The organism is Paraburkholderia mimosarum LMG 23256 = NBRC 106338 (assembly GCF_000739815.1).
Lineage (GTDB): Bacteria > Pseudomonadota > Gammaproteobacteria > Burkholderiales > Burkholderiaceae > Paraburkholderia > Paraburkholderia mimosarum.
On record NZ_BBJJ01000037.1, the window covers coordinates 1 to 46,832 of the forward strand.

General features: G+C 66.6%; 38 protein-coding genes and 1 pseudogene. 24 read left to right on the top strand and 15 right to left on the bottom strand.

Annotation, left to right across the window (positions count from 1 at the left end):
* From BMI01S_RS23755 to BMI01S_RS23775, 5 genes are all read left to right on the top strand, one after another.
* The coding region (locus BMI01S_RS23755; RefSeq protein WP_042290792.1) for an aldehyde dehydrogenase family protein at nucleotides 1-650 on the top strand (650 nt) is incomplete at its 5' end.
* Nucleotides 651-659: 9 nt separating this feature from the next.
* Nucleotides 660-2,000: an N-succinylarginine dihydrolase gene (gene astB, locus BMI01S_RS23760; protein WP_028212128.1), complete on the top strand. Its 1,341-nt coding sequence runs from the start codon at nucleotides 660-662 to the stop codon at nucleotides 1,998-2,000.
* Nucleotides 1,984-3,045, top strand: coding sequence for a succinylglutamate desuccinylase (gene astE / locus BMI01S_RS23765; RefSeq protein WP_028230768.1), 1,062 nt, complete (start codon nucleotides 1,984-1,986; stop codon nucleotides 3,043-3,045). Before astB ends, astE begins: the two co-directional genes overlap by 17 nt.
* A gap of 284 nt (nucleotides 3,046-3,329) precedes the next feature.
* Complete coding sequence (locus BMI01S_RS23770) at nucleotides 3,330-4,121, top strand: ABC transporter substrate-binding protein (RefSeq protein ID WP_028230767.1); 792 nt, start codon at nucleotides 3,330-3,332, stop codon at nucleotides 4,119-4,121.
* A 328-nt stretch (nucleotides 4,122-4,449) separates the two neighbouring features.
* Nucleotides 4,450-5,835 (top strand): EAL and HDOD domain-containing protein, encoded by a 1,386-nt coding sequence (locus BMI01S_RS23775; RefSeq protein ID WP_081716007.1) that lies wholly within the window; start codon nucleotides 4,450-4,452, stop codon nucleotides 5,833-5,835.
* Nucleotides 5,836-5,884: 49 nt separating this feature from the next.
* Here the strand turns inward: BMI01S_RS23775 and BMI01S_RS23780 are convergent, their stop codons facing one another.
* Together BMI01S_RS23780 and BMI01S_RS23785 are read right to left on the bottom strand one after the other, a co-directional pair.
* Nucleotides 5,885-7,327, bottom strand: coding sequence for an HDOD domain-containing protein (locus BMI01S_RS23780; protein WP_036019113.1), 1,443 nt, complete (start codon nucleotides 7,325-7,327; stop codon nucleotides 5,885-5,887).
* 48 nt (nucleotides 7,328-7,375) lie between these two features.
* On the bottom strand, nucleotides 7,376-9,304 hold the full coding sequence (locus tag BMI01S_RS23785; RefSeq protein ID WP_028230766.1) for a putative bifunctional diguanylate cyclase/phosphodiesterase: 1,929 nt from the start codon (nucleotides 9,302-9,304) through the stop codon (nucleotides 7,376-7,378).
* A gap of 334 nt (nucleotides 9,305-9,638) precedes the next feature.
* Here BMI01S_RS23785 and BMI01S_RS23790 point away from each other — a divergent pair, with 334 nt between their 5' ends.
* The 4 genes from BMI01S_RS23790 to BMI01S_RS23805 all read left to right on the top strand — a co-directional run bounded on the left by BMI01S_RS23790 (nucleotide 9,639) and on the right by BMI01S_RS23805 (nucleotide 12,783).
* A complete protein-coding gene (locus BMI01S_RS23790; RefSeq protein WP_238327831.1) occupies nucleotides 9,639-11,114 on the top strand; it encodes an EAL and HDOD domain-containing protein in 1,476 nt (491 codons plus the stop codon).
* 198 nt (nucleotides 11,115-11,312) lie between these two features.
* Complete coding sequence (locus BMI01S_RS23795) at nucleotides 11,313-11,876, top strand: peroxiredoxin (RefSeq protein WP_028230765.1); 564 nt, start codon at nucleotides 11,313-11,315, stop codon at nucleotides 11,874-11,876.
* Between the two features lie 78 nt (nucleotides 11,877-11,954).
* Nucleotides 11,955-12,497 carry an outer membrane protein assembly factor BamE domain-containing protein gene (gene bamE / locus BMI01S_RS23800; protein ID WP_042290798.1) on the top strand — a complete coding sequence of 181 codons (543 nt, stop codon included), beginning with the start codon at nucleotides 11,955-11,957 and terminating at the stop codon, nucleotides 12,495-12,497.
* Between the two features lie 28 nt (nucleotides 12,498-12,525).
* Nucleotides 12,526-12,783, top strand: a complete 258-nt coding sequence (locus BMI01S_RS23805) for a hypothetical protein (RefSeq protein ID WP_028212137.1) — start codon at nucleotides 12,526-12,528, stop codon at nucleotides 12,781-12,783.
* Between the two features lie 89 nt (nucleotides 12,784-12,872).
* Here the strand turns inward: BMI01S_RS23805 and BMI01S_RS23810 are convergent, their stop codons facing one another.
* From BMI01S_RS23810 to BMI01S_RS23820, 3 genes are read right to left on the bottom strand one after another with little or no spacing between them, the layout of a single operon-like run.
* On the bottom strand, nucleotides 12,873-16,172 hold the full coding sequence (locus BMI01S_RS23810) for an efflux RND transporter permease subunit (protein WP_028212138.1): 3,300 nt from the start codon (nucleotides 16,170-16,172) through the stop codon (nucleotides 12,873-12,875).
* Nucleotides 16,173-16,176: 4 nt separating this feature from the next.
* The gene (locus BMI01S_RS23815) at nucleotides 16,177-19,299 is read right to left on the bottom strand and encodes an MdtB/MuxB family multidrug efflux RND transporter permease subunit (protein ID WP_028230763.1); all 3,123 of its coding nucleotides are present in this window, start codon (nucleotides 19,297-19,299) and stop codon (nucleotides 16,177-16,179) included.
* Between the two features lie 6 nt (nucleotides 19,300-19,305).
* Nucleotides 19,306-20,709 (bottom strand): MdtA/MuxA family multidrug efflux RND transporter periplasmic adaptor subunit, encoded by a 1,404-nt coding sequence (locus BMI01S_RS23820; protein ID WP_028230762.1) that lies wholly within the window; start codon nucleotides 20,707-20,709, stop codon nucleotides 19,306-19,308.
* A gap of 1,127 nt (nucleotides 20,710-21,836) precedes the next feature.
* On the opposite strand from BMI01S_RS23820, the gene BMI01S_RS23825 reads away from it, so the two are divergent.
* Entirely contained in the window at nucleotides 21,837-22,586 is a 750-nt protein-coding gene (locus BMI01S_RS23825) for an SDR family oxidoreductase (RefSeq protein WP_028230761.1), read from the top strand.
* A gap of 57 nt (nucleotides 22,587-22,643) precedes the next feature.
* Here the strand turns inward: BMI01S_RS23825 and BMI01S_RS23830 are convergent, their stop codons facing one another.
* Nucleotides 22,644-23,846, bottom strand: coding sequence for an ammonium transporter (locus BMI01S_RS23830; RefSeq protein ID WP_028212143.1), 1,203 nt, complete (start codon nucleotides 23,844-23,846; stop codon nucleotides 22,644-22,646).
* Nucleotides 23,847-24,324: 478 nt separating this feature from the next.
* On the opposite strand from BMI01S_RS23830, the gene BMI01S_RS23835 reads away from it, so the two are divergent.
* Entirely contained in the window at nucleotides 24,325-26,100 is a 1,776-nt protein-coding gene (locus BMI01S_RS23835) for a sensor histidine kinase (protein ID WP_042290800.1), read from the top strand.
* Nucleotides 26,101-26,197: 97 nt separating this feature from the next.
* On the opposite strand, the gene BMI01S_RS23840 is transcribed toward BMI01S_RS23835, so the two are convergent.
* Both BMI01S_RS23840 and BMI01S_RS23845 read right to left on the bottom strand, forming a co-directional pair.
* Nucleotides 26,198-26,527 carry a hypothetical protein gene (locus BMI01S_RS23840; protein WP_028212144.1) on the bottom strand — a complete coding sequence of 110 codons (330 nt, stop codon included), beginning with the start codon at nucleotides 26,525-26,527 and terminating at the stop codon, nucleotides 26,198-26,200.
* Between the two features lie 135 nt (nucleotides 26,528-26,662).
* Nucleotides 26,663-27,244 (bottom strand): DJ-1/PfpI family protein, encoded by a 582-nt coding sequence (locus tag BMI01S_RS23845; RefSeq protein ID WP_028230760.1) that lies wholly within the window; start codon nucleotides 27,242-27,244, stop codon nucleotides 26,663-26,665.
* Nucleotides 27,245-27,303: 59 nt separating this feature from the next.
* Between BMI01S_RS23845 and BMI01S_RS23850 the strand changes: the two genes are divergently transcribed.
* The 7 genes from BMI01S_RS23850 (at nucleotide 27,304) to BMI01S_RS23880 (ending at nucleotide 33,162) form a co-directional block, all read left to right on the top strand.
* Entirely contained in the window at nucleotides 27,304-27,840 is a 537-nt protein-coding gene (locus BMI01S_RS23850) for a GNAT family N-acetyltransferase (protein ID WP_081723392.1), read from the top strand.
* Complete coding sequence (locus BMI01S_RS23855; protein ID WP_244145348.1) at nucleotides 27,837-28,313, top strand: hypothetical protein; 477 nt, start codon at nucleotides 27,837-27,839, stop codon at nucleotides 28,311-28,313. The genes BMI01S_RS23850 and BMI01S_RS23855 overlap by 4 nt, the downstream gene beginning before the upstream one ends.
* A gap of 148 nt (nucleotides 28,314-28,461) precedes the next feature.
* Nucleotides 28,462-28,917, top strand: coding sequence for an Rrf2 family transcriptional regulator (locus tag BMI01S_RS23860; RefSeq protein ID WP_028212147.1), 456 nt, complete (start codon nucleotides 28,462-28,464; stop codon nucleotides 28,915-28,917).
* Nucleotides 28,918-29,059: 142 nt separating this feature from the next.
* The gene (locus BMI01S_RS23865; RefSeq protein WP_028212148.1) at nucleotides 29,060-29,704 is read left to right on the top strand and encodes an NAD(P)-dependent oxidoreductase; all 645 of its coding nucleotides are present in this window, start codon (nucleotides 29,060-29,062) and stop codon (nucleotides 29,702-29,704) included.
* A gap of 119 nt (nucleotides 29,705-29,823) precedes the next feature.
* Entirely contained in the window at nucleotides 29,824-32,346 is a 2,523-nt protein-coding gene (locus tag BMI01S_RS23870) for a mechanosensitive ion channel family protein (RefSeq protein WP_081723391.1), read from the top strand.
* Nucleotides 32,347-32,415: 69 nt separating this feature from the next.
* On the top strand, nucleotides 32,416-32,877 hold the full coding sequence (locus BMI01S_RS23875; protein ID WP_028212149.1) for an Lrp/AsnC family transcriptional regulator: 462 nt from the start codon (nucleotides 32,416-32,418) through the stop codon (nucleotides 32,875-32,877).
* A gap of 87 nt (nucleotides 32,878-32,964) precedes the next feature.
* Nucleotides 32,965-33,162, top strand: a complete 198-nt coding sequence (locus BMI01S_RS23880) for a hypothetical protein (protein ID WP_028230758.1) — start codon at nucleotides 32,965-32,967, stop codon at nucleotides 33,160-33,162.
* Nucleotides 33,163-33,199: 37 nt separating this feature from the next.
* On the opposite strand, the gene BMI01S_RS23885 is transcribed toward BMI01S_RS23880, so the two are convergent.
* The gene (locus BMI01S_RS23885) at nucleotides 33,200-35,761 is read right to left on the bottom strand and encodes an FUSC family protein (RefSeq protein ID WP_028230757.1); all 2,562 of its coding nucleotides are present in this window, start codon (nucleotides 35,759-35,761) and stop codon (nucleotides 33,200-33,202) included.
* Between the two features lie 176 nt (nucleotides 35,762-35,937).
* Nucleotides 35,938-36,615: a VC0807 family protein gene (locus BMI01S_RS23890; RefSeq protein WP_042290803.1), complete on the bottom strand. Its 678-nt coding sequence runs from the start codon at nucleotides 36,613-36,615 to the stop codon at nucleotides 35,938-35,940.
* Nucleotides 36,616-36,814: 199 nt separating this feature from the next.
* On the opposite strand from BMI01S_RS23890, the gene arfB reads away from it, so the two are divergent.
* Entirely contained in the window at nucleotides 36,815-37,219 is a 405-nt protein-coding gene (gene arfB / locus BMI01S_RS23895) for an alternative ribosome rescue aminoacyl-tRNA hydrolase ArfB (RefSeq protein WP_028230756.1), read from the top strand.
* Between the two features lie 401 nt (nucleotides 37,220-37,620).
* On the opposite strand, the gene BMI01S_RS23900 is transcribed toward arfB, so the two are convergent.
* The 3 genes from BMI01S_RS23900 to BMI01S_RS23910 form a co-directional block, all read right to left on the bottom strand.
* Nucleotides 37,621-37,881, bottom strand: a complete 261-nt coding sequence (locus BMI01S_RS23900; protein WP_028212153.1) for a hypothetical protein — start codon at nucleotides 37,879-37,881, stop codon at nucleotides 37,621-37,623.
* Nucleotides 37,882-38,178: 297 nt separating this feature from the next.
* Complete coding sequence (locus BMI01S_RS23905; RefSeq protein ID WP_028230755.1) at nucleotides 38,179-38,415, bottom strand: hypothetical protein; 237 nt, start codon at nucleotides 38,413-38,415, stop codon at nucleotides 38,179-38,181.
* Between the two features lie 158 nt (nucleotides 38,416-38,573).
* Nucleotides 38,574-39,296 carry a YdcF family protein gene (locus tag BMI01S_RS23910; protein WP_238327834.1) on the bottom strand — a complete coding sequence of 241 codons (723 nt, stop codon included), beginning with the start codon at nucleotides 39,294-39,296 and terminating at the stop codon, nucleotides 38,574-38,576.
* Nucleotides 39,297-39,575: 279 nt separating this feature from the next.
* Here BMI01S_RS23910 and BMI01S_RS23915 point away from each other — a divergent pair, with 279 nt between their 5' ends.
* Nucleotides 39,576-39,890, top strand: a complete 315-nt coding sequence (locus BMI01S_RS23915) for a hypothetical protein (protein ID WP_028212156.1) — start codon at nucleotides 39,576-39,578, stop codon at nucleotides 39,888-39,890.
* Between the two features lie 277 nt (nucleotides 39,891-40,167).
* On the opposite strand, the gene BMI01S_RS23920 is transcribed toward BMI01S_RS23915, so the two are convergent.
* On the bottom strand, nucleotides 40,168-40,455 hold the full coding sequence (locus BMI01S_RS23920) for a hypothetical protein (protein WP_154671222.1): 288 nt from the start codon (nucleotides 40,453-40,455) through the stop codon (nucleotides 40,168-40,170).
* A gap of 350 nt (nucleotides 40,456-40,805) precedes the next feature.
* Nucleotides 40,806-41,201, bottom strand: a pseudogene (locus tag BMI01S_RS23925) (transposase); the annotation flags it as partial.
* 425 nt (nucleotides 41,202-41,626) lie between these two features.
* On the opposite strand from BMI01S_RS23925, the gene BMI01S_RS23930 reads away from it, so the two are divergent.
* From BMI01S_RS23930 to rluB, 4 genes are all read left to right on the top strand, one after another.
* On the top strand, nucleotides 41,627-42,529 hold the full coding sequence (locus BMI01S_RS23930; RefSeq protein WP_028212158.1) for a LysR family transcriptional regulator: 903 nt from the start codon (nucleotides 41,627-41,629) through the stop codon (nucleotides 42,527-42,529).
* A gap of 97 nt (nucleotides 42,530-42,626) precedes the next feature.
* Nucleotides 42,627-43,826: a pyridoxal phosphate-dependent aminotransferase gene (locus BMI01S_RS23935; protein WP_028230754.1), complete on the top strand. Its 1,200-nt coding sequence runs from the start codon at nucleotides 42,627-42,629 to the stop codon at nucleotides 43,824-43,826.
* 366 nt (nucleotides 43,827-44,192) lie between these two features.
* Nucleotides 44,193-45,176, top strand: a complete 984-nt coding sequence (gene scpB / locus BMI01S_RS23940) for an SMC-Scp complex subunit ScpB (protein ID WP_028212160.1) — start codon at nucleotides 44,193-44,195, stop codon at nucleotides 45,174-45,176.
* Nucleotides 45,177-45,238: 62 nt separating this feature from the next.
* On the top strand, nucleotides 45,239-46,832 hold a 1,594-nt coding region (gene rluB, locus BMI01S_RS23945), incomplete at its 3' end, for a 23S rRNA pseudouridine(2605) synthase RluB (RefSeq protein WP_042290805.1).

Sequence of the window (46,832 nt, forward strand, 5' to 3'; positions counted from 1 at the left end):
TTTCGGCGGGGCAGCGATGCACGTGCGCGCGCCGCATCCTGGTGCCCGCCGACGCGTTCGGCGAGCGCTTCCTCGCGCGTTTCGTCGAAGTGAGCTCGCGCATCACCGTGGGCGAATACGACGCTGAGCCGCAGCCCTTCATGGGCGCCGTGATTTCGGCGCGCGCGGCGGGCAAGCTCATGAGTGCGCAGGCGCAGTTGCTCGAGCGCGGCGCACGCGCCTTGTTGCCGATGGAGCAACGCGATCCGGCGCTCGGTTTCGTGACCCCAGCCATCCTCGACGTGACAGGCGTGGCCGATCTGCCGGACGAGGAGCACTTCGGGCCGCTCGCGCAGATCATCCGCTACGCGGGTTTCGACGACGCCATCGCGCAGGCCAACAACACGGCCTTCGGCCTCTCGGCGGGCCTGCTCGCCGACGACGAAGCGCTCTGGCATCGCTTCACGCGCGAGATCCGCGCGGGCGTGGTGAACTGGAACCGGCCGACCAACGGCGCTTCGAGCGGCGCGCCCTTCGGCGGCACGGGCCGCTCGGGCAACCACCGGCCGAGCGCGTATTACGCGGCCGATTACTGCGCCTACCCGATGGCCTCGGTGGAAAGCGCGCAACTGCAGATGCCCGCGAGCGTTTCGCCGGGCCTGACCTTCTAAGGAACGACGATGCAAACCCTTGAAGCCAACTTCGACGGACTCGTCGGCCCCACGCACAACTATGCCGGGCTGTCGTTCGGCAATGTCGCCTCGCAGAACAACGAGAAGTCCGTGGCGAACCCGCGCGCCGCCGCGCAGCAGGGCTTGCGCAAGATGAAACGGCTCGCCGACCTCGGGTTCGCGCAAGGCGTGCTGCCGCCGCAGGAGCGACCCTCCATGCGGTTGCTGCGCGAACTGGGCTTCGGCGGTAAGGAGGCCGAAGCGATTGCCCGCGCCGCGAAAGAGGCGCCCGAGCTGCTCGCGGCCGCAAGCTCCGCTTCGGCGATGTGGACTGCCAACGCGGCCACGGTGAGCCCATCGGCGGATACGCCCGACCGGCGCGTGCATTTCACGCCTGCGAACCTGTGCAGCAAGCTGCATCGCGCGATCGAGCACGAAGCCACGCGCCGCACGCTATCCACGGTCTTCGCGGATCCGGCGCACTTCGTCGTGCACGAGGCGCTGCCCGGCACGCCCGCGCTCGGCGACGAAGGCGCGGCCAACCATACGCGTTTTGGCGCGCAGTACGGTGAGCGTGGCGTGGAGTTCTTCGTGTACGGACGCAGCGAATACCGTCGCGGGCCGGAGCCGAAGCGCTACCCCGCGCGGCAGACTTTCGAGGCGAGCCGCGCCATCGCGCAGCGCCACGGCCTGACCGACGCCGGCACCGTGTTCGCCCAGCAGAATCCGGACGTGATCGACGCAGGCGTGTTCCACAACGACGTGATCGCCGTGGGCAACCGCAGCACGCTGTTTTGCCACGAGCTCGCGTTCGTCGAGCAGAAGGCGGTGTACGACGAGCTGCGCGCAAAGCTCGCGGCGCACGACGCGCCGTTCCACGTGATCGAAGTGCCCGAGGCGCGCGTGAGCGTGGCCGACGCCGTGTCTTCGTACCTCTTCAACAGCCAGTTGCTGAGCCGCGCCGACGGCAAGCAGATTCTCGTCGTGCCGCAGGAATGCCGCGAAAATCCGCACGTGGCGATCTACCTCGACGACCTGACCGCGAGCAGCGGGCCCATCGACGAGGTGCTCGTGTTCGACTTGCGCGAGAGCATGAAGAACGGCGGCGGCCCGGCATGCCTGCGTCTGCGCGTGGTGCTCAGCGAGGAAGAGCGCGCGGCGACGGCGCCCGGCGTGTGGATGAACGATGCGCTCTTCACGCGTCTCGACGGCTGGATCGAGCGGCACTATCGCGACCGGCTCGCGCCGCAGGATCTGACCGATCCGGCGCTGCTGGTCGAGTCGCGCACGGCGCTCGACGAACTCACGCAGATTCTCGGCCTCGGATCGCTCTATGACTTCCAGCGCTGATGCTTCTGTCTCTGTGCTTGCTGATTTTCTCGGCTATACGCTCGCCGGCTCGCGCCCGGCAATGGCTGATGAAGCGAGCGGAGAATGCGCAGGCGGTGTGCGCTGGCAATGGCTCGACGAAGGCGTGCTCGAACTGACGCCCGCACACGTGGACGAGACGACGCGCAGCGTGCTGCTCTCGGCGGGCGTGCATGGCGACGAGACCGCGCCGATCGAACTGCTCTCGCAACTCGTGGCCGACATCGCGGCGGGCCGTGCGCCGCTCGCCTGCCGCGTGCTCGTTGTGCTCGGCAACGCGGCGGCGATGCGAGCGGGCGAGCGCTATCTCGACGACGACCTCAACCGGCTGTTCGGCGGGCGCCATGCCCGTGTGCCTGACAGCCGCGAGGCGCCGCGCGCAGCGGCACTGGAAGCGGCGGCGCAGCGCTTCTTCTCAAAGGCGCCCGAGGCGACGCGAGTACCGCAAGCGCGCTGGCATCTCGACATGCACACGGCGATCCGCGCCTCGGCGTTCGAGCAGTTCGCGCTGCTGCCGCACACGGGCGAACGGCCTGCGCGCGTCATGCTCGAATGGCTCGCCGACGCGCACATCGCGGCCGTGCTGATCCACACGGAGAAGGGCGCGACGCTGTCGTCGTTCACCGCCGGGAGCTGCGGCGCGCTCGCGTGCACGCTCGAACTCGGCAAGGTGCGCCCGTTCGGTCAGAACGATCTCGCGCGCTTCGCCGGTGCCGATGCTGCGGTGCGCCGCCTCTTGGCAGGCGAGACGCCTTCGCCGCAGACCGCCCGGATGCCGCGCATCTTCACGGTGATCGGCCAGATCACGAAGCAAAGCGAGGCGCTCAAGCTCAACGTGGCCGCCGATGTGCCCAACTTCACGCCGTTCGCGCGCGGCCAGGTGCTGGCCGAAGATGGCGCCTACCGCTACGTGGTGGAGCACGACGAAGAACGCATCGTGTTTCCGAATCCCGGCGTGAAGCCGGGTTTGCGTGCGGGTCTGCTCGTCGTGGACACGACGAAGGCCACGCTCGCCGCGCTCGCCTGAGCGCTCGCCGCGCACGTGCCTCAGGCGCTCAGGCGCGCCCTTGCGCATCCACGACACCCATTTGCATGTTCGAACGCCCCGCGCCGTGCTTGCGCCGCCCGGGGCGCCTTGCGCGAGCGCGGTACAATCCCGGCCTCGCGCTTGCTGCGGCGCACCACATCGGGTGCTCGCGATTGAGCCGTGTTTTTGGCGCAGCGATCCTGTGCCAGCGCCGCAATGCCCATCGTTTGCCGCGATGGATGGGCCTTGCCGGCGCGCCCTAATCTGACTGGAAAGAGACACTGATGAAGATGAACTGGAACAAGCTGGCAACGCTCGCATTCTGTGCCGCCGCCATGACTGCAGGCGCCGCGCGCGCTGCCGACATCAAGGAGATCCACTTTGGCGTGGAGGCATCGTACGCACCGTTCGAATCGAAGTCGCCCGCAGGCGAACTGCAGGGCTTCGACATCGACGTGGGCAATGCCGTTTGCGCGAAGCTCAAGGCGAAGTGCGTGTGGGTGGAGAATTCGTTCGACGGCCTGATTCCGGCGCTCGCCGCGCGCAAGTTCAACGCGATCAACTCGGACATGACGATCACGGACCAGCGTCGCCAGGCCATCGACTTCACCGACCCGATCTACGCGATTCCGAACCAGATGATCGCGAAGAAGGGCAGCACGCTGCAGCCCACGCCCGAATCGCTCAAGGGCAAGCACGTGGGTGTGCTCCAGGGCACCATCCAGGAAACCTACGCGAAGGCGAAGTGGGCGCCCGCTGGCGTCGACGTCGTGCCATATCAGACCCAGGACCAGATCTACGCGGATCTCGCCTCGGGCCGCCTCGACGCCTCGTTCCAGGACGCCGAGGCCGCTTCCAAGGGCTTTCTGAACAAGCCGCAGGGCGCGGGCTTCGCGTTCGCGGGCCCGCAGGTCGTGGACGCGAAGCTGCTCGGCGAAGGCGTGGGCTACGGCGTGCGCAAGAACGACGCGGCGCTCAAGGCGGCCCTCAACGGCGCGCTCAAGGACCTCAAGGCGGACGGCACGCTCGATCGCATCGCCGCCAAGTATTTCGACGTGAAGGTTGTGCTTAAGTAAGCGGCAAACGAGCCTGATGCTTCGCGCTGCCGACCGGCTGGAGCCCATCCAGCCGGTCGTTTTTTTTCGCGCAGTTGTTTCGGATTGCACATCAATTGACGGGCCAGGCGTTGCCGCGTCCTGATGCAGCGGCGCCGGCAAAGGGCAACGCGCAGGGAAAAGCCACAAAAAACCCTCTGATCGAGGCGAACTTCATTTCCGCACCTTACTTGCCAGGATAAAATTGAGATAAGAAAGAGCCGCGTCCGGTGCGAACGTCGACGGTTGCGGCATGCCAAGAGACAAGACCAGGGCGTCGCCATGAGCGCGGCGCCGCGCGGGGGATTCCATGAGCTTGAACGCCGCAGACCGTCCGCAGATGTCAGGCGTGGCGGGAGGTACGCAGTCGCCGGAACACGCCGGCCCACCTGTCGACGTTTATTTCGCGCGCCAGCCGCTGCTCGATCGAGACGGCCTCCTGTGCGCGTTCGAGACCTTGCCGCGCATCGTGGACCGCCGCGAGAGCGCCGACATCGAGCGCGAGGCCGAGGCTGCCGCCAGGGATGCGGCCGCGGGTATGACGGCCAGGCCTTCGGTCACCGGCACCGCGCTTTTCACCGGCTTCGCTGCGCCGGCGTTGCGCGCCTCGCTCGCGGGCCATCCCGCCTGGCTCGACATCACGCGCGATTCGCTCTTTCACGACAGCCTCCAGCGTTTGAGCCCCGAGCGCGTGATGCTCGAGTTGCCGGTGGACATCGGCGCGGACCCGGAACTGGTCGCGCGGCTCGTCGCGCTGCACCGCCGTCGCTTTCGCTTCGCGCTCGATCACGTCTCGAAGGCGGACGAGTCGTTCGCGAAGCTGCTGCCCTATGTGGACGCCATCAAGATCGATATCCGCGAGATCGCGCCCGCTGTGCTGCCGAAGTTCGCGAGCGTGATGAAGTCGGCGGGCAAGCTTCTCGTGGCGATGGGCGTCGAGACCCAGGAAGACTATCAGCGCGCGCACGATCTCGGCTTCGACCGTTTCCAGGGCTATTTCTTCGCGAAACCGCACGGCGGCGCGCGGCGCTCCAGCGCGCCGCGCCAGGCGCTGCTGAACCTGCTGCATCTGCTGGCCGCCGAGCCCACCGTCGCGCAACTGGAGGCGGAACTCAAGCTCAATCCCGTGCTCGTGATGCACCTGATGCGGCTCGCCAACTCGGGCAGCATGAACATCGGCCGCAAGGTAACGACGCTGCGCGAGGCCATCAACGCGACGGGCACCAACGCCATCGCGCGCTGGACCCAGCTGCTGCTCTACGCGGACGGCCGCAAGATCGCCGCCGAAGACGACCCATTGCTGCAACTGGTGGCAACGCGCGCGCGATTCATGGAAATCGCCGTGACGCAGCTCGAGAAGGCGCATCTCGAAGAGGAAGACGCGGCGTTTCTCGTCGGCGTGTTCTCGTTCGTCGATGCGGTGTTCGGCGGCTCGCTCGAAAGCACGCTCGAAGTGCTCACGCTCGCGCGGCCGATCCGCACGGCGATCGTCGAGCGCGAGGGCGTGCTCGGCAGGCTGCTCGATCTGTCCGAGGCGCTCGAGCGAGGCAACTGGGCGAGTGTGGACGCGCTGTGCGAGTCACTGGCGCCGCTGGACGCCCCGACGGTCGCGGCCATGGCGCTCGCTGCGGCCGAATGGGCGGGCACGGCCGGCCGCGATGCCGAAGACGAAGGTCTGGAGCGTATCGAGGATTGATGAGCGGAAGCGGGCGCCGCAAGCGAAGCGGCGCCGTTTCCTCAGGGACTCAGGCGGTCTGTGGAACTTGCGTGAAGAACCGCGCAAGCTGCTGCGCGAGGTCGTTCAACGCGCTCATCTCTTTTTGCGAGATGCGGCGCGGCTCCTGGTTCACGAGCCAGTCGCCGTACATCAGCCCGACCGGCGCAACGCCCGGGGCGCCCACGGGCAGCAGGACGAACGCGCGCGCGTCGTCGAAGCTCGAACGATACCAGCCAGGCAGGCGCGCGAGGATCTTCGCGTCGCGCGCGTTCTCGATGAAAATGCCGACCTTGTTCGCGATCGCGAGATGAAACACGTCGGGCTGGAACGCGGCGGAGAACGAGAGCCTCGGCAGCACTTCGCTTATGTGCGGGCCGAAGCCATGCTTCGCCTCGAACATGTTCGCGCCGTGCCTCACGAACACCACGGTTCGCGCGAAGCCGAGGCCCGCGAGCACGGTTTCGGTCGCGAGCGTGAGGGCGGTGTCGAGCGGGCTGTCGGGGGGCAGCGCGCGCAGGTCTTGAACGCCCGCCGCGATGCGCGCCTCGGGGTCGAGCGCTTCGCGCGCAATGGCGTCGGCATTGGCGCGCAATTCGACGATCTCGCGCATCACGCCGTCTTCGGCTTCCTCGCGTGCGAGCGCGAGACTCATCTGCACGAGCACCTCCGGGTCCGTCGACAGCGCGCGGCCATAGTGCTGCGCCAGTTCCGCGATATGCGTCTCGCGCATTTCCTCCGTGAGGCCCGCCGTGGTCAGCACGCGCGCCACTTCGGTCGAGTAGTTGGTGATGGCGCGCAGCCACTGCACGTCGCGTGGCTCTTTGTCGGCCGGATCGTACTGGCGCATGCCGGAACGGATCGTCTCGGGAAGGCGCCAGCGCGCGGCGGCTTCGAGGCCGAGCTCTTCGAAGGTTACCCCGAGCACGCCGAGGCAGGCGTCGTCGTCGCTCGTGCCTTCTTCGATCTCACGGCGGATCTGGTCCCACTCGGGTTCGAGATAGAACACCACGAGCAGCTTGCCCACCTGGCGCATGAGCGTGCAGACCACGGCCTCTTCGCCCGCGCGCAGGTCGCCGCGCTCGGTGAGCTTGCGCGCCACGCAGCCCGAAAGCATCGTGCGGTTCAGTTCGAGCTTTGCGTCGATGCGGCGCGGCGCGCTGTGATGGAAGTGATCGACGATCTTCAGGCCGACGACGAGATGGCCGACCGCGTCCATGCCGAGCACCATCAAGGCGCGCGTGACGGTCGTGATGTTGCCGCCGAACGCCAGGTACATGGCCGAATTCGCGAGCCGCAGCACTTTCTGCGTGAGCGCGAAATCCGAGAGCACGACCTTCACGAGCGCACTGAAATCGTAGTCGTCGTTCGTCATCGCCGCGACCGTGGTGCGCAGCGATTGCGACAGCAAGGGGAAGTCCCCGCGTTCATTCATGCGGGCCCACAAGCGGTCGAGCAGGACGGCCTTTACCATCTGAACCATGTCAATTTCGCGAAAGCCCTGCTGTTTGCGATGCCCGCATCATTGCACCTCGTGCACGTGCAGCGCGCCCGAGACGAAGCGCTGCTGCAATTCTTCCGAAGGCAGCGCCTTGCAGACGAGCCAACCCTGGATGTGCTCGCAACCCATGTCCGTGAGCAGATCGCGCTGCGCTTCCGTTTCCACGCCCTCGGCCACTAGTTCGAGATCGAGCGTACGCGCGAGCCCCACCACGGCGTTCACGATCGCCTGATCGTTGCGCGAGGTGATGAGGTTCTCGACGAAGCTTCGATCGATCTTCAGCTTCGAAAGCGGGAAGCGCTGCAGGTACGCAAGGCTCGAATAGCCGGTGCCGAAGTCGTCCACCGCGAAGCGGATGCCAAGCGAGGTCAGCTCTTCGAGCAGCATCTTCGCGTGGTGCGGATCGTGCATCAGCAGGCTTTCGGTGATCTCGAACACGAGCCGGCGCGGGTCGACCCCGGTGAGCTCGATCGCTTCCTCGACACTTTCCCTGAAGCGCGGATTGCGGAACTGCTGCGGCGAGACATTGACCGCGACGTACTGCAGCTCGATGCCTTGCTCGTCCCATTGGGTCAGTTGCATGCACGCAGCCTTCAAAACCCAGTTGCCGAGATAATTAATCAGGCCGACGGATTCCGCAAGGGGAATAAACGTTGATGGCGGCACGAGGCCGTGCAATGGATGTTGCCAGCGGATCAACGCCTCCACGCCGACGACGCCGCGCGACGCGCTGCTCGTGATGGGCTGGAAGTGCAGCGAGAACTCGCCGTTGCGCACGCCGTCGTAGAGATCGGACTCCAGCTTCAGGCGCAGGGCGTCGGTCGGATCGTCGTCGGGCACGTGCAGCGTCAGCGTGTTGCCGCCAATGGCTTTGGCCTGCTGGAGCGCCTGATCCGCGCGGCGAATGAGCGGCGTGGCGTCGGCGCTGGTTTCGGTCCCGCTTGCGGCGGATGCGCGCGGGCGCTGGTCCGGATGGAACGCAATGCCGATGCTCGCCGAGAGATGCACGGGCTGGTTGCGAAACGCGTAGGGCTGGAGGATCGCGGTGAGCAGACGCCGGCCGAGCGCCTCGGCGGCGGCGCGCACATCGCCGGGCGCGGTGTGCCGCTGCGGCGCGATCAGGATCGCGAACTCGTCGCTGCCGATGCGCGCGATCATTTCTCCCTGCAGCGCGAGATGCGTGAGGCGCCGCGCGGTCTCGCGCAGCAGCTCGTCGCCGGCGTCGTAGCCCAGCGCCCGGTTCACGCGCTGATAGTCGTCGAGGTCGAGCAGCAGGAGCGCCGCCGGCACGCCGAAGTGGTCCGCGTCGGCCTGGGCGCGCTGCAGCGCCGGGGCGAGCGCGGTCTGGTTGGGCAGGCCGGTGAGCGGGTCGTGATGGAGCGCGTGCGTGAGCGCGGCCTCGGTGCCTTGCCAGGCGGAAACATCGAAGCCCGCGACGGCGAAACCGGCCGTCTCGCCGTACTGGGCGCGCTGCACGCGCAGCTCGACGGGAAGCGGGTAGGTGAGCGCCTTGACGATTTCGACCGTTTCCTTCTCCACGGCGCCGCTGTGCGCGGCGCGTGCGAACAGCGCCGCGAGCCGCTCGTGATCGCCGGGTGTGACGATGTCGGCGAGCGTCGCGCCGAGCAGGAATTCGCGGTGATAGCCGGCGAAGCGCAGGCTCGCGTCGGAAACGTAGAGAAAATGGAGATGGGCGTCCACGTGAACGAGGAAGTCCACCGCAGCTGCCGTGCTCTCGAACGAGAGCGAGATGGCGTCCGCGTAGTCGGACGCCGCGATGGCGGGCGAAGCGGGCACGAGCGGCGCGGCGGCTTCGTCGTGCGCTTCGTGCGATGCCACGGGTATGGGCGGGTCGCCGGCAACGCCTCTGAGGCCGGCAAGCGCGTATAGCCGGTCAACGACCGTGCGCAACCAGCCCTGGCGGGGCGCGGTGATCCTGTTCGCTTCCATGTGTGTCGCTGGCAACCCTTTGTTGGTCTCAGGCGTCCTTGCCGCGCCGCGTGCGCCGCGGAACGCCGTGCATCTGGCACAGCGGCCGGTTCTCGCCTCCGGCTAAAGCCGCCCATCAGAAGGAGTTATCGACCTCCCGGGCGAAATCTTTAGCGGCGGCGGCCGAAAAAGCGCCCGGCACACAAACGTGACCGGCGATCACTGCGGCGGCGTCCAGTTTCGGTTAAAGTTGCGCCGGTCGAGACGCCGTTCGCCATGCGCGACGGGTCGGCGCTGGTGGAGCGCCCGTCTTGCCGGCCATTACCGGTTCATTACATCTGTACGAGTCACCCGCATGTCCGATTCATCGTCAGCGTTCGCCGCGGCGGCAAGCGAGGCCGCGCAAGGCGATGCGGGCAGGGGCACACCTGGTCCCGCGCCATCCATGTCGTCAGTTTCACAACTCGCGCTTGAACCTGGGGCACCTGGAGCACCTGGGGCATCCGGTTCGCAGCGCGACGCCCAGTCCGTCGGCGCGCCCGGGGCGCACCCTCGCCAGCCGGCGCAGGCTGCAACATCGGGCGTCGGCCAGCCGTTCGTGTATCTCGGGCGGCAGCCCATCCTCGATCGCAACGGCGCACTCAACGCCTACGAGCTGCTTTTTCGCGGCGGCGCGCACAACCGCGCCGATGTCGATGACGACGCGCTCGCCACGGCCCAGGTGATGACGCGCGCGATCGGCCAGCTCGGCGTGCCCGCGGTGCTTGGGCGCCACTACGGCTACGTCAACATCAGCCGCGAGCTGCTCTTCGACGACATCGTGCATTTGCTGCCCCCGAGCCGCTTCGTGCTGGAGGTGCTCGAGCATGTGAGCTTCGATGCCGCCGTGCTGGAACGGCTCGCGCAGCTGCGTCGCGCCGGCTACCGCATTGCCTTCGACGACGTGAGCGAAATCACGGAGAACCTGCTGCGCGCGCTGCCCTATGCGGACATCGTCAAGGTCGATCTGCTGCAGACCGAGCGCGCGGCGCTGCCCGGGCTGGTCGCGCATCTCGCCGCGCATGGCAAGACACTCATCGCCGAAAAGGTGGAGACGGGCGAGGATTTCGAGCTGGCGTCGTCGCTCGGCTTCGAACTGTTCCAGGGCTACTTCTTCGCCCGCCCGCAAGTCCTGCGCGCGCCCCACGTGCGCGCTTCGCGCCTCGCGCTCGTGCGCCTGCTCGCCCTGGTGGCGAACGACGTCGGCACGGCCGAACTGGAACGCGAATTGCGCAGCCACCCTGCCGTGGTGGTGCAGCTATTGCGTCTCGTCAATTCGAGCGCGTATTCGCCCGGGCGGCCGATCGCGTCGCTCCGCGAGGCGGTGCTCGCGGCAGGCACGCGTCAGATCGCGCGCTGGGCGCAACTGCTGCTGTACGCCAGCGGGCGCGACTTGCCCTGGGGTTCGGACCCGCTCGTCCAGCTCGCGGGCACGCGCTCGCACTTCATGGAGCTGGCCGCGCGCAGCCTTAAGCCGCAGGATCCAGAATTCGCCGACGCCGCCTTCATGACCGGGATCTTCTCGCTCGTGCACGTGCTCGTGGGGTCGACGCCCGAGCACACGCTCGATCGACTCGGTCTCGCACGCGAAATCGTCGAGGCGGTGGATGGCCAGCGCGGCGAGCTCGGCACGCTGCTGCGCATCGCGACCGAGGCAGAGCGCGGCGACCACGGCGGCGCGCAGCGTCTCGCGAGCGGCGCGGGCGGGATCTTCAGCGCCCTCACGCCGCCGCTGCTCGCCGAACTCAACCTGTGGGCCGGCGCCTGGTTCACGGCGTACGCGGACGGCTGAAAGTCAGTTGCAAAGCGCGGGGCGCGCTGCGAGCGCGGGGATTGTGTGGTCCAATGTCGGCATCGTCGCGAGCGCGCCGTCACACGTGCTATTGCGTAATCAGCAAAACCGGGCGCAACTGGCAAATCCAGGCGAGAACCGGCCAACAGCGGGTAAGACGCGCGCCGGCGTGGTGATTCCCACTCGAGGGCATTCGACATGAAACCGAGGTTCCTTGCGGCGGCAGCTGCGGCGCTCGTCTGCGCCGGGCTCACGCTCTTCACGCTGTCTGCACACGCAACGCTCAAGCCGGGCGATCCCGCGCCCGATTTCACGACCCAGGCATCGCTGGGCGGCAAGACCTATACGTATTCGCTCGCTTCCGAGCTGAAGAAGGGGCCGGTGGTCGTCTACTTCTATCCGGCCGCGTTCACGAAAGGCTGCACGATCGAGGCGCACGAATTCGCCGATGCGGTCGATGAGTACAGGAAGTACGGGGCGACCGTGATCGGCGTTTCGCACGACAATATCGACACGCTCACGAAGTTCTCGGTGAGCGAGTGCCGCGGCAAGTTCCCGGTGGCCGCCGACGAAAACTCGAAGATCATCAAGTCGTACGACGCTTCGATGCCCATGCACGAAGCGATGGCCAGGCGCGTTTCCTATGTGATCGCGCCGGACGGCAAGATCATCTACGAATACACGAGTCTCTCGCCCGACCAGCACGTCGAGAACACATTGCGCGCCTTGAAGGCATGGGCCGCGCAGCATCCGCAGCAATAGCCGGCAACCACGATCAACGCGAGGCCGGCCGGCGCGCGGGCCTCGCGGCGATCCGTGTCCCGGCAACGCGAATCGAATATGTCACGAAAACCCTGGATCACCGCGGCGCTGATCGCGGTCTGCACCACGTTGCTCGCGGCGTGCGACCAGCAAAAGGTCGCCGACGCGCTCAACGCGATCAAACCCGACTCGATGGCGTTCGGCGGCCTCATAATTGGCGTTTCGACGGTGGAAGACGTGCGCCGCCAGGCGGGCAAGCCCGAAATGGTCTGGGAGGACGACGACGGCGCACAGCGCCTCGAATATCCGCGGGGGCCGAATGGTCTCACCACGTGGATGCTCGACTTCGACGCAAACGGCAAGCTCGTCGCGATGACCCAGGCGCTCACCGCGCAGAACATCGCGCGGGTCGTGCCGGGCATGACGGAGGACGAAGTGCGGCGCCTGCTCGGCAAGCCGGCAACGGTGGCAAAGTATGCGTTGAGCCACGAGGAGGTCTGGAGCTGGCACTGGGCGGAAGGCGGCGTGGCCGGCGACGGCATGTTCAACGCCCATTTCTCGCCCGACGGGCTCGTGATCAGGACGTCACGCTCGGACGCGCCTGGTCACGAGCAGCATTGAGGCGGCGCGAGCCGCAAGGAGGACGCAGATGAAACGCATGGCGTTGCTATGGAGCGTGGTGAAGGGCGATGCGCGTGTGCTATGGCACGCGCTGCGCCAGCCGGAGCGCCCGGTATGGCTGCTGCCCGCCACGGCGCTGCTCGCGCTTTACGCGCTCGATCCGTTCAATATCGCGATGCCGCTCGCCGGTGTCGTGGACGACGGCATCATCGTGCCGCTCGCGCTGCATGTGATCGTGCGCTGCCTGCCGGCGCATTTGCGCGGAGCGCGCCGCGCCAGGGCATGAGGCAAGCATGAGGAAAGCGGCTAAAGCCACGCTTTAGCCGCTTTCCGGTGCAACAACGCCGCCGCTTGTTCGACCGCTCGTTCAACCGCTTATTCAGCCGCCGCCGCTGGCGTGCTGCGTCCGCGCTTCGCATCCCACCACACGCGCAGCCGGTCCATATACAGATACACGACTGGCGTCGTATAGAGCGTGAGCATCTGGCTCACGATCAGGCCACCCACGATCGAGATGCCGAGCGGCGCGCGCAGCTCGGCGCCTTCGCCGCGACCGAACGCGAGCGGCAGCGCGCCCAGCAGCGCCGCGCAGGTCGTCATCATGATCGGGCGGAAGCGCAGGAGGCACGCCTGATAAATCGCATCGCGCGAACTCAGGCCCTGGCGCGAGGCATCGATCGCGAAATCGACCATCATGATCGCGTTCTTCTTCACGATCCCGATCAGCAGAATCACGCCGATCAGCGCGATGATGCTGAACTCCGTCTTGAAGATCAGCAACGCGAGCAGGGCGCCCACGCCCGCGGAGGGCAGCGTCGAGAGGATCGTGAGCGGGTGGATATAGCTCTCATAAAGAATGCCCAGCACGATATACACCGCTGCCAGCGCCGCGAGGATCAGGAGCGGCTGGTTGGCGAGCGACTGCTGGAACGCCTGCGCGGTGCCCTGGAAGCTGCCGTGGATCGTCGCGGGCATGCCGATGCGCGCCATCGTGTCGTATATAGCCTCGGTGGCGTCGGAGAGCGACTTGCCGGGCGGCAGGTTGAACGAGATCGTCGAGGCGACGAACTGGCTCTGGTGATTCACCGAAAGCGGCGTGGTACCCGGCCCGAACCTGGCAATCGCCGAGAGCGGCACCATGGTCTCCTTCGACGTTGAGACGGCCGCGCCCGACGACGCGCCCGACTTGCCGCTGGCGGCGAGCGAGTTGGTCGCCAGATTGCGCGCGGAGTCCGCGGCCAGGGTCGCGGCGCTCGATGCAGTCGTGGCAGCCGTGCCGCCCGTCGAAGCCGTGGCGGGGCCCGTCACAGTGCCCGCCGTCGCGTTGGTGCTCTGCGCGCCGCTTGCCGTGCCGCCCGAGGTGCTGATCCACACGTCGTCGAGCATGGTCGGGCTCTGCCAGTACTTCGGCGCGACTTCCATCACCACGTGGTACTGGTTGAGCGGGTTGTAGATCGTCGAGACCTGGCGCTGGCCGAACGCGTCGTAAAGCGTGTTGTCGATCTGCGAGGGCGTGATCTTCAGCCGCGCGGCGCTCGCGCGGTCGATGTCGATCATCGATTCGAGGCCGCCTTGCTGCTGGTCCGAGTTCACGTCGGCGAGTTCGGGGCGGGCCTGCAGCGCCTCGGTGAGCTTCGGCCCCCACTTGTAGAGGTCCGCGGTGTTGTCCGCAAGCAGCGTGAACTGGTACTGCGCATTCGATTGGCGGCCGCCCACGCGGATGTCCTGCACGGCCTGCAGGAAGGTGCGGGCGCCCGCCACGTTCGAGAGCGGCCCACGCAGTTGCGCGATCACCTCGTCGGCGGACATCTTGCGCTCGCCCTTGGGCTTGAGCGAGATGAACATGAAGCCCGAATTGGTTGCGCGCCCGCCCGAGAAACCCGCCACCGAGTCGACGGCCGGGTTGGCCTGCACGATGCGCATCATCTCCGCGAACTTCACCTTCATCGCCTGGAACGAGGTCGACTGGTCGGCCTGAATGCCGCCGATCAGCCGCCCCGTGTCCTGCTGCGGGAAGAATCCCTTGGGCACGATCACGTAGAGCGCGACGTTCAGCGCAATGGTCGCGATGAGCGTGAGCAGGATGATGAACGGATGCGCGAGCGCCCAGCCGAGCGTGCGCTCGTAGCCGTGCTGCAGGCGCAGGAAGCCGCGTTCGAGCCACTGCGCGAAGCGGCCTTCTTCCTTCTTTTCATGCGCCTCCTGGAGCAGGCGCGAGCACATCATCGGCGTGAGCGTGAGCGAGACGGCCAGCGACACCGCAATGGCGAGCGACAGCGTGAGCGCGAACTCGCGGAACAGGCGCCCGACGATGCCGCCCATCAGCAGGATGGGCAGGAACACCGCGACGAGCGACACGCTGATCGAGAGCACGGTGAAGCCCACCTCGCGCGCGCCGAGCAGCGCGGCCTTCATGCGCGGCACGCCGTTTTCGATGTGGCGCGAGATGTTCTCGAGCACGACGATGGCGTCGTCGACGACGAAGCCCGTCGCGATGGTGAGCGCCATCAGCGAGAGATTGTCGAGCGAGAAGCCCATCAGGTACATGGCCGCGAAGGTGCCGATGATCGAGATGGGCACGGCCACGCTCGGAATGAGCGTCGCGCGCCAGTTGCGCAGGAACAGGAACACCACCATCACGACGAGCGCCACGGCGATGATGAGCGTGTGCTCGGTGTCCTTGAGCGACGAGCGGATCGTGACCGAGCGGTCGGAGGTGGGCGTCACCTCGACGTTGGCGGGCAGCGAGGCCTTCAGTTGCGGCAGCATCGCGATCACGCGGTCCACGGTCTCGATGATGTTCGCGCCCGGCTGCCGGTAGAGGATCACGAGCACCGAGCGCTTGCCGTTGGCGAGGCCGATGTTGCGCAGATCCTCGACCGAATCGACGACTTCGCTCACGTCCGAGAGCTTCACGCCCGCGCCGTTGCGGTAGGCGATCACGAGATCCTTGTACTGGCTCGCCTTGCTCGCCTGGTCGTTGGTGTAGAGCTGGAAGCGCTGCGGGCCGAACTCGATGTCGCCCTTCGGGCTGTTGGCGTTCGCGGAGGCGAGCGCCGCGCGCACGTCTTCGAGGCCGATGCCGTAGTGAAAGAGCGCGTGCGGCTCCAGTTCCACGCGCACGGCCGGATTCGCCGAGCCGCTCACGTCGACTTCGCCCACGCCGTCCACCTGCGAGAGCGACTGCTGCAGCACCGTGGCCGCCGAGTCGTAGAGCTGGCCCGCGCTCAGCGTGGGCGAGGTGAGCGCGAGAATCAGGATGGGCGCGTCGGCGGGATTGACCTTGTGATAGGTCGGGTTCTGCCGCAGGCTCGTGGGCAGGTCGGCGCGCGCCGCGTTGATCGCCGCCTGCACGTCGCGCGCGGCGCCGTCGATATCGCGGTTCAGGCCGAACTGCAGCGTGATTCGCGTGCTGCCCACCGAGCTTTGCGAGGTCATTTCCGTGACGTCGGCGATCGAGCCCAGGTGGCGCTCCAGCGGGCTCGCCACGCTGGTCGCCACGGTTTCGGGACTCGCGCCTGGCAGCGTGGCCTGCACAGAGATGGTCGGGAAGTCCACTTGCGGCAAGGGCGCGACCGGCAGCTTCGTGAACGCGAAGAGACCGGCCAGCGCAATGCCGATCGCGAGCAGCGTGGTCGCGACGGGGCGCGAGATGAACGGGCGCGAGAGGTTCATCGCGTCAGCTCTGCGTGGACGAGTTCGGCGCGCGGTGCGAGCTGCCGCCGAAGCGCTCGCGCAGACGCTGCGCGAGGCGATCGAACACGAGGTAGATCACGGGCGTCGTGAAGAGCGTGAGCGCCTGGCTCACGATCAGGCCGCCCGCGATCGCGATGCCGAGCGGACGCCGCAGCTCGCTGCCCGCGCCGTAGCCGAGAATCAGCGGCAAGGCGCCCAGCAGCGCCGCCATCGTCGTCATCATGATCGGCCGGAAGCGCAGCAGGCACGCCTGGTAGATCGCCTCGCGCGGCGGCTTGCCTTCCTGACGCTCGGCTTCGAGCGCGAAGTCGATCATCATGATCGCGTTCTTCTTCACGATGCCGATGAGCAGCACGATGCCGATGATGCCGATGATGTCGAGATCGTGCCCGGTCATGAGGAGCGCGAGCAGCGCGCCGATTCCGGCCGAGGGCAGGGTCGAGAGAATCGTGACGGGATGCACGAAGCTCTCGTAGAGCACGCCGAGCACGATATACATCGTGACGATGGCCGCGAGGATCAGGAACAGCTCGTTGGCGAGCGACGCCTGGAACGCGAGCGCCGCGCCCTGGAAGCGCGTCTGGAACGAGGCCGGCAGGCCGATGTCCTTTTCCGCCTGCTGGATCGCCTTGACCGCCGCACCGAGCGACGAGCCCGGCGCGAGATTGAACGAGACCGTCGTGGCCGGGAACTGCGAGAGGTGCGAGACGAGCAGCGGTGCCGGGCGCTCGTGGAACTTCGCGATGGCGGAGAGCGGCACCTGGCCCGTGGTCGAGGTGGCAGAGGGCAGATAGATCGAATTCAGTGCGTCGGTGTAGTGCTGCATGACCGGGTCCGCTTCGAGAATCACGCGGTACTGGTTCGACTGCGTGAAGATCGTCGAGATGATGCGCTGGCCATAGGCGTCGTAAAGCGCGTTGTCGACGGTCGCGGGCGTGATGCCATAGCGCGCCGCGCTCGCGCGGTCGATCTCGACGTACACGGAGCTGCCCTGGTCCTGCAGGTCGGTCGCGACATCGGCGAGTTCGGGCAGTTGCTGCAGGCGTTGCACGAGCTTCGGCACCCAGATCGTGAAGTCCTGGATGTTGGGGGTGGTGAGCATGAACTGGTACTGCGTGGGGCTCACCGTCGAGTCGATCGTCAGATCCTGCACAGGCTGCATGTATAGCGTCGCGCCGGGCACATGGGCCACGCTCTTTTGCAGCTCGCGGATGATCTCGCTCGCCGTTTCGCTGCGGTCGTCGCGCGGCTTCAGGTTGATGAGCATGCGCCCGCTATTGAGCGTGATGTTGGTGCCGTCCACGCCGATGAACGAGGTGAGACTCTCGACGTTCTCGTTCTTCAGGATCCCGGCGGCGAGCGCCTGCTGGCGTTGCGCCATCGACGCATACGAGACCGACTGCGGCATTTGCGTGATGGCCTGGATCACGCCCGTGTCCTGCACGGGGAAGAAGCCCTTGGGCACGATCACGTAGAGCATGCCGGTGAGCACGAGCGTGGTGAGGAACACGATCATCGTGAGGCGCTGGCGCGCGAGCACCCATTCGAGCGCCACGCCGTAACGGCCGATCACGTAGTCGAAGAACGCGTGCACGCGCGCCTCGAAGCGATGGCTTTCGGGCGGCGGCGTGTGGCGCAGCATCTTCGCGCACATCATCGGTACGAGCGTGAGCGAGACGATGGCCGAGATCACGATCGTCACCGCGAGCGTGATGGCGAATTCATGGAAGAGGCGGCCGACCACGTCGCCCATGAAGAGCAGCGGGATCAGCACGGCAATGAGCGACACCGTTAGCGAGATGATCGTGAAGCCGATCTGCTTCGAACCCTTGAGCGCGGCTTCGAGCGGCGTGTCGCCGTCCTCCACGTAGCGCGCGATGTTCTCGATCATGACGATGGCGTCGTCCACGACGAAGCCGGTCGCGATGGTGAGCGCCATGAGCGAGAGATTGTCGAGCGAGAAACCGCACAGGTACATGACGGCGAGCGTGCCGATGAGCGAGAGCGGCACCGAAAGGCTCGGAATGATCGTGGCGTAGATGTTTGCGAGGAACAGGTACATCACCAGCACGACGAGCACCACCGACATCAAGAGCTCGAACTGCACGTCGCGCACGGAGGCGCGGATCGTCGTGGTGCGGTCGGTGACGATCTGCACGTCGAGCGAGGAGGGCAGCGCTTCCTGCAATCGCGGCAGCAGCGCCTTGATGCTGTCCACCACCTGGATGACGTTCGCCCCCGGCTGGCGCTGCACGTTCAGGATGATCGCGGGCGTGCCGTTCGCCCACGCGCCGAGCCTGGTGTTCTCCGCGCCCTGCACGATGTTCGCGACATCGGTGAGCATGACGGGGCGGCCGTTGCGGTAAGCGATGACGGCGCTCTTGTACGCGTCGGCGTCGGTCAGCTGGTCGTTCGCGTTGATCGTGTAAGCGCGCGTGGGGCCGTCGAAATTGCCCTTCGGCGTGTTGACGTTCAGGTTCGAGATGCTCGTGCGCAAGTCGTCGAGGTTCAGGCCGTAGGCCGCGAGCGCGCGCGGGTTCGCCTGAATGCGCACGGCGGGGCGCTGGCCGCCCGAGAGGCTCACGAGACCCACGCCCGCCACCTGCGAGATCTTCTGCGCGAGGCGGGTATCGGCGAGATCCTGGATCTGCGTGAGCGGCAGCGTTTTCGAGGTGATCGCGAGCGTGAGGATCGGCGCGTCGGCGGGGTTGACCTTGGCGTAGATCGGCGGCGCGGGCAGGTCCGAGGGCAGCAGGTTGCCGGCCGCGTTGATGGCGGCCTGCACTTCCTGTTCGGCCACGTCGAGCGGCAGGTCGAGGCTGAACTGCAGCGTGATGACCGAAGAGCCCGCCGAGCTTTGCGACGACATCTGGTTGAGCGACGGCATCTGCCCGAACTGGCGCTCGAGGGGCGCCGTCACGGAAGACGTCATCACGTCCGGGCTCGCGCCCGGATAGAAAGTCTGCACCTGGATGGTCGGGTAATCGACTTCGGGCAGGGCGGAAAGCGGCAGAAAGCGCAGCGAGACGAGGCCGACCAGCATGATCGCCGCCATGAGCAGCGCCGTGCCGACGGGCCGCAGGATAAAGGCGCGGGAGGGATTCATGCTGGCTTACTGGGCTTGCGTCTGCGCAGCGTGACGGTGACCATGGCGCGCGCCCGAGGCCGCGCCGGCCCACGACGCGCCTTTCGCCGCCGATGCACCCGATGCTCCCGTGGCGTGCTGCGGGTGCTCGGCGGGAATCGAGATCTTCGCGCCTTCGCGCAGACGGTCGGAGCCGTCGGTGACCACGCGCTCGCCTACGCCGAGGCCCGACGCGATGCTGGTGCGTTCGGCGTCGACCAGCCCGACCTTCACGAGCCGCACGCTCACCGTGTTATCGGGCTTCGCGACATAGACGTACTGCCCCTGCGAGCCATTGAGCACGGCCGACGTGGGCACGATCACAGCATCGTGGATCGTATCGACTAGCAGACGCGCATTGACGAACTGGTTCGGGAAGAGCGCTTGCTCGTGGTTCACGAAGCTCGCGCGCAGCTTGACCGTGCCGGTCGTCGTGTCGATCTGGTTGTCGAGGGTATCGAGCGAGCCGCGTTCCAGCATCGTGGTGTTGCTGCGGTCGTAGGCCGTGACCGGCATCTTATTGCCTGCGCGCAACTGCTTCGTGATGGAGGGCAGGTTGTCCTCCGACGTCGTGAAGACCACGCTGATCGGCTCGATCTGCGTGAGCACGACGATGCCGTTCGTGTCGCTGGGCGTGACGTAGTTGCCCGGATCGACCTGTCGCAGGCCCACGCGGCCCGACACGGGCGCCGTGATGCGCGCATAGGTGAGGTCGAGCTTGTAGGTGTCGACGTTGGCCTGGTCCGACTTGACGGTGCCCTCGTACTGCCTGACGAGCGACGCCTGCGTGTCGACCTGCTGGCTCGCGATGGAGTCCTGCGAGAGCAGCGTCTGGTAGCGCTTGAGGTCGAGGCGTGCCGTGGCGAGCAGCGCCTGGTCACGCGCGAGCTGGCCTTCGGCGTTGGCGAGCGAGATCTGGTAGGGGCGCGGGTCGATCTGCGCGAGCACGTCGCCCTTTTTCACCATCTGGCCTTCTTCGAAGTAGACGCTCTGCAGCGTGCCCGATAGTTGCGTGCGCACCGTGACGCCGGCGAGCGGTGTGACCGTGCCGAGCGCGGTGATGACGATGGGCATGTCGCCGGCCCTGGCCGTGGCCACGCTGACCGGCTGCGGCAAGTTGGCCATCGCGCCCGGACCTCCGCGATGCGCGCGCGCGCCCTCCGCGGGCGCGGCGTTGCCGCCCGAGAGCGCCTTGTTCCACGGTTGCCAGCGTGCGAGCACGAGACCGGCGATCACGATGACCACGCCGAGCGCGATGAATTTGCCCTTGCCTCGCCTTGCGGCGACGGGAGCGGATGGGCTGTCGGAGGCAGGGGACGGAGCGGAAGACTGAGCGGAAGACTGCGGCGGCGTTTCTCGACGGGGGGAATCGGGGCGCTTGTGTTGATCCATCGGTCAGTTCGGTAACGGGTTCTCGAAGGCTCCCGGGGGAGCCGACTACGTGTTGCAGGCAGCGAGGCGCACGGAGGCGGCGCAGCGGGCGCGTGGCGCGTGCGCCGATGCCACGACGTATGTCGCACTCAGGCGAGATTGTCAGGTGCCGCAGCGGGGCAGCCCCGAATGCCGCGCCCATGGGTGGCTACAGTGGCGGCTGGCTGGCGGTGCGGACGTTGGCCGGCGTGGCGGTTCGTGGACCCGCAGCCCGTGGCCAGCCGGCAAGGCCGGCGCGGCGCGCAAGGCCCTGCCGCCGAAAAGCATGATGCTACGTTGCCCCGTTCATCAGAGTCCAGTGCCGATTCTTTCGAGACGTTACGGGTGTAACCGCCGTTTCGGGATTTTCGTAAGGAGCGCTGTCAGGCGCGCTGCAGGCGCAAAGCGCCGCCGGTTTCGCCGGCGACTGCGCGGTGCTTTGCAAGCCGTGTGAGGAACGGTCGCGCGCGGCTGCGGAGGACGATGTTGCCCGAAAAAACCACCGGACACTTGAGCAGATTGATACCTGCAGCGGATGTCAGATGCTTGATGATTCGCGTATTTTGGCGAGATTTTGCTTGACTTAGTCAGCACGTAGGTAAAAAATGGGAGCCACTTTCGGCGCTGCGATCTCAACCCGCAATTTGCGGGTTTTAATGCGCTCTCGGGTATGCAATACGCATAGATTGCGCAAAGTTTTGCGCATACGCTGCGTAATTTTTTCCGAAGGCGCGCCGAGCCGCCCGAATACCGGCTCTCAGGTTCTAGCACGGCCCTCGGAATGGCTAGAACTTTTAAGGCGCCACGTGCAAACGTGGCGCTTTTTTTTTGTGCCCGCAACGGGCCGATCGGGGAGCGGCGCATCCAGCAATCCCCCGCGTGAGACAAGCCGTGTCACGTGTCCCGACTCCCACCCCGTTTCTGCCGTACCATCTCGTGATTGCCCCAGCGATAGCGTTGTCGTGACCGAGGCGGGGCATTCAGCACAGCCCAAACGTTCGAAGCGCTCGAAGGTTCGCGGCAGGCGAGTCGTGCGGCAGTCCGCGTGCCGGCAGGCAAGATGGCATCACCGTCACCGATCGAGACGATCCCCCTTCAAGGAGAATGTCATGAACCGCTTCGCAAACAAGACTGCCCTCGTCACCGGCGGCTCCAGCGGGATCGGCCTCGCCGCCGCGCAAGCCTACGCAGCCGAAGGGGCGCGCGTGATCGTCACCGGCCGCGATGAGGCTGGGCTCGAAGCCGCCAGGCGCGCACTCGGGCCCGATGCGCACGCCTGGCGCAACGACGCGTCCTCGGTCAGCGGCGCGCGCGAACTCGCCGCCGCCGTGCGCGACGCGGGTCTGCGGCTCGACGCCGTCTTCATCAATGCGGGCGTGGCGAAGCTCGCGCCGTTCGAGCAGGTGGACGAAGCGCTCTGGGACGTCACGTTCGACACCAACGTCAAGGGCGCGTATTTCCAGATCCAGTCGCTGCTGCCGGTGCTCAACGACGGTGCGGCCATCGTGCTCAACGGCTCGATCAACGCGCATATCGGCATGCCCACTTCGTCGGTCTATGCAGCGAGCAAGGCCGCGCTGATCTCGTTGGCGAAGACGCTCTCCGCCGAGCTGCTGCCGCGCGGCATCCGCGTGAACGTGGTGAGCCCGGGGCCCGTGAAGACGCCGCTCTACAACAAGTTCGGCATGGACGCGGCCGCGCTCGCGGCAGCCGAGGAGTCGATCCGCGCGCTGGTGCCGCTCAAGCGCTTCGCGACGCCCGAGGAAATTGCCTCGACCGTGCTGCATCTGAGCGCGGCCGAGTCGGCTTTCATGATCGGTACCGAGGTGATCGTCGCTGGCGGAATGGGGCAGCTTTGACGAGCCGTCGATGCGTCGCAGCGCGGGTGCCGGGCGGCCCCAGCGCTGCGCGCGGGGTCAGGCAACCGTTTCGCGTTCCGGCGTGGCCGTGATCTTGTGGATCGAGAGGTCGGTGCCGTTGAATTCCTGCTCGCGATCCACGCGCAGTCCAACGAACTTGCGCAGGACGCCGTAGACCACGAGTCCTCCCAGGAAGGCGATCACGATGCCCGCAATCGTGCCGACGATCTGCGCGCCGAGCGAAACGCCGCCGATGCCGCCGAGCCAGCGCGCGCCGAAGATGCCAGCGGCAATGCCGCCCCACGCGCCGCACAGGCCGTGCAGCGGCCACACGCCGAGCACGTCGTCGATGCGCCAGCGGTTCTGCACGCAGGTGAACATGTAGACGAACAGCGCGCCGGCCACGGCGCCCGTCACGAGCGCGCCGAGCGGATGCATGATGTCCGAGCCCGCGCACACGGCCACGAGGCCCGCGAGCGGCCCGTTGTACGTGAAGCCAGGATCGTTGCGGCCCGCGAACCAGGCGGCGAGCGTGCCGCCCACCATCGCCATCAGCGAATTGACGGCAACGAGGCCGCTGATCTTGTCGATGGTCTGGGCGCTCATCACGTTGAAGCCGAACCAGCCCACCGCGAGCACCCACGCGCCGAGCGCGAGAAATGGAATGTTCGAAGGCGGATGCGCGGCGATGCGCCCGTCGCGCGTGTAGCGGCCGTGGCGCGGCCCGAGCAGCAGCACCGCGGGCAGCGCGATCCAGCCGCCGAACGCGTGCACGACCACGGAGCCCGCGAAGTCATGGAACGGCACGCCGAAGACGTGCGTCATGGCGTCTTCGAAACCGAGGCGGTTGTTCCACACCATGCCCTCGAAAAACGGATAGATGAAACCGACGATCACGAAGGTCGCGAAGAGTTGCGGATTGAACTTCGAGCGCTCCGCAATGCCCCCCGACACGATGGCCGGAATCGCCGCCGCGAAGGTGAGCAGGAAGAAGAAGCGCACGAGCTGATAGCCGTTGTGCTCGGCGAGCACGTCGGCATGCGAGAAGAACTGCACGCCGTAGGCGAGCGTATAGCCGATGAAGAAGTAGGCGATCGTCGAAATGGAGAAGTCGACGAGGATCTTCACGAGTGCGTTGACCTGGTTCTTCTTGCGCACGGTGCCGAGTTCGAGAAACGCGAACCCCGCATGCATCGCGAGCACCATGGCGGCGCCTAGCAGCAGAAACAGCGTATCGGTGCCGGTTTTGAGAGTGTCCATCTGCTTGCCCAGTTTGCCCAAAATGGGCGCATTGTCAGCAAGATATGGGCCAGCTTCGGCGCCAAATTGGTGAACGCAGTGCGGTACGACGGTTAAACCGGTGCGGCCTTGCACCGAAGCGGGAAGCGGGCGGACACTCTGAAGCACTGAGCCGGTGAACGGCATGTCGGCGTTCCAAATCCCGTGCACCACAGCGTGGCGCCCTGCGTGCGTTGCGCGCAACTATGGTGAAACCGCGCTCCACGACAGGGCGATAAATTCGATTTTGCTTTCTGAATCAGCGAGTTGTTGGGTGATCGAAATATTTGCGCGGCGTATTGCCGGACAAAGTCCCGCGCGTGTTTTCGTCCAGCGGCGTGGCGCAAATTCCACGCATGGCGCCAGGTTTCGCGAAGCGGGCGCACATGGGGCGCAAACGCCGACATAATGGCCGGACCCTCACCTTACGCGCGTCCGGTCGCCCCGTACCCGCCACGCAATGCGCCTCACGACCAAAGGCCTTCTGCTGATCGCGATTCCCGCCGTCTTCGAATTGAGCTTGCTGTCGGCCATTGTGAAGGCACAGGCTGACGCCGCCGACGCCGAGCGCTGGGGCCAGCACAGCCAGGCCGTGCTCGCCCAGGCTTCGCGCGTGCTGGAGCCGGTGCTGGTGGAGTCCGTCAAGCTGCGCGGCGCCGTGGCCGCCAACGACACCACCTACGCCACGCCCGTTTCCCTGTGGATGGACGTCGATCGGCGCATCGACAGCCTCGTCGATCTCGTTTCCGACAACCCCTCGCAGGTCGAGCGCGCTGGGCAGATGCGCCACGCCGTGCAGAATTATCGCCAGTGGTCCGACCGTGTGCAGGATCTGCTGCGATCGGGCCGCCGCGCCGATCTCGCCGATCGCTTTCGCGCGCTCATGGCCGCGGACGTCCTGGACCGCGTGCGCGCGCAGATCGTTTCGTTCCAGACCGAAGAACGCCGCCTCGACGTGATGCGTGTTTCAGCGGCCGAAGCCGCGCGCGCCCAGCAGCAAACCCTCGCGATGACCGCCGTGATCGGCTCGATCTTGCTGGTCGCGCTGTCCGTCTGGGTGTTCACGCGCGGTGTGCGCGGGCGGCTCGATACGCTTTCCGACAATGCGAACCGGCTTGCCGCGAACGAGCCGCTCGCGCCGCTCACGGCGGGCAACGACGAGATCGCCGAACTCGATCTGACGCTGCACCAGATCAGTCAGCGCCTGATCGAAGCGGAGAGGCTGCGCCTCGGGTTTCAGGCCGACCTCGCGCGGCGTGCCGACCAGCTCGCGCGCATCAACGAAACGCTGCGTCAGCAGACCCAGGAAAACGAGATGTTCATCCACGGCGTATCGCACGATTTGCGCGCGCCGCTCGTGAACCTCCAGGGCTTTTCGCGCGAGCTCGAACACGCTTGCGACGACCTGCGCGAGCGCCTCGCGAGTTCTTCGCTCGGCCCCGAGGCGCGCGACCGTATCGAGCGGACCATCGACGAGGACATCGGCGAAGCGCTGCGCTATCTGCAGACGGCGGTGTTGCGCGCATCGCACATCATCGACGCGCTTTTGCGGCTCGCACGCGTGGGGCGCGTGGAGTACCAGCGCCAGCGCGTGAGCGTGCAGGAACTGGTGCAGCGTGTGGTCGACGCCATGCACGGCTCGATCCGCGCGCGCGGCGCGCAGGTGAACGTGCATCCGCTGCCCGACGTATGGGGTGACCCGACTGCGCTCGAGCAGGTGTTTGCGAACCTGATCGGCAACGCGCTGAACTATCTCGACCCGGCGCGCGACGGCCGCGTCGAGATCGGCACGGCGAGCGCGCCGCCCGGCGTCGAGTCGCTACAGATCTTCTATGTGCGCGATAACGGGCTCGGCATTCCCGAGGTGGGCTTGCCGCGGCTCTTTCAGGCGTTCCAGCGCATGCACGGCAACGTGGCGCCGGGCGAGGGCATCGGGCTCGCGCTCGTGCGCCGTGTGGTGGAGCGGCACGGCGGACGTGTTTGGGTGGAATCGACGGAAGGCGAGGGCACGACGTTCTATCTATCGCTGCCCGACGCGCTTGCGTCCGCGCCGCCTTTGCCCGGCGACGCGGAACAGATCATCAGCGCGCTGGAGCGCGCGGAGCGCCCGCAAGGGGCGACGGGTGGGTCGGCTGGATCTGGCTCGAGCGAAGGAGCGGGCGGAGGGAAAGGCAGTGTTCGAAACGATCGCCGGGCGCTGCCTGCGACGCCCTTGAGACCACCCACCGGCGCTTGATCGATGAGCGTGCTCGCGCGTTTGCTATGGCTCGCGACCGCCGCAGCGCGGCAAGCACCCCGGTGAACAAGCGGCGCAAGGCGCGCGTGATTCGCGTTCAGCAGGCGCCAAAAATCCGCCGCGGCTTGAGCAGGCGGCTTGCGCGAAACGACCAGATGCCGCCCATGGCCGCGAGCGCCAGCGCGGTGGCCAGCATCGTGTGAGCGCTGACGGCGTGACCGAACGCCACGCCGAGCGGCGTGACGAAGCTGCGATCGAGCATGACCAGCGCGGCCCACAATGCAAACGCTGCCTGGAGGAGAAGGCGCGTGCCGTGTGCATGGCGCGTGCGGTCGGTCAAACTGCCTTTGCGCCTGCCGCGCGAGCAGAAAAAGAGGATCGCCGCCAAGGCGATCGCGAGTATCACTAGCCAGTCAGTTAGATTCACGACACGCACTCCGCATAACTGGCCGTTATTCTGGCCAGCGGCGGAGTGCATTGAAATCAGACCATTCCGACTCGACAACTCCGCGCGCGGTGCCTCGTGCAAGACAGGCGCACGCGTCAGTGCATCAGCGTTCGCTCACGGTTCGATGCGCGTACCGAGCAGCGCGAGGAATTGCCGCAGCCACTCGGGATGGGCGGGCCACGCGGGCGCCGTGACGAACGGCGCATCGGTCACGGCGCTGTCGATCGCGATGTCGGCGTATTCGCCGCCCGCAAGCCGCACCTCGGGCGCGCAGGCCGGATAGGCGGAGATGCGCTTGCCACGTATCACCTCGGCCGCAGCGAGCAGTTGCGCGGCATGGCAAATGGCCGCAATGGGCTTGTTCGCCTCTGCGAAGTGACGCACCAGATCGATGACCTTGGGATTGAGGCGCAGGTATTCGGGGGCGCGGCCTCCGGCGATGGCGAGCGCGTCGTAGCTGGCCACGTCGATTTCGTCGAAGGTCGCGTTGAGTGCGAACTGGTGGCCGGGCTTTTCGGTATAGGTCTGATCGCCTTCGAAGTCGTGGATCGCAGTTTTCACGCGCTCGCCGGCCTTCTTGCCGGGGCACACGGCGTCGACGCGGTGGCCGACGGCCTGCAGCGCCTGGAAGGGCACCATCGTTTCATAGTCTTCGGCGAAATCGCCGGTGAGGAACAGGATCTTCTTGACGGCCATCGGGTGTCTCCGGGAGTGGACGGTGGAACGGATCGTGCGTCAACGCAGTCTACTCCAACATGTTTGACGATTTTGCAAAGCATGCCGGTGCGGGCGACGCGCGGGCATCCATCGACTGGCGGCGCTACGCGCCGGGCCGCGACGCGGCTGCGCTGGCCGCCCTGTTTCGCGCGTCCGTGACCCTGCTCGCTGCCTCGCACTACGATACGGCGCAGCGCGCGGCCTGGGCCGCGGCCGCCGAGGATCTCGCGGATTTCGACGCGCGGCTCGCCCGCGGCGCGACGATCGTCGCGCAATGTGGTGCCGCGGCTGTCGCGTTCGGGCAGCTCTTTCCGCTCGATCACGTCGAGATGCTCTACGTGGCGCCGGCGTGGTCGCGCCGCGGCCTCGCGACGGCGTTGCTCGCGCGGCTCGAAGCGCTCGCGCGCGCGGCGCGCTCGAGCGTGCTGAGCGCCGACGCGAGCGCGCTGTCGCGGCCCGTTTTCGAACGCGCGGGCTTTTCGCTGATTTCGTCAGAACGGGTATGGCGCGACGGCGTATCATTGCCGCGTTTTCATCTATGCAAGCCGCTTCACGCGGCGAACTTCTCAGGATGACCATGGTTTCGAAGGTTTCCCCACAACGGCTCGCGCTTGCACCCTTGATCGTCTGCGCGGCGCTCGCGGCGGGCTGCAACAAGCACGATGCGTCCGCGCCCGACTTGAGCAAGCAGTCTGCCGACGCCATGAAGCAGGCCACGCAGGATGCCGCCAAACAGGCCGCGCAGCAGGCCGCGCAATCGCTCGACAAGGCGGCGAGCTATGTGAACCAGCAGCTCGGCGCGGCGCAACAGAAACTCGATTCGGTGGCCTCGCAAGGCGTGGCGGCGAGCGCGTCCACGGCCGAGCTGGCTTCGTCGGCGCAAGCGCAGTTGCGTGGCGCGGCGAGCGCGGCGCATGCGTTGCTCGGGCAAGCCGCCGCGGCCACCGGCACGGGCTTGACGAGCGCGGGGCATTCGCTGCAGCGGTGGGCGAGCAACGCCACAGCGGCCGCATCGGCGCCACAGCCGGCATCGGATGCATCTCAGTGACGCGAAGCCGAGGCGCGCTGGCGGATGTCCCAGGTGGGCTTGCCAGTCCCCGCGGGTTGACGTCGCGAATTAATGTAATTAAGATGATTACACTTTTTGGCGCGCTGGCTTTGGGACATTCGCGCCGTTCAGACGTGGCAGGTTCGCCGTGAATACGAGTAGCCGTTTTGCGTTCGCCGTTCACGTGCTCGCGTTGCTCTCGCAGCAGGAGGGTGTGCCGCTGTCGTCGGAGATCATTGCGGGCAGTGTGAACACGAATCCCGCGCTGATCCGCCGGTTGTTGTCGATGCTCGCCAGCGCGGGTCTCACGGCGTCGCAACTGGGGGCGGGCGGCGGCGCGCTGCTGGCGCGCGAGCCGCAGGCGATCACGCTGCTCGACGTCTACCGCGCGGTAGACGATGCGCAGTTGTTCGCCATGCACCGCGAGGAGCCGAATCCGGACTGCATGGTCGGGCGGCATATCCAGCAGACGCTGCGCGGCGTGATCGACGACGCGCAGCGCGCGATGGAGGCGTCGCTTGCCACGCGCACGCTCGCGGACGTGGTCGACGACATGGTGCGCAGCGAGCGCAAGCTCGAACGAACGCGAGCGCGGCGTGCGTGAGCCGCAAGCGCGCTAAAAAGACGTGTTGCTGACGACGTATGCAACATGCATCCCCGGGGCAGAGCCCCGTTTTTTCGACCCTAAAATGTAACTATTATGGTTACAATTTGATGGCCTCAACACGGACAACAGGAGTCAATTCATGAGCAAGTCACTGAAAATCGCACTCTTTGGCGCAACCGGCATGGTCGGTTCGCGCATTGCCGCCGAAGCGGCACGCCGCGGGCACCAGGTGAGCGCGCTGGTGCGCCAGCCGGAGCGCGTCGCAGCGGAACCGAACATCCACGCCGCGAAGGCCGATGTGCTCGACGCGGCGAGCGTCGGCGCCGCAGTGCGCGGCCATGACGTGGTTGCGAGCGCCTACGCTCCGCCGGGGGAGAACCTCGGCGATCTGCTGGCCGCGAGCCGCGCACTCGTGGAAGGCGTGCGCGCGGCGGGACTCAAGCGCCTCGTGGTGGTGGGTGGCGCGGGCTCGCTGGAAGTCGCGCCTGGCAAGCAGCTCGTCGATGCCGACGGCTTCCCCGACGCCTACAAGGCGATCGCGCTCGCGCACCGCGAGGCGCTCGGCTACTACCGCACCGTCACCGACATCGACTGGACGTTCTTTGCGCCGGCAGCGATCATTGCACCCGGTGAACGCAAGGGCGCATTCCGCACCGGCGCCGGCGCGCTGATCGCCGATGCGAAGGGCGAGAGCCGCATTTCAGCCGAGGATTACGCGATTGCCTTCGTCGACGAGCTCGAGCAGGGGCGCTTCATTCGTCAGATCGCAACGGTCGCTTATTGAGCGGGGATGGGTTGGCGGCAACCCCGCCGACATATTCGCTGACAAACTGTTACGCAAGCGCGAGGCGCGCGCAGGCGGAGTGCGGCTAAACTGGAACGTCCTTTTTTTGCCCCTCCGCCATGAATTGCTGCATCGAACGCGATGGCGCGGGCGCCGGGCCGTCGCGCATGCGCTTCGGTGCGGCGGATCGTGCACCACTTTCCCGCGCCGCGCCGGCGCGCCTGGTGATGCGCGCGCTGATACTGCTGGCCTCGCTCGCCATCTATCTTGCCGCGCCGCTGCCGGCGGCCGCACAAGGCGCGCCCGCGCCCGTGCTGCCGGTCCTCAAAAGCATCATCACCGGCGCGCCGGCCACCGCCTCGGGCGCGTCGGCGGCCGAGGCGGCTTCGGCGCCGTCGCCGGCCAGCCAGGCCGAGTTCACGCGTTCGCTCGACAGCGTCATCGCCACGCTCGATAACGAGCGCCAGCGTACGGCGCTCGTGAATCAACTCAAAAAACTGCGCAGCGCCTCGGACAAAGCGGCGCCCGCACCCGCTTCGGGCGCGGCGGGGAGCTCGGGGCTGCTGGGCGCGATTGCCTCGGGCCTCGCTTCGGTCGAGGCCGACGCGCGCCGCGGCCGCAGCCCGCTTCACTACTGGGCCGGGCGCTTCAGGGCGGCCGCCAACGAGCTCTATCTCATCGCCGCCGGCAGGGAGGGGGAAAGCCCCGGCCGCATCGTTTTCGATCTGTTCGCGATGCTCGCCGGCTGGGGCGCGTGCGCGGCGGTGCTGCGCTGGCTCGAGCGGCGCCTGCTCAGGCGCTTCGATGTCGAAACGGGTCTGCGGCCCGACCCGCGCACCATCGATCTCATCATCTTTGTCGTGCATCGCGCGGCGCCATGGATCGTGGCGTTCGTGGGCGCGCTGGTGGTCGAACGCGCAATGCCCGAGGCGCTCGGGCGCACGCTCGCCCTCGTGATCGCCTATGCGATCGTCGCGGGCGCGGTGTTCTCGTCGATCTGCCTCATCATGTTTTCGCTGTTCGGCGCGGGGCACCGTCGCGCGGCCGTGCGCGTGCTGATCGCGCGCTCGCGCCGGCTCCTCTTCGCGATCGGCGTGCTCGCCGCGCTCGGCGACGCCGCGACCAATTTCGAAGTCGCGCAACAGCTGGGCGTGAACCTGGCCGCCCTGGTGAGCACCGCGGCGAACATGGTGGCTGCCGTGCTCACAGCCGCATTCGCCATTGGCTTCCGGCGGCCGGTCGCGCATCTGATCCGCAACCGCAGCTACACGCTCAGACACGGCCACAAGGCGTGGACCGAAGTGCTCGACGTGCTCGCCTCGCTCTGGCAACTGCCCATGCTGCTGCTCGCCGCCGCCTCCATCGTCGCCACGTTCGGCGGCATCGGCGCTCGCGACGACGTGCTGCAGATTTCCGTGGTGACGGCGCTGCTGCTCGTGCTCGCGTTCTTCCTCTCGGCGGTCGTTTTCCGCATCACGCGTCCAGCTCCGGCTCGCGTGCGCCGGCGCTCGCCGTATCTGCGGCGGCTGCTGCGCTTCGCCGGCACGCTGCTCGTGGTGTTCATCTGGCTTGCGTATTTCGAATCGTGCGCGCGACTCTGGGATATTTCGCTCGCGGCGATCATCGAAGCGAGCGTCGCCGCCCGCGGCATCGCGCACGCCCTTTTCGCGATCGTGACGACGGTGTTCCTCGCGTGGCTCGTCTGGATCCTGCTGGACACCGCGATACTCGAGGCGCTCAATCCGAGCGGCCCGCGTGCGAAGGGCCGCGCGCCGAGCACGCGCGCGCGCACCATGCTGCCGCTGGTGCGCAATGCCGTGCTCGTATCGATCCTCACGATCACCGGCATTGCCACCGCCGCGAATCTCGGCATCAACGTCACGCCGCTGCTGGCGGGCGCCGGCGTGATCGGCCTCGCCATCGGCTTTGGCGCGCAGTCGCTCGTCGCCGACCTCATCACGGGCCTTTTCATCATCATCGAGGAGACGATCTCGGTCGGTGACTGGATCGATATCGACAACGGTCACGCGGGCACGGTCGAGCATCTGTCGATCCGCACCGTGCGGCTGCGCGACGGGCAGGGCGCGATCCACGCCATTCCGTTCTCGCAGATCAAGATCGTGAAGAACCTCTCACGCGATTTCGCTTTTGCCGTGTTCGAGGTGCGCGTGCCGTTCTCGGTCGATCTCGATACGGTCACCCGCATCATTCGTGAAACGGGGGCCGAGCTGGTGGCTGATTTCCGCTATCGCCGCGAAATACTCGGGCCCGTGGAAGTCTGGGGACTCGACCGTTTCGATCCGAACTGGATGGTGGTCAAAGGACAGATCAAGACGCGCCCGCTGCAGCAGTGGAGCGTGGCGCGCGCCTTCAATGCGCGGCTCAAGCGCCACATGGACGAAGCCGGCATCGACATGCCCGTGCCGCAGATGCAGCTCCACATGTCGTCGCGCGGCGGCGAAGCCGGGCACGCGCACGACGCGGACGGGCGCGCGATGCATGGCCATGGGCATACGCCGCACGAACGGGTGGGCGGCGCCGACGTGCGCGATGCGTCGCATGAGCCGCGGCCCGCGCCGCCCCCCACCGCCGGCCCGGAAGGCGCGCCGCCGCAGATTCCCACGGCGCACAGCCGCGGCTGAATGCCCGGTCTTCCTTCTGCGGTCTCCCGGTCGTGTAGAATAAATTTCTATGCTTCGGGGAGCGCATAAATGGATCTCATCGATAGAAAGCTGGTGGAGCTGTTGCAGCAGGACGCCACCATGCCGGTCGCCGAATTGGCGCAGCGGGTCAATCTCTCGCAAACGCCTTGCTGGAAGCGCGTGCAGCGCCTGAAGGAAACCGGTGTGATCCGCGCGCAGGTCGCGCTGTGCGATCCGCGCAAACTGGGTGTGGGAACGACGGTGTTCGTCGCCGTGCGCACGAACCAGCACACCGAGGCGTGGGCGCAGACCTTCACGCGCGCGGTGCAGGACATTCCCGAGATCGTCGAGGCCTACCGCATGAGTGGGGAGACCGATTACCTCTTGCGTGTCGTGGTGTCCGACATCGACGATTTCGACCGGGTCTACAAGCAGCTCATTCGCGCGGTGCCGTTGTTCGATGTGAGTTCCAGCTTCGCGATGGAGCAGATCAAGTATTCGACCGCGCTACCGGTGCGCAGCGGCGCATAGCGCAACGCTCGCGGTGCAGGCCGCCTGTAAAGGATGGCGGCGTAGAATGCCCGTTCCTCACACCCGCTTCGAGGCTGGGCACGACCGATGAACCCACCGCGCAAGAAGAACCCGACCGTTGGCGTTGCCGTTTTCATCGTGGCGGTGGTGCTGTTCGTGATCGGCGCCGTGCTGTTCAACGCGCTGAAGAGCAAGCGCGAATACGACGAGACCAGCGGCGCGGGCGTGGCCAGTGCCACGGCGACCGCGAGCACGGCCGCCTCGCAGGGCGGCTCGGCGCAGTGATGCCCTGACGCCGGGCTCGCGCCGCACGCTGGATTCCTTATTCTTCAGGTAGCCGGATGATGCTCGCGTCTTTGCGGATGAGCCACGACGCGGCGATCATCTGCTTGCACTGGTGTGCGAGCAGCTTGAGTTCCTGCGGAAGATCCGCTGAGGCGCCGAGCGTGCGCTCGGCTTCCACCACCATCGCATCGAGTTCGCGCGTGAGCTGCTTTGTGATCTCCGTTTGATCGGCGGGTGATGCGATGCCCGCTTCCGCCGCGACGAGGTTCTCGCGCACGCAGGAAAGGGCGCGCTCGAGCGCGTCGAGCTTGAGTTCCGGCTGGTCGGGCCGCGACAGGCTGCGAAGCGGCGGCGCAATGGCCGTGATCTGGGAAGCGAGCACGTGGCTGCGCACGAGCAGGTCGTTGAGCTCGGGCACGAACTTCTGCGCGGCCTTCGGTTCGAGCATCATGCGCTGGAACGCCTGGCCGAGATTCGCAAACGCCACGTGCACGTTCTTTCGCGCGAGCCGATAGCGAAAATCGCGCGCGAGCGACGGCGCGGCAGCTGCGGCGCCTGCGTTTGACTGAGCGGCCTGTGCGGCGGCTTTCGTGCCCACTTTTGTGCCCACCGCGGCAACCGGCGAGCCGGCGGCACCGACCGTTGGCGAGCCATCGAGCGTAGCAGTCGCGACGGCGATGGGTTCGCCAATCACGCTGGCGGCGCTTGCCGAGGCACTCCCCATCGCGCTTTCCACGCTGGTCGCCAATCGGTTCGCCATGTCGCTCGCGTTCGCTGCGGAGCCTGCCACGGGCGACGCGTTCGCGCTTGCGAAGGCGCTGACGTCGGCCTCCGTTGCATCCCCTGGGTAGGTTCCCGCAAACGCCGGCTGGGGCGCGGCGGTGCGACCGCTCCACCACCAGCTCGCCTCGAGATAGCTGCGCGTCGCGGCAATCATGTCGTGCACGAGCTTGCCCATCAGCCGGTATTCCCAGTACGGGAACAGATGGCTCGTGGCGATGGCGATCATGCAGCCCACCATCGTGTCGATCGCGCGCTCGCCGATGATCCGCATGCTGCCCGGCGCGAGCAGGTGGAACATCAGGAGGACGTAGGCCGACGTGAACACTACGCTCGCCGTGTAGTTGAAAAGCAGCAGGCTGTAGCTCATCACCATGGCCGCGAACATCGAGACGAGCAGCACGAGTGGCTGCTTCACGAGCAGGATCAGCGCAATGCTCGCGATGCACCCGATCAGCGTGCCGACGATACGCTGCGCGTTGCGCTGGCGCGTGAGCGAGTAGCCAGGCTTCAGGATGATGATGCTCGTCATCACGATCCAGTAGGCGTTGGTGAGCGGCAGGAGCCGCCCGAGCCAGAAGCCGACGGCCACGGCGATCGTCACGCGAAGCGCGTGGCGAAAGCTGGGCGAAGCCATCGTGAGATTCGAGAAGATCTGCAGCCAGGACACGCGGCGGTTCGTCACGAAGCGTGTGAGCGCCTCGTCGATGCGCAGTTCGGTTTCGGTCGTCGGCACTTCGCTCGCGAGGCTGCGGCGCATACGGTCGATCAGGCGCGTCGCGCTCCAGATGCGGCGGAACGAGGCCGAGATCGCCGCGTAGGCTTCCGGGTCGGTGGCGGCCAGATCGCGCTTCTTCAACAGGTCGAGCTCGTATTCGATGGCGCGCAGCTCCGCCTTTACGTTCACGCTTGCGCGCGGCGGCTCGTTCTGCAGCACCGCGAGTCCGATGTCTTCGAGATCGGCGGCGGCCTTGCGGATCAGGTCACGATAGAACACGAGCAGGTCCGATCCGCCGAAGGTGTTGCGCACGAGCGGGTAGTCGGTGTGCGCGCCCACGAACAGCTCGTGCAGATCGACCGTGTTGATGAAGAGATTGAAGTGCATCGCGCGCCGCGCATCGATCTTGCCGGCCCTGAGCCTGGGCAGATTGCGCAGCACGATGTCGCGCGCCGCGTCCTGGCGCTCGACGGCCGCGATCTGTTTGGCGACGAGGTTGCGATAGCACTCGTCGAGGTCATTGTCGAGGTCGAAGAACTGGGCGCGCGCGAGCAGATAATCGGCACAGGCGAACACGCTTTCGGCGAGCGCCTGTTGCTCGATGCGGTCCAGCATCAGGTGGCTGATAAAGGTGGACCACGCCGTGTACCAGAGGCCGCCCAGCAGGATCCACAACGCATTGACGAGCGCGAGGTGCGGCGTGAAGTGCTCCTCGAGCGTCATCACCATCATGAAGAGGGTGGCGAAGCTGATTTGCGGCCAGCGGTTGCCGTAAACCACGATCAGCGAAAGCACGAAGGTGAGCGGCACGACCGTGGACCACAATGCGATCGGGCTGAACGTGGCGAGGCCCGTGGCGTAAGCGGAGAGAAACCCGATTACGCTGCACGCGAGCATCTCGTTGCGCTTGTACTTGAGCGGCCCCGGCATGTCGACCACGCAGGCCCCGAGCGCGCCGGTCGAGATGGTGAAGCCGAGCTCGCTCTGATGAAAGACGAACAGGGACAGCACGGCGGGAAGCGAGATGCCGATCGCGATGCGCAGGCCGCCGTAAAAGTACTGGCTATATAGGAATTTCCTGATTTCTACGGAGTAGCGCATCGACTGCCGGGAAGTTCGAAAGCGGACGGTACGCCGCGGACTGTGCCGCTGAGTCTAACTGATTTCGGGCACGATCTGACCGTCGGTGCCTGCCGGGTTGCGCGCCGCCGGATCTCGCGCAATGAACCGGGCACAAAGGCGCGCAAGCGGCTCAGAGGCGGGTTGAGCCTGGCGCCTCAATCCACACTGAGCGTGGTTGCGTTCGGGCTCGCGTTGGCCGCCGTATCGCCGAGCAGGCCATGCGTGCCCTGGATGCGCCGCATGCGCGTGCGATACCAGAAGGTCCAGGCCATGAGACCGCCGAACACACCATAGCCGATGATCGGCGAAACGACGAGAAAGCGCTCGACCGGCCAGGTGGCTGCCAGATAAGTGCGCAGCGCCGAGTCGAGACACAGCCCCATGCCCCAGACGAAGGTGAGCAGGCGCATCGCCGCGGCAAAGCTCGCGTTGTCGTTCCAGAGCTGCTCGAGCCGTGCGACGCCCTCGCGTGTTTCCCGCGCGACGGTGGCGCGCGTGAGATAAAACACGAGTGGGCGCTTCGCCAGCAGCGAAAGCAGGAACGCGACGCCGATCGCCCCCGAGGCGAGGCACTCGCGCATCAACAGGACGCGCGGGCTGCCGCCGAACGCCACGGCGAGGAGCGAGAGCAGGATGCCGAGCAGGATGACGGAGGAGAGCGCATCGACGCGCCGAAAGCGCACCAGCTCGACGATGCTCCAGGCAAGCGGCGGCACGGCCGAGGCAACGAGGCCGCCGACTTCGCCCCAGTGCGGCTCGGCGAGACGGTAGGCGACCCAGGGAAGGAGCAGGTTGACCGCCAGTTCGGCGACGAAGGCTGGACGCAGCTTCATGGGACGCGTGTTCCTGAAGGTTCACCGATGGCAATGCCGTAAGTATGGTTCAAGCGCCGCGCAGCCGCAAACCGGCTGCCACAACGGGCGTGGGCATTCTGCTTGCCCCCGGTGATCCGGTTCGCCGCTTGCGCCGTCCTGTGCGACACTGCCGCGTGGCTGGCCTCACCCGAAGCGGCTTGTTTTTCACTATTCGCCCATGACTGCACGTGCCCCCATCCCCTTGCAGGAAATCGAACTGGTAGCCGTTCGCGCACAGGGAGCGGGCGGCCAGAACGTGAACAAGGTATCGAGCGCGATTCATCTGCGCTTCGACATCCGCGCCTCGTCGCTGCCCGAAGTGCTCAAGATGCGCCTGCTCGCGCTGTCGGACCGGCGGATTTCGAGGGACGGCGTCGTGGTCATCAAGTCACAGGAATACCGCACCCAGGACCAGAACCGGGTGGCGGCGCTCGCGCGTCTGGAGGAACTCATCGACAGCGTGAGCGTGACGCGCAAGGCGCGCGTGGCGACGCGTCCCAGCCGGGCTTCGAAGCTGCGCCGGCTCGATGCGAAAGCGCGTCAAGGCGAACTGAAGGTCGCGCGGCGGCGCGTTCTGGAATAGGGGGGCCGCTAGCGTGCGGCCGGCGAGGTGCGGCCGTCAACGGTGGCTGGTCCGATAGGCCGAAATGTGGCCAGCAGAACTTCGCAAGCGGCGCGCCGGTCGTCCCAGCGCTAGCCTGGCTCGTGGGACAGGCGCTCGCGTGGCCCGTGTTCTGATGGAAAGCGTGCGGACTGACTAGAGAGCGGCGAGAAGGCTCGTGCCTGGGGGAAGCCCCGTTGAACCGATAGCCGGGAATGCTGCGGAGGGCCGTTTGTCTGGAAGTTTGTCTGGAACAATCGCAAAGGGGCGAAGCGGCGCCGGCTTCATCCTTCGCAGGCCCCCGCGTGGCGGCGGGCCTGGTGCGCCGACTGGGCGCGGAGTTGGCGCTCGGTGCGCCGCTCAGTCCGCGCCCGGTGCGCCGCTCAGTGCGCCGTATTGGGAACGTCGAGAATCAGGATGATGGTCCAGTCAGCATCGCCTTCGTGATGGTATTGACGTTCCGCGACGATGAACGGTTGCTGCTTGCCGGCGGGGCCGAGGAACAGCACATCGCCCTCCATCGGCAGGCATTCGATGGGGGGCAGCGCCAGATACGCGTCCTGGTTGCCGCCGCGCGGCATCAACTTTTCGATTTTGCGTGAGGCCGCTTCGGTCCATTCGATGTCGAGCTGGATGTTGCTCATTGTGGTTCTCCGCGCGTGGCGCACAAGGGGTGGGATCTCGCCGGGGGTATATCGACCGGGCGTTTTTTCGAGGGCGCGACTTTAGCATACCGCGCGGGAGCGCAGCCGGCGCGACCTCGCGATGCCCGCGATGTCCGCGACGCGTGGCCGGCTCCAGCAGGGCACGGACAACAAAAAGCCGATGGCGGCACGGCCGGCATCGGCTTCATGGCCGGAAGGGCGCACTGGTGCCGCACTGGTGCCGCCTTCTCTGCGCGGCCCGGCCTGGACAGCGCTCTGTGCTGCGCGACGCCTTCCTTATTGGGATTGGGCGGGCTTCTTGTGATGCGGATGCCCCGACTTGTGATGCATCATCGGCTCCGCCGGTTGCGCGGGCTGGGCCTGCTGCTGCTGCTGCAGGGCTTGCGCGCGTTGCAGGACGTCGTCGGCCTTGGCCTGATCGGTGCTCATCGTGACGCCGGTGTCCGACTGGGCGTAGGCCGCGCCAGCCAATACGGAAAACGAAATCAGGACTGCGAGGGACGTTTTTTTCATCTCTACCTCCGAAGGAGCGGTTTATGGACCCAGCCGGTACCTGTCCAAGCAGGATGGACACCTCATTCTAACGACCAAATACTCGCTCCAGATGACATCGTGCAAATCGTTCACGCGGGAGTTACATCTGGTTACACGTCAGCTCGCGTAGCGGTCAGCTAGAACCAGCCAATCATCCGATAGACATAAAACTGGGCAATCCCGATCAATTCGTGCAGTGCGGTTTCGGCGCTCTTGAGATTGGCCGGGCGTGGGAGCAGGCCACGCTCCACGCTGCGCACATCGGATACCGCGGGCAGCGGGTTCATGCCGAAGTGCTGGAAATCGAGCATTGCGCGGCGCATCTGGTAGGACGACGTCACGAGCAGGAGCGTTTCCCCGTTCCAGGCCCGGACGATGGGAGCGACATTGCGCGCATTCTGAAAGGTCGTGAGGCTCCGGTTTTCGAGCACGAGATCGGCGCTCGGCACCCCCGAGCGCAGCAGGTAGGGCGCGTAGTTGTCCGCTTCGGCGCTCGCGTGATGCTGAGGATTCCCGCCGCTCACGATTACGCGGCACACGCCACCCGCTCTCACGCACCGCGCGTGCAGGTCGGCGGCGAGCGCGATGCGTGCATAGACGTCGCGCTCGGGAACCAGTCGGCCGTTTCGAACTTGCGTGCCCCCGCCCAGCATGACGATGGCGGTGCGCGGGCCGAAGCTCACGGGGCCGACTGTCGCCTGATCGTACGGAGTGCGATATATCCGGGGCTGGGCCAGATCGAGAAGTACCCCGGACAACCAGCCTGCCGCGAGCAGCCAGAACAGGAGGGCGGCGCTGGCTGCGACGCGCCAGCGCGCGTTTCGCCACGCCACGGCCAGCGCAATGAATAGCGCAAACAAAACGATTAGAATCAATTTGGATGAGGTAACGTATTGTTTTCGGGAAAATGTGCGTCCGACCGACCTGTGCGCTGCGAGCGTGGCGTGGTGTTGGCCGCGCAGGAGGCGGCGAATCCGCTTTCACGGGGCCCGGATAACCTGCAGTCCCTGCCGCCGCACGGCGCGCGGATGGGCCCGTGAGCTGCCGGGACAGGCTTCGGCGTTCACGTCGGTATGGGGCCGAAGCCGGCTCATGCGAGGCACAACGATCGCAGGACTGCATTTTAAGAAAGAAGTGACATGACCACGTATTCCAACGAGGCAGTACTCGAAGCGCTACGGCGCGTGCAGTATCGGCAGGTTCCGTGGGCGCGTCGTCCTGAAGTGTTCCAGTATTTGCGCGATCTCGGCATGATGGACATCGTCCGGCAGCGCACCGTCGCGCCGGCGCCGGGCTTTCATGCGCCCGTCGACATCGCGGTGCTGACCGATCGGGGCCGCGCTGAATTCGCGCGGCTCGCGCGCGACGAGCGCACGATGCAATGGAGCGCGCATCGCGTGGCCGACTATGTCGCGGAACGCGTGCCCCAATCCGGCCTCGAGGCCAGCCAGTAACTCCTCCGTTTATCGATCGCAAAAAAAAGCCCGCATCGAAAGATACGGGCTTACCGGAATTACTGCTGCCACGCTGTGCTTGATGGCGTAAGAGTAGACCGCACGTGAGGCGCGGTGGTTCCCCAGGGCAGGGTATATGCTGAGCCGCAGCTCAGTGGTCCGCTGAATATGGCGCGCCTCGCGCGGGTCATCAGCGAACCGTCCATCTTCTATCCGCGATCTTTGCCCGCGATCCTGTGCCGGTTCCACCATCCCCCGATGACTTCGCTCAGCCTGTTCAGCGATGCTGCGCCGGCTCCTGCCGCGGCGGCGCACTGCGGCGGGCATTGCTGGCAATGTCGCCGCGCAGGTCCCCGCGCGGGACTGCCGGGTTGGCAGCATGCGAGTCGGGTGCAGCGGGCGGCAGCGCCCGGGTGCCGGTGCGAGACATCGACCATGCAGGGGTGGGTTCGTGCGACTGCTGGGCCGCGGCGCTCAACGACACGAACGACGCCGCAGGCGCCAAGAGGCCAAAGGCGGATAGCGAAACCATGATGCGCCGAATGTGCAGCTTCATGGATTTCATGGTGGGTTCCCGTCAATCCAATTTCTTGACGTTGATAGAGTAGCTTCCACGCTAGCGTCGCGGGCGAAAGCATGCTGTAAATATTCGTAAAGAGATGTATCGCACTGCGCCGACCCTTTTTGTTACGGGTGCAGCGGTGCCGGGGCGCCCGGTCTCGATGGGCGCAGATGTGCGGCGCGTGCAGACGGGTATCCCGGGAAAGCCCGGTGGGCCACTGGGCGCGGCGAAGGGCGGCGTCAGTGGTGGGCGAGGAAGGGTCTCGGAATGAGCCCGGGAAAGAGCCACGAAGCGGGCAAAAAACGCGCCGGGCGCAAGAGGCGCCCGGCGTGAAGCAAAGGGAACGTGGCTCAGGCCATCTTGACCGGTGCGCGCCAGGATTCCGGGTTGGTCCAGAACGCGCCGCGCAGGCGGTCGCGGCTGGGCGGTGCGGGCGGCTTGGTCGCCGTTGCGCCGATACGGCCGCGCAGCGAAATTTCACGCCCGTTCGAGCTCAGTCGCTTGACGATCTCCGCAAGCGTGCCGTCTGCCTGCCACTCGTCGAAGCGGCGGCGGCACGTCGGCGGCGAGGGGTAGCGTCCCGGCAGCTTGGACCAGCCTTCACCCGTCGAAAGCACCCAGAGCACCGCGTTGACCACTGCACGCGCTTCGACGCGAGGCCGTCCGCGCCGTTCGCTCCGTGCCGGTTCAGCACAGAACAACGCCTCGACCAGCGCCCATTCGTTGTCTCTCAAATCGTCGAACAGCATCATGTTTCACCTCAGCGAAGCTATCTCCGGTGCGCTGCCCCGCGCTGCGCACTCTTCATGGACTCGCGGCCGGATGCCGGAGTACCAGGCGGGCCCGGCTGGATCGCCCCGGAACTACTTGTTTCCGGTACGTCCATCGAACCTGTGCGTGCCTTAATGCGAAAACCGTGCCAGCACGTACGTTGTCGTCTTGAAGCCGCGTCGCGCCAAGCCCGCGCGGGAGATTGCCAGGGGCGTATAAGACTCGAAAACACTTATCGAGAAAATCGGTGGAATCACCAATCTTGTGCAAAGAGGCCCGTCCTGCGTGCGTTGCGCCGCATTGCTGCACTGCGGCGAACAAGCGTCTTCGCTGCCGCGCCAGGTGTAACCGTGTGCATCCCGGATAAGATTGCATAAAAATGGACGATTCATGAGGTCAATGGATGAATGTGACGCTCCGGCAGCTGCGAGTGTTCATCGAGGTCGCGCGGCTGCAAAGTTTTAGCCGGGCAGGGGATGAAATCGGGCTCACTCAGTCGGCGGTGAGCCGCTGTGTTCGCGAGCTCGAAGCCGAAATCGGCGTGAAGCTCGTCGACCGGACCACGCGCGAGGTGCAGCTGACCGATGTCGGCGCGAATCTCATCGCAAGCATTCCGCGCCTGCTCAGCGACCTCGACGACGCCTTGCGCGAAATTCGCGAGATAGGCGAGCAGCGTCGCGGCCGCGTGGTCGTGGCGGCGAGCCCCACGGTCGCCTGCCGTCTGATGCCGCAGGTCGTGGCTGCCTGCGGCCGGCAGTTTCCGTACGTTACGCTCGGGTTACGAGACGACGTGCAGACCGATGTCGTGCGCAAAATCCGCTCAGGGGAGGTGGACTTCGGCGTCGTTATCGGCCCCTTTGCTGCCGACGATCTCGAAACGGAACGCCTGACCACGGACTCGTTCTGCGTGGTGGTGCGCGGCGACCACGCGCTGGCGCTGAGCCAGGAGGTTTCGTGGAAGGAGCTGGACGGCGAGCGACTGGTGATGCTGGACTACGCCTCGGGCAGCCGTCCGCTTATCGACGCCGTGATGAGTGAGCACGGTGTGCGCGTACGCGTGGTGCAGGAGCTGGGGCATCCGGCCACCGTATTCGGGCTCGTCGAGGCGGGCGTGGGAATCAGCGTGCTGCCCTGGCTAGCGCTGCCGGTGCCGGCGGGTGCGTCGCTGCTCGCAAGGCCGCTCGTGCCGCGTGCCGAGCGCACCGTCGAGCTGGTGCGGCGGCGCGACCGCTCCCTCTCGCCAGCCGCCGAGGCGGTGTGGTCGCTGATCCGGCAGCTTTCCGATCCGGCCGCCGCGCGGCGCTGAACACCGTGGCGGCGCCATTTGCGTGGCTGGCCCTCGCTGCGCGGCGCGCGCGCTACACTGCACGTCTTCTCACATTGTGCGTTACCCAGGAACTCCGATGCGCGATCCCGACCCGTCGTCCCTCGTCCCCCTCCCGCGCGAAGCGGTGCGTGCGTTGCGCTCGTCGCAGATCCGCGAAGTGGCGAACGCAGGGTTCGGCGTGCCCGACGTGCTGCCGTTCTGGTTCGGCGAGTCCGACCGCGTGACGCCGCCGTTCATCCGCGACGCTGCCGCCGGGGCGCTCGTGCGCGGCGATACCTTCTATACGCACAACCTCGGCATCGCCCCGCTGCGCGAGTCGCTCGCGCGCTACGTGAGCGAGCTGCACGGCGCGACGCCGATGGACAACGTCGCGGTGACGAGCGCCGGCGTCAATGCGCTGATGCTGGCGGCGCAACTGGTGGTGGACCCCGGCGATCGCGTGGTGGCGGTGACGCCGTTGTGGCCGAATCTCGTGGAGATTCCGAAAATCCTGGGCGCGACGGTCGAGACTGTCTCGCTCAGCTATGGCGAGCGCGGCTGGACCCTCGATCTCGACCGGCTGCTGGCCGCGCTCACGCCCGACACGCGTCTGGTCATGATCAACTCGCCGAACAACCCGACCGGCTGGGTCATGACGCGCGACGAGCAACGCGCGGTGCTCGAACACTGCAGGCGCCACGGCATCTGGATCGTCGCCGACGAAGTCTATGAGCGCCTTTACTACGGCGACGCGGGCGAGCGCGCCGCGCCCTCGTTCCTCGACATCGCCACGCGCGAAGAGCGGCTAATCTGCGTCAATTCGTTTTCGAAGGCCTGGATCATGACGGGCTGGCGGCTCGGCTGGATGGTCGTGCCGCGCACCTTGACAGACGACCTCGGCAAGCTGGTCGAGTACAACACCTCCTGCGCGCCTTCGTTCGTGCAGCAGGCCGGCGTCGCCGCGATCGAGCGCGGCGAGCCGTACACGCGTGCGCTAGTGACCGACTTGCGAGCCTCCCGCGACCATCTCGCCGCGGCGCTCGCGAAGCTGCCGGGCGTCGATGTGAAGGCGCCAGACGGCGCGATGTATCTCTTCTTCCGGCTACCGGGCGCGCAGAACAGCCTCGAGCTGTGCAAGGCGCTGGTACGGGACGCGGGGCTCGGGCTGGCGCCGGGCAGCGCGTTCGGGCCGCAGGGAGAAGGGTTCGTGCGCTGGTGTTATGCGTGCGATCCGGCGCGGCTCGATGCGGGCGTCGCACGGCTCGCGCGTTACCTGGAGGTGGTCGGCGCGCACTGAGCCGTGGCAAGCGCACCGTGCACTCGCCGATGCGCCGCGCATGGATGGAAGGGCTATGCCCGCGGGCGCCGTGCGACGACAGACGGCGCGTAGCCGCGCATGCGGGCAGGCGTCTTTACGCACCCGGCGTTTTTGCGTAATATGGCGCTCAGTCTAGCGATTCCTTACGGGAATTTCGCGGCTCCCTCCGGCTGGGCCTGGCTCTTTGCCTGTCGATGTTTGTGTATGACGGCCCCCCGGTGCGTGCTCCCATCAATATGACCGATCAGAATCGGGCGAGCGCGTCTCCAGTTCCATATCGTCTTTCGTCTGTCTGATCCGGTTCCTTGAACCTGATTTACCTTACTTAGGGTCTGACCTGGCTGCATGAATACCCAAGAGGCGAAAATCGTCCTCGAGACTGCATTGATCTGCACGCAGGAGCCGCTGAAGATCGGCGAACTGCGCAAACTGTTTGCCGACGACATTTCGGCCGACACGGTTCGCAACCTGCTCGAAGACCTGCGGCATGAATGGTCCGGGCGTGGCGTCGAGCTGGTGGGGCTCGCGTCGGGCTGGCGCTTTCAGAGCAAGCCGGCCATGCGGACTTATCTTGACCGGCTTCACCCCGAAAAACCGCCGCGCTATTCGCGTGCGGTTCTCGAAACGCTCGCGATCATCGCGTACCGGCAGCCGGTCACGCGTGGCGACATCGAGGAAATTCGCGGCGTCACGGTCAACACGCAGGTTGTCAAGCAACTCGAAGACCGCAACTGGATCGAAGTGATTGGTCATCGCGACGTGCCGGGGCGCCCGGCGCTCTATGCGACGACGCGTGAGTTTCTCGACGACCTCGGCCTGAAGTCGCTCGACGAATTGCCGCCGCTCGACGACCCGTCGAGCCAGCTGGGCGAACAATTGCTCGCCCAGCACGCCATCGAGTTTCCCGATAGCGAAGTGGCGCAGTTGGTCGCGCAAGGTCAGCCCGGGACGGCGGAGCTTGCTGAAGTCGCGGGCGCGGAAGATGCGCCTGCGCCGGCAGGCGACGCAACGTTGGGCGTCGAAACGCCGGGCGTCGAAACGCCGGGCGTCGAAACGCCCATGCAGCACGCAAGCGAGATGCAACAAGATGCGGGCGAAAACGTTGAAGTCGCATCGGATTCAGCAGGCGACGCCGCATACCACGAAGCTGGCCTCACGGAGCACCGGGCGACTCCGGATGCTCACGCGCAGGACGCCGCGCACGAGTGTGCGGACGTGCCGGCGCATGCGCCTGAACTAGCGGGCGAAGAACACGAAGACCGCAGCAACGCGGCGCAGGACGACCCCGTCTCGACGACGGACGATGAAGCCGCCCGACGCGGCATCTGAAGCAACACGCATTTTTGACGCGCCCCGCAAGCGGGCGCGCAACCTGACATTTTGAGGTTGTTTTGACTGATATCCACGACACCGATTCGACCGACGCGTCCGAATCCGCGCGTCGCGCGTCCTCCGCGCGCGACGACGAAACGCGCGCCTCGCAGGCCGAAGGCGACGCCCCTGGCGGCGAAGCACAGCGCGGCGAGGGCGAAGAGCGTCCGCGCCGCGGCTTGCGCCGCGGGCCGCGCAGCCTGATCGCGCGCCGCCGTGCCGGCGCGAAGGCCAAGGCCGCCGAGGGCGGCGCCGAGAGCGCTGAAGTATCGGCCGCGCCGGCTACCGGAATGCAAGCGCCGCAGGAAGGCGACGCGGCCGCCCGCGCGCCGCGCAAGGACTCTGGTGCAAAGAAGCAGGGCCGTCGCCAGAGCGCAGCCGGCGGCGAACGCCAAGGCGAACGTCAGGGTGAACGTCAACAGGGCGCGGGAAAACGCGGCAAGGCTCAAGGAGGCGCGGCTCGCGGCGAAGGCCAGCAGGCGCCCGCAGCCGACACCAGCCAGGACGACCTGTTCCTCTACGTGACTTCGCCGGCATTCGACGCCGACAACGGCGCGGGCCCGGGCGTGCGCGCCCCGATGTTGCGCCGCGGCCGTGCCCAGCAGCCCAAGCGCGTGCTGAGCCCGGACGACGACGCGCCGAAGCTGCACAAGGTGCTCGCGGATGCGGGCATGGGCTCGCGCCGCGACATGGAAGAGCTGATCATCGCCGGGCGCGTCTCGGTGAACGGCGAGCCCGCTCACATCGGCCAGCGCATCCTGCCGACCGACCAGGTGCGCATCAATGGCAAGCTGATCAAGCGCAAGCTGCCGAACAAGCCGCCGCGCGTGCTCATTTATCACAAGCCGACGGGCGAAATCGTCAGCCACGCCGATCCGGAAGGCCGCCCCTCGGTGTTCGACCGCCTGCCGCCCATGAAGACGGCGAAGTGGCTGGCCGTCGGGCGTCTGGACTTCAACACCGAAGGTCTGTTGATGCTCACGACTTCGGGCGACCTGGCGAACCGCTTCATGCACCCGCGCTACAGCGTGGAGCGCGAATACGCGGTGCGCGTGGTGGGTGAGCTGACCGAAGGCAATCGCCAGAAGCTGCTCAAGGGCATCGAACTCGACGACGGTCCGGCCAGCTTCCTGCGCATTCGCGATGGCGGCGGCGAAGGCACGAATCACTGGTATCACGTCGCGCTGGCCGAAGGTCGCAACCGCGAAGTGCGCCGCATGTTCGAAGCGGTCGGCCTGATGGTGAGCCGTCTGATCCGCACGCGCCACGGCCCGATCGCGCTGCCCAAAGGCCTCAAGCGCGGCCGCTGGGAAGAACTCGAAGACAACCAGGTTCGCAGCCTGATGGCCGCAGTCGGCCTGAAGGCGCCGAGCGAAGAGAAGGGCGGCGGCCGCGGCAAGGAGCAGGACCGTCGTCAGCCTGACCCGATGCAGACGTCCATGGGTTTCATCAACCGCGAGCCTGTGCTCAGTTCGCACGGCGCGATGAACCAGGCGCGCCAGCAGGGGCGGCGCGGCGCGGCCGGCGGCTTCGGCGGCGGTGCTGGGGCCGGCCATGGCAATCTCGGCGGCGGCGCCGGCTTCGGCGGTCGCGGCGGCAACCGTGCCGGCGGGC

Coding starts and splice junctions, on each gene's coding strand:
- BMI01S_RS23930 (WP_028212158.1), top strand. CDS start 41,627: ATGAATGTGACGCTCCGGCAGCTGCGAGTGTTCATCGAGGTCGCGCGG.
- scpB (WP_028212160.1), top strand. CDS start 44,193: ATGAATACCCAAGAGGCGAAAATCGTCCTCGAGACTGCATTGATCTGC.
- BMI01S_RS23880 (WP_028230758.1), top strand. CDS start 32,965: ATGAACCCACCGCGCAAGAAGAACCCGACCGTTGGCGTTGCCGTTTTC.
- BMI01S_RS23785 (WP_028230766.1), bottom strand. CDS start 9,304: ATGGAAGCGAACAGGATCACCGCGCCCCGCCAGGGCTGGTTGCGCACG.
- BMI01S_RS23770 (WP_028230767.1), top strand. CDS start 3,330: ATGAAGATGAACTGGAACAAGCTGGCAACGCTCGCATTCTGTGCCGCC.
- arfB (WP_028230756.1), top strand. CDS start 36,815: ATGACTGCACGTGCCCCCATCCCCTTGCAGGAAATCGAACTGGTAGCC.
- astE (WP_028230768.1), top strand. CDS start 1,984: ATGACTTCCAGCGCTGATGCTTCTGTCTCTGTGCTTGCTGATTTTCTC.
- bamE (WP_042290798.1), top strand. CDS start 11,955: ATGTCACGAAAACCCTGGATCACCGCGGCGCTGATCGCGGTCTGCACC.
- BMI01S_RS23915 (WP_028212156.1), top strand. CDS start 39,576: ATGACCACGTATTCCAACGAGGCAGTACTCGAAGCGCTACGGCGCGTG.
- BMI01S_RS23845 (WP_028230760.1), bottom strand. CDS start 27,244: ATGGCCGTCAAGAAGATCCTGTTCCTCACCGGCGATTTCGCCGAAGAC.
- BMI01S_RS23815 (WP_028230763.1), bottom strand. CDS start 19,299: ATGAATCCCTCCCGCGCCTTTATCCTGCGGCCCGTCGGCACGGCGCTG.
- BMI01S_RS23830 (WP_028212143.1), bottom strand. CDS start 23,846: ATGGACACTCTCAAAACCGGCACCGATACGCTGTTTCTGCTGCTAGGC.
- BMI01S_RS23885 (WP_028230757.1), bottom strand. CDS start 35,761: ATGCGCTACTCCGTAGAAATCAGGAAATTCCTATATAGCCAGTACTTT.
- BMI01S_RS23780 (WP_036019113.1), bottom strand. CDS start 7,327: ATGGTAAAGGCCGTCCTGCTCGACCGCTTGTGGGCCCGCATGAATGAA.
- BMI01S_RS23905 (WP_028230755.1), bottom strand. CDS start 38,415: ATGAAAAAAACGTCCCTCGCAGTCCTGATTTCGTTTTCCGTATTGGCT.
- BMI01S_RS23935 (WP_028230754.1), top strand. CDS start 42,627: ATGCGCGATCCCGACCCGTCGTCCCTCGTCCCCCTCCCGCGCGAAGCG.
- BMI01S_RS23775 (WP_081716007.1), top strand. CDS start 4,450: ATGAGCTTGAACGCCGCAGACCGTCCGCAGATGTCAGGCGTGGCGGGA.
- BMI01S_RS23795 (WP_028230765.1), top strand. CDS start 11,313: ATGAAACCGAGGTTCCTTGCGGCGGCAGCTGCGGCGCTCGTCTGCGCC.
- BMI01S_RS23835 (WP_042290800.1), top strand. CDS start 24,325: ATGCGCCTCACGACCAAAGGCCTTCTGCTGATCGCGATTCCCGCCGTC.
- astB (WP_028212128.1), top strand. CDS start 660: ATGCAAACCCTTGAAGCCAACTTCGACGGACTCGTCGGCCCCACGCAC.
- BMI01S_RS23790 (WP_238327831.1), top strand. CDS start 9,639: ATGTCCGATTCATCGTCAGCGTTCGCCGCGGCGGCAAGCGAGGCCGCG.
- BMI01S_RS23870 (WP_081723391.1), top strand. CDS start 29,824: ATGAATTGCTGCATCGAACGCGATGGCGCGGGCGCCGGGCCGTCGCGC.
- BMI01S_RS23810 (WP_028212138.1), bottom strand. CDS start 16,172: ATGAACCTCTCGCGCCCGTTCATCTCGCGCCCCGTCGCGACCACGCTG.
- BMI01S_RS23825 (WP_028230761.1), top strand. CDS start 21,837: ATGAACCGCTTCGCAAACAAGACTGCCCTCGTCACCGGCGGCTCCAGC.
- BMI01S_RS23805 (WP_028212137.1), top strand. CDS start 12,526: ATGAAACGCATGGCGTTGCTATGGAGCGTGGTGAAGGGCGATGCGCGT.
- BMI01S_RS23820 (WP_028230762.1), bottom strand. CDS start 20,709: ATGGATCAACACAAGCGCCCCGATTCCCCCCGTCGAGAAACGCCGCCG.
- BMI01S_RS23850 (WP_081723392.1), top strand. CDS start 27,304: ATGTTTGACGATTTTGCAAAGCATGCCGGTGCGGGCGACGCGCGGGCA.
- BMI01S_RS23890 (WP_042290803.1), bottom strand. CDS start 36,615: ATGAAGCTGCGTCCAGCCTTCGTCGCCGAACTGGCGGTCAACCTGCTC.
- BMI01S_RS23855 (WP_244145348.1), top strand. CDS start 27,837: ATGACCATGGTTTCGAAGGTTTCCCCACAACGGCTCGCGCTTGCACCC.
- BMI01S_RS23875 (WP_028212149.1), top strand. CDS start 32,416: ATGGATCTCATCGATAGAAAGCTGGTGGAGCTGTTGCAGCAGGACGCC.
- BMI01S_RS23865 (WP_028212148.1), top strand. CDS start 29,060: ATGAGCAAGTCACTGAAAATCGCACTCTTTGGCGCAACCGGCATGGTC.
- BMI01S_RS23900 (WP_028212153.1), bottom strand. CDS start 37,881: ATGAGCAACATCCAGCTCGACATCGAATGGACCGAAGCGGCCTCACGC.
- BMI01S_RS23920 (WP_154671222.1), bottom strand. CDS start 40,455: ATGAAATCCATGAAGCTGCACATTCGGCGCATCATGGTTTCGCTATCC.